Source organism: Paenibacillus sp. LHD-117 (assembly GCF_030929555.1).
In the GTDB taxonomy this organism is placed as follows: Bacteria; Bacillota; Bacilli; order Paenibacillales; family Paenibacillaceae; genus Pristimantibacillus.
The window spans coordinates 1-57,671 of sequence record NZ_JAVFVT010000032.1 but is presented as its reverse complement, the minus strand read 5'-3'; the positions used below and the strand labels follow the sequence as shown (position 1 = coordinate 57,671).

30 protein-coding genes (1 of these 30 running past the window's edge) are annotated in these 57,671 nt (G+C 52.4%); 4 read left to right on the top strand and 26 right to left on the bottom strand.

Annotated elements, in window-relative coordinates:
- The 16 genes from RB620_RS22270 to RB620_RS22195 all read right to left on the bottom strand — a co-directional run.
- Positions 1-823: the 5' portion of an alpha-L-fucosidase gene (locus tag RB620_RS22270; RefSeq protein WP_308098216.1), read on the bottom strand. It extends 2,972 nt beyond the left edge of the window; 823 of the gene's 3,795 nt are visible here — the first part of the coding sequence; its start codon is at positions 821-823; its stop codon lies off the left edge, out of view.
- A gap of 166 nt (positions 824-989) precedes the next feature.
- A complete protein-coding gene (locus RB620_RS22265; protein ID WP_308098214.1) occupies positions 990-5,873 on the bottom strand; it encodes a discoidin domain-containing protein in 4,884 nt (1,627 codons plus the stop codon).
- Between the two features lie 59 nt (positions 5,874-5,932).
- Positions 5,933-9,877, bottom strand: coding sequence for a family 20 glycosylhydrolase (locus RB620_RS22260; protein WP_308098212.1), 3,945 nt, complete (start codon positions 9,875-9,877; stop codon positions 5,933-5,935).
- A gap of 122 nt (positions 9,878-9,999) precedes the next feature.
- On the bottom strand, positions 10,000-14,871 hold the full coding sequence (locus RB620_RS22255) for an endo-alpha-N-acetylgalactosaminidase family protein (protein WP_308098210.1): 4,872 nt from the start codon (positions 14,869-14,871) through the stop codon (positions 10,000-10,002).
- A 121-nt stretch (positions 14,872-14,992) separates the two neighbouring features.
- The gene (locus RB620_RS22250) at positions 14,993-16,000 is read right to left on the bottom strand and encodes an S-layer homology domain-containing protein (protein ID WP_308098208.1); all 1,008 of its coding nucleotides are present in this window, start codon (positions 15,998-16,000) and stop codon (positions 14,993-14,995) included.
- Positions 16,001-16,197: 197 nt separating this feature from the next.
- Positions 16,198-17,895 carry a helix-turn-helix domain-containing protein gene (locus RB620_RS22245; RefSeq protein WP_308098205.1) on the bottom strand — a complete coding sequence of 566 codons (1,698 nt, stop codon included), beginning with the start codon at positions 17,893-17,895 and terminating at the stop codon, positions 16,198-16,200.
- A complete protein-coding gene (locus tag RB620_RS22240; protein WP_308098203.1) occupies positions 17,867-19,225 on the bottom strand; it encodes an ABC transporter substrate-binding protein in 1,359 nt (452 codons plus the stop codon). Before RB620_RS22240 ends, RB620_RS22245 begins: the two co-directional genes overlap by 29 nt.
- A 124-nt stretch (positions 19,226-19,349) precedes the next feature.
- Entirely contained in the window at positions 19,350-21,095 is a 1,746-nt protein-coding gene (locus tag RB620_RS22235) for a sensor histidine kinase (protein ID WP_308098201.1), read from the bottom strand.
- Between the two features lie 251 nt (positions 21,096-21,346).
- Positions 21,347-22,981, bottom strand: a complete 1,635-nt coding sequence (locus tag RB620_RS22230) for an extracellular solute-binding protein (protein ID WP_308098199.1) — start codon at positions 22,979-22,981, stop codon at positions 21,347-21,349.
- Positions 22,982-23,049: 68 nt separating this feature from the next.
- A complete protein-coding gene (locus RB620_RS22225) occupies positions 23,050-23,946 on the bottom strand; it encodes a carbohydrate ABC transporter permease (protein ID WP_308098197.1) in 897 nt (298 codons plus the stop codon).
- 26 nt (positions 23,947-23,972) lie between these two features.
- The gene (locus RB620_RS22220) at positions 23,973-24,914 is read right to left on the bottom strand and encodes an ABC transporter permease (RefSeq protein WP_308098195.1); all 942 of its coding nucleotides are present in this window, start codon (positions 24,912-24,914) and stop codon (positions 23,973-23,975) included.
- Positions 24,915-25,155: 241 nt separating this feature from the next.
- The gene (locus RB620_RS22215) at positions 25,156-26,547 is read right to left on the bottom strand and encodes a sulfatase family protein (RefSeq protein WP_308098192.1); all 1,392 of its coding nucleotides are present in this window, start codon (positions 26,545-26,547) and stop codon (positions 25,156-25,158) included.
- A gap of 45 nt (positions 26,548-26,592) precedes the next feature.
- Positions 26,593-27,693: a hypothetical protein gene (locus RB620_RS22210; RefSeq protein WP_308098190.1), complete on the bottom strand. Its 1,101-nt coding sequence runs from the start codon at positions 27,691-27,693 to the stop codon at positions 26,593-26,595.
- A 153-nt stretch (positions 27,694-27,846) separates the two neighbouring features.
- Positions 27,847-28,968, bottom strand: a complete 1,122-nt coding sequence (locus RB620_RS22205) for an RNA-guided endonuclease InsQ/TnpB family protein (RefSeq protein WP_308098233.1) — start codon at positions 28,966-28,968, stop codon at positions 27,847-27,849.
- 266 nt (positions 28,969-29,234) lie between these two features.
- Positions 29,235-30,281, bottom strand: coding sequence for a peptidylprolyl isomerase (locus RB620_RS22200; protein WP_308098188.1), 1,047 nt, complete (start codon positions 30,279-30,281; stop codon positions 29,235-29,237).
- Positions 30,282-30,296: 15 nt separating this feature from the next.
- A complete protein-coding gene (locus RB620_RS22195; RefSeq protein ID WP_308098186.1) occupies positions 30,297-32,294 on the bottom strand; it encodes a right-handed parallel beta-helix repeat-containing protein in 1,998 nt (665 codons plus the stop codon).
- A 210-nt stretch (positions 32,295-32,504) separates the two neighbouring features.
- Between RB620_RS22195 and RB620_RS22190 the strand changes: the two genes are divergently transcribed.
- Positions 32,505-33,929, top strand: coding sequence for a response regulator transcription factor (locus tag RB620_RS22190; RefSeq protein ID WP_308098184.1), 1,425 nt, complete (start codon positions 32,505-32,507; stop codon positions 33,927-33,929).
- Positions 33,926-35,713 carry a sensor histidine kinase gene (locus RB620_RS22185; RefSeq protein WP_308098182.1) on the top strand — a complete coding sequence of 596 codons (1,788 nt, stop codon included), beginning with the start codon at positions 33,926-33,928 and terminating at the stop codon, positions 35,711-35,713. Before RB620_RS22190 ends, RB620_RS22185 begins: the two co-directional genes overlap by 4 nt.
- 65 nt (positions 35,714-35,778) lie before the next feature.
- Here the strand turns inward: RB620_RS22185 and RB620_RS22180 are convergent, their stop codons facing one another.
- From RB620_RS22180 to RB620_RS22135, 10 genes are all read right to left on the bottom strand, one after another.
- Positions 35,779-39,264 carry a cohesin domain-containing protein gene (locus tag RB620_RS22180; RefSeq protein ID WP_308098180.1) on the bottom strand — a complete coding sequence of 1,162 codons (3,486 nt, stop codon included), beginning with the start codon at positions 39,262-39,264 and terminating at the stop codon, positions 35,779-35,781.
- A 208-nt stretch (positions 39,265-39,472) separates the two neighbouring features.
- Positions 39,473-42,457 (bottom strand): sialidase domain-containing protein, encoded by a 2,985-nt coding sequence (locus tag RB620_RS22175; RefSeq protein ID WP_308098178.1) that lies wholly within the window; start codon positions 42,455-42,457, stop codon positions 39,473-39,475.
- 138 nt (positions 42,458-42,595) lie between these two features.
- Positions 42,596-45,826, bottom strand: a complete 3,231-nt coding sequence (locus tag RB620_RS22170; protein WP_308098176.1) for a GDSL-type esterase/lipase family protein — start codon at positions 45,824-45,826, stop codon at positions 42,596-42,598.
- Positions 45,827-45,831: 5 nt separating this feature from the next.
- Positions 45,832-46,089, bottom strand: coding sequence for a hypothetical protein (locus RB620_RS22165; RefSeq protein ID WP_308098174.1), 258 nt, complete (start codon positions 46,087-46,089; stop codon positions 45,832-45,834).
- A gap of 270 nt (positions 46,090-46,359) precedes the next feature.
- Positions 46,360-47,247 carry an AraC family transcriptional regulator gene (locus tag RB620_RS22160; protein ID WP_308098172.1) on the bottom strand — a complete coding sequence of 296 codons (888 nt, stop codon included), beginning with the start codon at positions 47,245-47,247 and terminating at the stop codon, positions 46,360-46,362.
- 32 nt (positions 47,248-47,279) lie between these two features.
- Entirely contained in the window at positions 47,280-48,692 is a 1,413-nt protein-coding gene (locus RB620_RS22155) for an alpha-L-fucosidase (RefSeq protein WP_308098170.1), read from the bottom strand.
- 98 nt (positions 48,693-48,790) lie between these two features.
- On the bottom strand, positions 48,791-50,272 hold the full coding sequence (locus RB620_RS22150; RefSeq protein ID WP_308098168.1) for an arylsulfatase: 1,482 nt from the start codon (positions 50,270-50,272) through the stop codon (positions 48,791-48,793).
- 282 nt (positions 50,273-50,554) lie between these two features.
- On the bottom strand, positions 50,555-51,373 hold the full coding sequence (locus tag RB620_RS22145; RefSeq protein WP_308098166.1) for a carbohydrate ABC transporter permease: 819 nt from the start codon (positions 51,371-51,373) through the stop codon (positions 50,555-50,557).
- A 10-nt stretch (positions 51,374-51,383) separates the two neighbouring features.
- The gene (locus tag RB620_RS22140; RefSeq protein ID WP_483874754.1) at positions 51,384-52,280 is read right to left on the bottom strand and encodes a carbohydrate ABC transporter permease; all 897 of its coding nucleotides are present in this window, start codon (positions 52,278-52,280) and stop codon (positions 51,384-51,386) included.
- A 116-nt stretch (positions 52,281-52,396) separates the two neighbouring features.
- A complete protein-coding gene (locus RB620_RS22135) occupies positions 52,397-53,794 on the bottom strand; it encodes an ABC transporter substrate-binding protein (protein WP_308098164.1) in 1,398 nt (465 codons plus the stop codon).
- 222 nt (positions 53,795-54,016) lie between these two features.
- Here RB620_RS22135 and RB620_RS22130 point away from each other — a divergent pair, with 222 nt between their 5' ends.
- On the top strand, positions 54,017-55,669 hold the full coding sequence (locus RB620_RS22130) for a response regulator (RefSeq protein ID WP_308098162.1): 1,653 nt from the start codon (positions 54,017-54,019) through the stop codon (positions 55,667-55,669).
- Positions 55,670-55,673: 4 nt separating this feature from the next.
- Positions 55,674-57,518, top strand: coding sequence for a cache domain-containing sensor histidine kinase (locus RB620_RS22125; RefSeq protein WP_308098160.1), 1,845 nt, complete (start codon positions 55,674-55,676; stop codon positions 57,516-57,518).
- Positions 57,519-57,671: the final 153 nt, after the last annotated feature.

Sequence of the window (57,671 nt, the reverse complement as noted above, 5' to 3'; positions counted from 1 at the left end):
CGGAGGGGGTATAGTTCCCGTCCGACAACGTTCCAAGCGCCATGGCCATCAGGCTGCGATCGATCTTGGAGAGCTCCATCGTCTTCAGCAGCGACGAATCGAACTCTCCTTCGAAGCTTGTGACTACCGCTTGCGAGATGGAGCCCTTGAAGCCGCGGCTTAATCCGGCCGTATGCACCTCATTGCCGAAGCTGAATTTGCCGCTGCCGCCTCCGCTGATCGCCGCGCGCCCATTGGTCGAGGTTGCCGGCGTCAGCTCCGCGCCGTTAAGGAATGCGCGAAGCACGGCTCCGTTCGCGGCAGGCTGGTATACCAAGGCAAGACTATGCTCCTTCCCCGTCTCCGGAGCAGCCGCGTTGCCTCTGTATTCCGCCCATGTGCCGTTGTTATTCACGGCAAAGCCGTATTCGATTCTCGTGGCGGATTGGTAACGCGCATACATATTGCCCATTACCCCGATAATCGTGCCCAGCGCGGCTTGATTCGCCTGCGGCTTGAACTTTGCTTCCACGACAAACGCATCATTAACTGTCGTCGTACCGTACGAATTGTTCGAGAGAAATTCAATGCCTTGCGTGCCGCCATTCAAGACGACTCCTTCGCCAAACACTAATTGCTCGGTGCCCGCGCGCCGATTGACATCCCCGTACATGATCTCGCCAGTAGCCGAGGTATAGCCTTTATCCGTTGAGAATGCCCCGCCAAACCCGATATCGAGCAGCTCCTCGCTGCTTGCGGCTGCCTCCGTGACAGATGGGGAAACAGGAATGCTAAGAAAGACCATCATCATCGCCAGAATGAGCGCTATAAAACGTTTTTTCAATGTTTATCCCTCCTAAACGGGTAGCTGCTGCAGCAAATGCCGAGCGATGAGCGCGAGATCCGCAATAAGGCAGAAGGGAACCCAGGCCTGCTGCCCTGTTCGTCTCAAAAAACGGCCTATGACGAACACATCATAGGCCGTTTCTCGCTTTGCATGTTGCCCCTTGCTACCCTAGAATTTTTTTGGCGATTTGCGCCAAGTCCAGAATATCAATCCGGCCGTCCTTCACAATGTCCAGATGAGCGATTTGCGCCCAATCCGCGCTGCTCACGTCTTTGCCGTAATGAGCCGCCAGCATGGACAGGTCGCCGATGCTGATTCGGCCGTCCTGATTGTTGTCCCCAGGGATTCCAACTGTTACCTCGACCTCAATGGCAGCAGCTTTCGCTTCCGTCTCGTCGCCGCTCGCATGACCCAATTTGACATCCGTAACGGCAATCGTCCCTGTTGCTGCCGCTGTCAGAGTCTTAGCCTTAAAGCTAAGTTCCAGGATTTGCGCATCCCCCGCCACCGCATGCTCGGCGCCTTCGCTAGCCAGGATGAAGCGCAGCTTGCCAGGCGTCACTGCGATGGTCTCCACCAGCTGAACACCCTCGATAAGCGACTTCGCCACTGCGAATTCCAACACCGAAGCGTCATAATCCACATGAATGTCTTGCGCAAACGTCTCTTCCGTCAAACCGTTGATGCCGAATTGAACGAGGAAGTTATCCCCTGCCTGAACCGTGCTTGCTGCCGTTAAGTGCGATTTCGGCGCAGTAGAGACTTGGCTTGCCTGGAATGCGGTGAATTCAGCGACGGAAGCAAAATCGCCTACTCCCTGAACCGCTTCCAGCTTCACATAGGCAGCCTCTACAGGCGTAAAGTTCGCTTCCTTCAACCGGTTGTTGCGAAGCCAGTTCCCGCTGGCCACTTTCGTGTATTGGACACCGTCCAAACTGATGTACACGTTGTATGCCGTAATCGTTCCGTTGCTTGCTTCCGGTCTTGGCAAATAACCGATCTTGCTAATGCTGTAAGTTCCGCCCAATTCGACAATGAGCGATTGCGGCAGCGGATCCAGGTTGAACCATCTGGTATGCCAATGTGTTTCCGGATTGCCGTCGAGCGCATGGCTCGCGTCATTAACGCCGGCCTGCGAGCTGGTTGCTGTCGCTGTCATTTGACTTTGCGCAATTTCAACTAAGCCCGTTTGCCCGGTTACGGTCACTTCGCTCGTTGCCGTAAGGCCGCCTTCAAGCGTAGTCGCCGTAATCGAAGCCGTCCCCTGACCCTTCGGCGTTACCTTGCCGCTTGCGTCAACGCTCGCTATGCCTGGGTCGCTGCTCGACCAGACCACGGTCTTGTTCGTTGCATCCCCCGGTTCGACCGTCGCGATCAGAGTAACCGGCTCGTCGAAAACGTGCAGCGCAAGCGTCGGCTGGTCAATCGTAATTCCGGTGGGCAGCTGTCCCTCGCCTAATGAAATGCCGTATAATTTGAATTCCGTGAAGCCTGCTTTGGATGCAGCATCAGGCAGTCCCGTAATCGTCACTTTTGCATATCGGCCCCGGCTCCCGAAGTTGTCTATGATGACTTCGCCTATAGACGAATTGTTCGTCCGGTCTACGACCGTAATCCAATTCGCGCTGCCCGCTTCCCGCACTTCGATTTTGTATTTGTACAGCTTATCGCCGTGCTCGAAGGATACTTGCGAGGATTGAATCGAATACATTCCGCCCAGATCAACGGTCCAGGAATGATTCGGATTCGTATCGCTAGCCGACCACTTCGTTGCGGGATTTCCGTCATTGCCGCTTGATGCCGGATTAGCGGCTTCTTCACTGTCGGCCGAAGCCGGCTTGCCCTGCGAGATCAATTGCATCTCCGGCGCCGTTTTCGGAGCTTCATAGACATCGAGCTCCGAGGCGGATACGAAGCCGCCGACGGCGGCGACCGCCTCCAGCTTCACATAACGCGCCGATACGGGGTTGAACATGATGTATTTTTTCAGATTGTTTCGGATCCAAGACCCTTCGGCTATCTTCGTATAGGTCTGGCCATCCGTACTCACGTACAAGTTGTACGACGTGATCGTCCCGTTCCCGGCATCCGTGCGCGGCGCATATCGGAACTGGCTGATCGTATACGCCTTGCCAAGATCGACTATGATCGATTGCGGCAATTTATCCGATCCGTCCCATTTCGTGTGCCATACCGAATTCGAATCGCCGTCAATCGCCTTGGACGCCTCGGCACCCGGCTGGAAGCTGAACGCCGAAGCCTTCATCAAGCTTTTGGCAATGGCGGTTGGAGCCGGCTTCGTGAGATCCCGGTATACATTGACCTCTGATGCGGAAGCAAACCCGCCTGACCCTTTAATCGCCTCAAGCTTCACGTACTGCGCTTCTACCGTATCGAAGGCAACGGACTTCTCCAGCTTATTCGCTGCCCATTCGCCGCTGCTTACGAGCGTGTAAGCAACGCCGTCCAAGCTTGTATAGACGTTATATTGGGTAATCGTTCCGTCTGTTCCGCCATATTGCCTCGGCATATATTTCAGCTTGTTTACCGGCTGCTTGAAACCGAGGTTCAGCGTAATCGACTGCGGCAATGCTGCCGTTCCCGAGAGCGGCGTGCTCCAGATCGTTTCAAAGCTGCCGTCCAGCACATTCGCGGCCGGCGCTGCGGCATCCGCGCTTGTCGCTGCAGCAACGATATCCTGCTGCGGAATGCGGCTTGGGTCGCTGTCCACTTGAGGCAGCTCGATCTTCTCCGCATCGAGCAGCGGTGTTGTATCCGCTGTGAACCCGGACACTTTCAGCTCAAAGCCTTGGTCGGTAGGAAGATCCGGCGTCTTCACATAGAGAATGCCGCCTTTATCCGACGCGTCGTAGTACCAGCCGCTGCCCGCCGTTTCCCAAGCGGCCATCGAAGCGGCCTTCGCGTATGCGGCGCCGCCAACCGTAACCGCCGTTGGTACGTTCGGCATATGAATCATGAATTGGTTCGTACGCTCGGCAAGCTTGCCAGTGTAGTCCCCTGCACTTGCTCCAACTTGTATTACAAGATTGCCGGTTCCCGACGTCGGCGCGATCGAGGTAATGGTCGTTGTCGCGAATTTACCCTCGCGATGCTCCTTCGTATTCCCGTCATCCTCATACATCGTGAAGCTGGACGTCTTGTACGGATAAATATCGTACGTAATCGGATTTGGCGGCACTTGACCGTCGTATAGAGCTTCCGGATACATCGGAATGATGGCTCCGCCTTTGACGAGGAGCGGCAGACGCTCAAGCGGCGCATCGTATTCATCCAGCATTTTGGAGCCGTAATGCTCCTCGCCCGTCCAGTAGTCGATCCACTTGCCCTTCGGCAAGTAGATGCCGTTCCTTACGGTTGTGTCCGAATAGACAGGCGCGACCAGGAACGATTCGCCGGACATGAACTGATATTGCGTCATCGTGCCCTTGGCGTTCGGATCATTCGGGTACTCATAGATCATCCCGCGCACCATCGGCGCCCCGGATTCATACGCCTCGTTCAGATAGGTGTAGAAATATGGCGTCAATCTCTCTCGCAATTTCAAAATATCGCGGTTGTAGCTGGTGTACGGTTCGCCCCATACCCATGGCTGCTTATCTCTCGCCGCCCAACCGGACATGTTGATCATCGTTGGCGTAAAAGATTTCCATTGCAGGTCGCGGACCTGAGTCTTCGCGCTCCCGCCGAAAATGCCGTCTACGTCGCTCGACGCGTAAGGAATGCCGGAGAGGCCGGCGCCGATATACGTCGGTATGTGGAAGCGGATATATTCCCAGTTGCCGGCTTGATCGCCCGACCAGACGGTGGAATAACGCTGCGTGCCCGCCCAACCGCCGACCGACCAGACATAGCCGCGCGAATCCGAGTTATTCTCGATGCCATCATGCGCTTGCTTGCTTGCATCCAAGGCGAAGTCATAGCCGGGACCAACCCAAGCGACATCAAGCTTAGCCAGTCGGGTTCCCGCCACGCCGACCTCTTCCGCGATTTTATCCACGCCGTTCTGCGTCCACAGGCCCGTATGGAAGCCTAGTTTATCCAGCTCATCGACGGTCTCCTTCAGCTGGGTATAGCCGCAGCCATACCCGTCATTCGGCAGAATCCATCCGCCAGGCATATCATAGTCGCGATATGTTTTGGCAATTCGGTCGATAACGTCCGTCGTAGTGTCCGGCGGCTTGTTATAGCAATCCGCGTCGCCAAGCCCCATTCCCCACCGAGGAATAAGCGTCGGCTTGCCTGTCAGGTCGGTATAGCCGTCCAAGATGTCCTTCATGCTGCCCCCGTAGAAATAATAGGCGTCAAACCGATTTTCTTGATGGGTCAAATTCATTGTGCTGTCGAAATCGTAAGATCCGTTCTGGAACGTATTGCGCAGCACCCCGTAACCAGCCGTGCTTAAGTAGAAGGGCGAAGGATTGGAAACGGTGCCGCTGCCCCAATCTCCATAATTCGCGGCAATCGCGATTTTGCGGTCGCGGTGGTTGAAGAAACCGTTCTGCATGCCGCCGCCGTAGAAATATTCGTCTTCGCCGCGGACAAGCTGCTGAGTTGCCGATGTGCCGTTATGCGTCAGGCTGGCCGCTTCTTCCCATACAACCGATTCATTATCCTTCTGGTACATGGCGAATTTGAGCGGGCTCTTGTAAGCCCGCAATACAAATTCGCTAGTTTCCATCTTGTAATAGTCGCCCTCATCCGACCAGTCTACGGCTACCTGGCCGAAATCATCGCTCACCACAATCGGTTCGGCCGGTTCCGGCCCGAACTTCCCGCTTAAGGTCGTGAAGCTGCCGCCAACGCCGAGCCAGATCCGAACCATGTCCTCCCGGTTGAAGATGACCCGCACTTTATCGCTGCCGGCCGTAATCGTGAAGGTCTTCTCGTCGGTTTCTTCAAATTTGGTAATGGCCCCCAATGAAGCCGCTTCCGCTCGATCTGCTTGCAGCAGGTAGAAGGAGAAGAGCGTCAAAACGATAGCTAACGAAGCTGCAGCGACGACCGTCGCAAGCTTGAATGTCCTCAAGTATAATCCCCCCATATTCACACTCATTCCGCCGACAATCCTTCGGCATGATCGCCGCCCTAGCGGATAATCGCTTGAGCTACTGCCGCAAGATCGCCTAGATCAATCTTGCCGTCCATGTTCACATCGGCACGCTTCACGGCATTCCAATCCGGATCTTGATCCGTCTTGCCGTAGTTCGCTGCGACGATCGCCAAGTCGCCAATGCTGACGCGGTCATCCCCATTCACATCCGGATTCGGCTCGGACATCACGAATGTAATGGAAGCAGTCGAAGAAGCCGCATTCTCTTCCGTACCGTCGCTATAACCAAGATTCGCATCCGCTGCGGTAATGGTGCCCGATCCGGATTGCTGCAGCTGCTTCGCTGCGAAGGTGAGCTCGACGACTTCTTGGTCGCCGCTGACGCCGTTCGCTTCACCTTGGCTTGCCAGGACGAGTCGAACCGCTCCTGTTGACGGTTTCGCCTCCACGAGAGAAACGCCGTCCATCAGCGACCCAGCGGAGACAAATTCCATCAGGTCCGCATCGTATGTGAGCAGCAGATCCTGCGCATATACCGCCTTCTCGAGATTCTGAAGTCCAATTCGAACCTTGAACGACTCTCCCGCCGTTACGCGATCCGGCGCTGTGATTGTTGTCGCTGGCTGGTCAGAGTTAGAGGCAAGTACGGTGACTTGACTGACCGCCGTGAAGCCGCCCGACTGGGTTGTGGCGCTAATCTCCGCGGTGCCCGCGCTGATAGCCGTTATGATCGCTTTGCCGTCGACCAGCTCCACCCTCGCGATTTCTTCGTTGCTGCTCGCCCAGTCGACGGTTTTATTCGTTGCGCTTCCCGGCTTAATGAGTGCGCTTATTTCCGTCGTTTCTCCCTCTTGCAGAACGATTGCCGGTTTGTTCAGCTCAATGCCGGTTACAGGCACTTCCGCAACATTATTTGCAAGCAGGAAGTCGTCAAATATCGCAGCCGTCCCCCCGAACACCCTGGCGCCCATCCGGCCGGCTTCATTCGGCAGCGCCGTAATGGCGCCCTCGAAATAAGCGGTTCCATTCACAATCAGCGTGATATGCGTTCCCTCGAATTTCACCTTAACGGTTGAGGTTACGCCTTTCTTTAATTGAGCGCCCGCGCTGTTCGTCATTCGTCCGTAGCTGTCCTGGGCATTCACCCAATACCAGGAGCCGTTGTCGAATCCGACGGATGCCCACTGCCCTTCATTCACATAGCGGAAAATCAATCCGGCGCGAATACCGTCGGTTTGCGGCGTAATCTTAAATTCGATCTCGCCGTCCTTCACAGCAGGCGAGCTCTGATCCACAAATACGTTGCTGGTGTTATTCGCGGTTAGGAGGACCGCATGCTCGTTCGCGTTCGAGGGCGATGTTCTCAGCGATTTCGTCCCGGCCGCGCCAATGGGATGAATCCAGTTGTCCAGATTCTGATCTTCGAAGCTTTCCCCGTATCTTACCGGCACGGGAACCGGCACGGGATCATTTGGATTCGGCGGATAAACCTCGAACTCATATAAGGAGAATCCGTATGTGCCGGCGCGCTTGGTGCCCAGCATCCGAACATACTTCGCCCGTTCGGTCGGGAATTTGATTGTCTCGACGCCGCCGACGCCCGCGCTTGTCGCATAGACGTCCGTCCAGCTCTGCGCGTCGTCGGAAACTTGAAGCTTGTAGCCTTTCGCGTAAGCCCCTTCCCATTTGAGAACGACCTTGCTGATGTCCTGTCTTTCGCCAAGGTCAACGGATATCCATTCATTGTCCGTATGTGCGGACGACCAACGCGAGCTGCTTGAAACCGATCCGTCAAAGGCCAGATTAGCCGGGAATGCGCTGACTTCCACAGAGGAAGCCGTCGCAGGCTTATTCATTGCGATGTTCACGGTCCAAGGCGGCGAACCCGCTTCCGCCGCAATTTCATTGCTTGTCAGCAGCCGGTCATACAGTTTGATTTCGTCCACTGTACCTTGCAGCGCATTCGTCTTACTGCCGATCCTTGATGCTGGAAGCAGCGTATTATCCGCCACTTTACTTTTGAACTCTCCATCCATGAATAAGGTCGTGCCGCTCAAATCGCCTTGGAACGCAATGTGAACCCAGCGGTCTGTTGGAATGGATGTATTGAACGTGTAATCGAACCCTTCTCGCGTGAAGCCGGCGAACGGGCTGCCCTTCTGCTTCAGCTTCAAGGCGCCAAACCCGGATTCCATGAATACGACCTCGTCGGACTGCGAATCCGCGTCCAGCTTCACCCAAGCGCTGGCCGTCCACGGGAAGCCTTTGGTCGTTAAATCTGTTGCGATATGGTCACTCAAGTCGTCGAATAAGAGCGCTCCGCCGGCTTTCCCTTCATTCGTCCAAGCCGCCCCGTTCACGCTGCCGTCATAGGAGTTGCCGGATAAATCCGCGGTTGTCCCGGCACTGCCTTCTTCGAGCGGATAATGAACGACGAGGTCCGAGGCTGTATCTACCTCATGAAACAGATTGGAGCCGGGGCCCGTTCCAAGCAGGTCGCTAAGACGGTCAAACTCAGCGAAGGTCGAATCCGTGGATTTGCCTCTCCACATTTTCTCCGCCATCACCGGCACTGCTTTGAAGAAGCGGTCATGTACGTCAGAGGAGCTTACTTTCCGGCCCATCATGTCATTCCATATCGCAAACATACCACCCAGCAGATTAGGCTCTCCTTCATTTAATTGAGGATTCCCCCCGACAAAGGCAGGCGTCCAATTGTTGAAGAGCCATTGCTTATCCAGGTAATCGCGGTAATAACCTGCCTTAGGCACCATGTACAGGTAGGCATCCAGCGTATTAATAACCTTAAACCCTTCGGCCACTGAAGTGACGGGATCCTGCCAACCTCTCGACCAGGCGTGTACAATGATGTCCTTATCCACTTCCGTCGTGCCGGGAAACACTTTCAGGCTGCCCCACATTCTTGCTTTTTTCCCTTTGGATTTGAAATGATCGTTCATGATGTTCAGGAACTCGCGGTAGGCTTCAAAGGTCGTAGGATCATTCGGCGCAAATTCGTCGGCCCCGAAATGCACCGTGTCCGAATCGAACCAGTCGCCGTCCAAGTACTCATCCCACACATCTTTGATAAAGGCGATTGTCTCCGGTCTCGTAATATCCAAATGGTCAACCGGCATATTATCCTTGACCAGCTCGGGTTTGATTTTGGTTAAAGAAAGAGCATGGCTTGGCGTATCGATTTCCGGCGTAATCGTTAAGCCGCGAACATTGGCCAAGTCTTGAAGCTCGCGGAAATCCTGCTTCGTATAATGGCCGTCCTTCGCCGTCATTTCCGGATATTTGGTGCTTTCCAGGCGGAAGGCCTCATATTTGTTCCAATGCTCTCTGCTGTTATCCTTAAATATTTCGTTGTCGTTCAAATGAATCTGGAAATCGTTTAGTTTGTAGTAGGACATGATCTTGACATATTCCTTGAGGTCGCTCATCGGGATGAACTTGCGGCCCACATCCAACATGAATCCGCGTTCCTCGTACTTGGGAAAGTCCTTCGCCGTTCCCTTGGCGATACTGTCCTTCTCCGCATCCTGCTCGAGAATTTGCAGCGCCGTCCGCGTTCCGTAGAACACGCCGGTCTGGGTGTTCGCGCGAATCGCTGCATAATCCCCGACCTCGAAGAGGTAGCCTTCATCTCCTATCGAAGGATCTTCTGCATCGGTGAATGTCAGATAGAAATCGCCGTTCTTCGGCGCTTCGCCGTTCACAACCGCGAGATCATGACCCGTTATCTCGATCAAATCCTCTTGGAACAGCTCCGCTGTCGCCTTCAGCTCTGTGCCGCCGTCATATACGATACGGGATGTATCGTCGATCGTGTAGGCGCCCGTTCCCCCCGTCCATTGCTGCAGACTCGGAATGACCTTCGGCTTCGCGTTGACGGCTCCATCCGCAGCGGCAGCTTGCAAGGGAATGACGCTGCACAACAGCGCAACTACGCATAACAGGCTAAGTGTCTTTTTCAACCTTAAACGCCTTCTCTCATTCGAATTTGGCAAAAAGAAAGACTAGGCGCATTATGCAATGTTCATCACATCGTGTGCCTAGTCTCATGTTGAGATCATTCTATAAGTGCAAGTTCAAGCCTCTATATCATTTTGCTGGCTACGAACACAAGGTCGGCGAGGTCAATCTTGCCATCCCTGTTAACATCCGCTTGTTTAGCTTCGTTCCAATCCGGGCTTTGATCCGTCTTGCCATAATGGGCAGCGATCATCGCAAGGTCGCCGATGCTCACTTTGTCATCCCCGTTCAGGTCGCCGGAGCTTTCTGCCGGCGTAATCTCCACGAGGCTGCTGACAAGCGCAGGCGTCGATTCTTCGCCTAGACCGGTGGAGATTTCGGCCAAGGCAATAGCGATTGAACCGCTCACTTTGTCTTCAACGTTCTTCGCCTTGAACGTCAGCTTCATCACATCCGGGTTTCCTGTTACCGAGTTGCCTTGGCCTTGGCTTGCTGCAACGATTTGAACTTTACCCGCTGTTTCGGCGGACGGTTCAAGAATCGCTACCCCTGGAATCAACGATTCCATCCCGATGAATTCCATGACGCTTTCGTCATAGTCGACCACGTACCTCTGCGCGTAAATATCCTGTTCGATATCGCGCAGACCGAGCGTTACGGCGAACTCTTGACCGGAAACGACTGTAGCCGGCGCCGCGAGATGAGTGGCCTCGCTAGGATCAACAACTTCGCTTTCGACTCGGAATACATTCAGCTCCGCCGCCGATGCGAAGTTGCCCATGCCCGCTGTTGCTTCCAGCTTCAGATGCGTTGCCTCTACGCCTGCGAAACGAAGAGCTTTGACCCCTGCAGCGCCTTCCCAAGTACCGCTGGTCACAAGCGTGAAGTCCGTGCCGTTTGTACTTGCGTACAGGTTATAGCTCGTAATATTGCCATTCTGGCCGCTTGTTCTTGGCGTGTAGTTCAATTGGTTCACGACATACGATCCGCCCAGATCGAGTGTGATGCTGGCCGGCAATTGAGTCGAGTACCATGGCGTGTGCCACATCGTGGACGCATCGCCGTCCAGCGCATTGGATGGCTCGTCGCCCGGTTGGAAGCCCGAGGCGGTTGCCGTCATTTGCGCTTGCGGAATTTTAACGTTCGGCTTATACACATTGACGGTTACGGCTGCTGTTTTGCCGCTTGCATCCTTAGCGGTTGCTGTAATGACGGCAGTGCCCGTTGCAAGAGCCGTAACTTTGCCCGTTGCGTCCACGCTTGCAACTTTTGGACGGCTGGACGTCCATGTCAAGGAACGGTCAAAAGCATTCGCAGGTTCAACGCGCGCGCCGATGACGGTCGATTGGCCTTTGTTCAGCTCCATGGATTGCGGCGACAAAATCACTTGCTCAACTAGAACGCCTTCTTCAGGCTCGATCTGGCCTTCATCGTTTACACGAATATTGTCCAGAACAAGCGTGCCTGTCAGTTCCTTCTGATTATTATTGAAGTTTTTCACAATCTCCAGATAAGCGTCTTTCGCTCCATCGGTGGAGAAGCTCATGTCCAGCTTGTTTTCCCCTTCGGCCAGTTCCTTAATTGCCAGCTCGCGTACAACGCCGTTCTCCTTGACTCGGATCGCAACACTGTACATCCCTGCTTGGTCCGAATTGTAATCCATCGTCAGATTGTATAGACGATCCTCTTCCAAACGAAGCGTGTGCGGCAGCGTGCGCAGCCAGCTGCCCGTATTTTCCTCATTCGTTTTCAACGACCATTTGCCGTCGAGCACATAGGAGAAATATTGCGTGGACGGATCCTCCGCTTTTTCTACCAAATGAGTGCGTACAGGTCCGGATTTCGAGTAAACGAATGGGCCCCAGCCCTCATCCACATTCTCGAAGTCTTCGAACAATACCGATTCTCCCGCATCAGTCTTCGTCGGGTTTTCCCAAACTCTCACATCGTCGAACAAGACGGTTGCATTGCCTTCGGCTGCCTTTAATGTGAACAGCGCCTTATCGCTCTTGGCGTCGAACGATACTTTAATGCGTTGGAAGTTTTTGCCGTAATATTTGTGCTGCTGACCTAGATACCCGTGCTCCGTGTTGTCCAGGTCATTCACAACCTTGTCATCGCCCTGCTGAACGCCGATCTCAACCTTGCGTTTGCCGTCGATGCTGACCCATACCGATGCGGAATAGGATTTTCCTGCTTCAAGGCCCGTTATTTCTTGCTGAATCGTTGCGTCGGCCGGTCCGGCTACTTGCAGCTGATCGTCCGCGTTGTTGTTTTTCACGAATTTAATATGATCCGTTGTAGCCGCGGATTTGGACCAATAATCGAAGCCTTGGCTGTCGAAGCCGATGTCCTTCACAGGGCTTCCTTCGCCCCATACCATTGCCGGTTGTACGGGAGCTGTGTCCGGATAAAGCACATATCCAGTGCCGGCTTCTGCATTCAGCGTCACTTGATCATTGGTTACTTGCACATCGGCAACAAATTCGCGTCCAAGATCCGTCAGCTTATACAGCTTCGCCGTCTCGACTGCGTTCCAGGAAGCCGGAACCGTCCATGTGGTCGCGCCGCCCGCTGGATTCCAGTGGTAGATCTTATCTTCCGTTTGCGGATCCCATGGAATAAAGACCGTGCTATTCGTAATTTTGTCGCTGTCCGTCATAATGGCGACGTCATGGCCGTCCTTGCTCAGATGAATTTTGCCGTCGGAGAGACGTTCAACCTTCACATTGTCCTCGAACAAGATTCGATTCGTCTCCAACTTCATAATGCCGAAGTTCTGCATATATTTCGTCGGCAGGTTGTGATTAAAGAAAGCAGAAGTCGTCGATTTGTAGCTGTTGGATTCCGGATTGCCCTGCCAGTATCCGACGCCGGCCTGTTGCATTCCCTTCAAGAGCGGAGTCGCCAGGAAGCCGTCGGCTTGCGTATTGCGAAGGAATCGAACGATCTTGCTGTCATTCCCTTTGTTCGGATAGGCCGGATCCGTTCCCCAATGTACCCAAGCCGCCTGCTCGAAGAGCGGACCGGCATATTCCGTACCAAGCATCCAACCGCGTTCGTTGATGTATTCCGCCAGCTTCTTCGCGTTATAGTCGGCTCCGGAATAGACGTCGACATAAACAAAAGACAGATTGTCGCCTGTGTCATCCTTCAGCATTTGGAGGCGGCGCTCCAGCTCCCCGGATTCCACATCCTTCGTTTTGTTGACGTAATAAGCTTGATCGAGCCAGCCCCAGCCTTTGCTTAACGGAAGCGCCATATTGTCGTGCTCGAACTCGAAAGCATCCGTCATATATTCCGTGGCGTTAATGTGAACCCCGCCGTAAATGTTATATTTTTTGCCCTCTTCCAGAACAAAGTTGAAGTCTTCCTTGCCGCCTTGGCGAATGCCGATATGACCGCCGTAGTCCGGATGGGAATCGTCGTGGCCTTCCGCTTGATAACCTTTGTACAAGACGATCTGGCCAAATCCGTCCGTCAAATTCGATATTTTCTTCGCGTTATCGAAAGCACGAAGGAACGGCGAGGTATTGGTGGAACCGATGTTCATGCTGATATACGAGAAGGTGTCGCTAATCATATCGCTGCCTTGCGGCGTTGGTGCCGCTTCACGGTAAGCGATTGCGCCATCCTGCCAGTCCACGATGCCGTCGTCATTCGCATCCGGTGTGAGCACAACCTTGGCAGTCGGCAATGCTTCCGGTTCCAGGACCGAATTATTTCGATAAATCCAGGAGCCTCCGGAAACTGCCGCTTTCTTTTGGTTCAGTTTCGTATCATTAGCCACTTTCACACGAACTTTGTCAAATCCATTCACGACATTCGTGATCACGGATGCCGCCAATTTATCGTTATTCAGGAAGGCATATGTGCGTCCGGCATTGACATCCGTAGCACCAAGCACCAGATCCTTATACTCCTCCTGGACAGGAACCCAGTCGCCCGTAATCCAAGCCGCCGTCTCTTGCGCTTTCGGTTCGGAAGCATTCACGGAGATCAGATCATGGTTAGGGAATTCTATCGTTTTAACCTTCTCTGCGCCCTCCTCACGAAGATTAAGAACCTCGAACTTTAATTCGTTATCTTGAACCGATAACTTTGCATCGAATTTCACGGAAATTTCCGGAATTTCGAGCATATAAGCAGCTGAGCTGCCATCCGCCGATTTATTATAGGATTTTGCCGTAGGGAAATAAGAAACCTGGTTGATTTTCACTTCGTTCAGACCGTTGATTTGACCGTGCATTTCCGCATTGTTTGCTTTCCATTTGTACTTCTGTACACGCGGAAACTCTTGGTCAATAACAACGCTCATCTCTTCGGATCCGATGGTGTCCGTAACCGTAATCGGTTTGGCAACGGGTTCCTCAGCCTGGGCCTCCGACACTTTAACATCGTCGATCGTAATCGTTTTGTTATTGAACCAGCTGCGAAGACCGATCTTGCCCTCGCCTGTTCGAACCGTTGGCAGGCTTGTATTCAGGACGCTTACGCCGTCAATCCACAATTGGACGCTGTCGTCCACATAACGAAGCTTAAAGGTATAGGTTTTGTTCGCTTCGAATGTTGGACTATTCGTTGAAGTAAGATTGCCGTAGGTTTCGGATCCATTCTGAACCGAATCCCAGCCCCACGAACTTACATCGTATTGAATGACATTATAGTTATTGCTGTCTGCGTAACGGTACACCAGTCCGAACCGGCTTGGGACGGCCGCGAACTTCAGCTTCACTTCATACTCCCCATTCGCAAGGCTTGGGGATGCTGTATCCGCAAGAATGACTGCGCCTGTCGTAACGGCTTTAACGGTTCCGTTATCCGGAGCAAAAGTTGCTGTGCCTTTGCCGGTCGACCAGCCTGTAATCACATTGTCATTATAATCTTTGAAGTAGACGTCACCCTCGGCTGCGAAGACCCCCGCAGATGGCAGGAGCAGCTGCGCTCCCAGCGCCATGGTCACAAGAATGCTTAGCGGCTTAACGCGTTTTTTCACATCGATCTCCCTCTCTTAAACACCAGAATAGCAGGTTTTATAACCTCACTTCCCGTACATGCACTTGCAAGGAATCATATAAACTCCTCTGCATCTTTTGTTACATTTTGTATCATCCTCCTCACGATAATAATCTCTTGATGACAACCGCCGACTCTGCTCTTGTCGCATTTTCCTTCGGCGCAAACGTAGTTGTCGTTCTTCCCTTCATTAAGCCGGAGGAGATCGTGTACGCTACAGATTTTTGGGCCCATACGCTAATCTTGTTTTTGTCGTTGAACTTATCAATCGTACCTGCTGCCAAGCTGTTCACATCTACATCGTCCGCATAGGCTTTCGCTCTCATGAGCATAGCCGTCATTTCTTCGCGCGTAATCTTCTTATCCGGGGCAAAGGACGTGCTGGACACGCCGTTGATAATGCCGGCCGCGTAAGCCTTCTTCACGGTGTCCGCATACCAGGCACCGGGCTTCACGTCTTGGAAAGGCACGGTACCCTTGGCTGCATCCAGCTTCAATGCGCGGGCAAGGAGTGTCGCGAATTGCGCTCTTGTCACATGGCTGTCCGGGGCAAAACGTTCCTTATCCACCCCTTCGACCACGCCGATAGACACCATCTCCATAATGTCGGCTTTGGCCCAGTGCTTCACGACGTCCCTGAACAGCTTCGTGAATGTGGTTGTCGTGTTCGGAGTGAAGGCTTGATCTTTCATATTGCTGTCGATCAGTCTCATGGAAGTCCACTTCACTTGGGAGGAGCCTGCCTTCTTGGCTTTGAAGGTGACCGTCGTAATGTCTAGACTGCCTTTCTCGCCGCCGACCTTTCCGACTTTGGTATGGGCAATGGTGACGACATTATCTTTGACTACCGGCTGCACGGAGAAGCCCTTAATCGTTGTTTCCGCCTTCACAACCTCCAACTGGGCAGGATCGAACTGAAATTTCGCTTCATAAGCGTACATATCCTTGATCTGGTCCCCTTGCAAGGTGATCGTGAACAGCTCCTCCGCTGATTCCTTAACGGAGGTTTTCATCGAGAAGTCCGAGACGCTCTCTGCGCCGGCCGATCCGAGCCAGAGCATACTGCACAACATACAGATCATCGAGTTCATCCACAATTTGCGTTTCATCCTGGAACCATCCTTTCGTTATTGAAAACGTTTCCAATTTTGATAGAATCAAAATCGGATTTGACCTGCAAAAAGTGCGTGTACCCTCTCTATCCCGAAGGAAAGCGAGGGTACACGTGTTAGGTGCCTATTTATCATACAAATCATGTTGCACGATACGAATGATTATTTTTGATCTGGAATTGATCATTTTTGTCCTAAGCATCCTGCAGCATGTACGAATTTGCTCCTATACGTCTTTCGTATTCCTTGCGGTAAGCGATCGGGCTGACTCCTGTCACTTTTTTGAATATTCGACTGAAATGCTCTGGGTTGACGTACCCTACTTTTTCGGCCACATCATATATTTTCAGCCCGTTCTCAAGGGCTTGTTTCGCTTTCTCAATTCGTAGATTGGTTAAGTAGGGGATAAAATTGATTCCGGTTTCCTTCGCGAATTGTTTGCTAAGGTAGCTTTCGCTAACCCCCACCATTTCGCTAATGGTAGACAATAATATTTCTTCATCGTAATGCTTTTCAATGATAGCCTTTGCCTTAGCCACAACCGGACTAAGCCATGTCGCCCTGCATTGGCTGACAGGGTGCAGCTTCTCATGGAGCAGCTCCAGAAACTGCTCCACCCACTGGACTGTCTCTTCCCAGGTCTCCAGGTGGCGAACCTGCTCGGCCGGATGAGGGAATATCGCATGGATATCCTCCCATGAGATGCCGTTACGCGAGATGAGAGACCCCGCTTCCCAAATCATCTCGCTCAATTCCGATTTAATAGGTACGGGAGAAGACGGATAGCGCTCTACGAGCAAGGCGAACCCTTGCCCGAGCAGCTGCTTATAAGGCGAATCATCCGCCGCTGTCAATGCTTTGAGCAGCTCTGTCTTGAATGTATTCCATTTGTCCTTCCCATGATCATGCTTGTCGGCCGGCACGCCTGTTTGTCGATCCGCTTCGGGATAATAGAGATGATCGTAGCCATTGAAGTAACTGAGGACCGACAGTCGTTTGGCCTGCTGGAAGAGGCGGTTCCATTGCATCATTCCATTTGCAATATCGCTGATCCCGATGGAGAGCCGGATATTCAAAAACTGGCGCAGCCTGATTTGAACATCCGTCAACACCGTATGCGTCAGTCTTCGAATAACCACTGTGCTGCACTGCTCGGGAAAAGTAAAAAATATCGTGTAATGGCGATCATCGTAACGACAAACATGGCATATTCCTTCGCTCCTCTCTTTATTTGTTACACTTCGTATCGTTTGAAGAATCAAACGATGCGTATCCTCGAATGAAACCGCTTTCGAAAGCCTGATGAATGCAACCTCTTGATTTTTCTCTCCCACGTGCATGCGGACGATATCCAAGCTCCGATTCCAATCCGCCTTTTGCTCCGCATTCGCTTGCATGGCATCCTGGGACACCGAAAGGCGATGCAGGATCGCGCATATCGCTTCTTCTTCTTCTTCTTCCGCATCGGATGGGAGGGTCTCCGCCCTGGCGCTTTGCCTTCGACGCAACTCGTCCACCGTCTTCTGCAGGACGGGGGTTATATAGGCCTCATCCAGCTTCGCTTTCAGCATATAATCGAACGCGCCGAGTACGAAGGAGTCTCTTACATAAGCGTAGTCGCTGTATGCGCTGAGCATGATGACGAGCGGCTGCCGTGGAAATGCCGCGTCACGAACCGCCGTAAGCAGCTCCACCCCGTTCATTCGCGGCATCTGGATATCGGCCAGGATGATGTCGATATCCTGACGTTCTCTTAGGAAAGCCATTGCTTCTACGCCGTCTCCTGCTTCGCCCGAGATTTCAATGTCGGTCCTTGTCAATGAGATATATTCCCGCAGTGCTAATCTGGCTAGTGGTTCGTCATCAACGATGAGAGCTTGGAATTTCGCCATCCAATTCGCCTCCTGCATCATCTATGGATTGAACTGCCTTTGTCCAGTTGTCATTCAATCTGTTCTGAATGTCGCTTACTTTGGCGCCTGCGAATAATTCCTGCCCGCTTTTCTTCTCATCATATTGAGCCGCATTTTTGATCCGGACGAATTTCTCGTCCAATCCGTTATAGAGAAAAGGTACGAAGGGATGCTTGCTTTTTGCTTGCGCAAAAAAAGGAAGGGTGGAATCTACATCGATCAGCGTAGAAGTATTCTGCGTGTTGTTAATGTAGGTTTGATAAACTTCAGGGCTGAACACCCATTCCAGAAAGGCGATGGCTTCATCCGTATGTTTGGTATTTTTGTTAATAGCCATGTAGTGATCCTGCATGGTCGCCGAATAAATCTGTTCGGTTACCGATTCCCTCCAGGGAAACGCAAATGCATCCAAATCGTCATCATAGTTCACTTTCGATTGATGCTCCGAGTAATACCATTGTCCGAGGGCAATCATTGCCGCTTGGCCGGATTGGAACAACTGCGTTGCCTGGTCATAGCCGATGCTTAGCGCTTCGGGACCCGCCAATTCGTTTTCTGATATTTCTCTGAGCAATGTTGCGGATCTCTCGAATGTCGAGCCGGCCCCGAATGGCTTCTCCATACCCGCAATACGGGACAAATAATTCACATCCCGTGCCAGAACGGCCGGACCGAACTCCATGAATGGGTAGAACGTCCACTCGTCCTTGCCGCCGATTGCAATAGGAACATATTTGCCGTACGCCTTGATTCTCTCCAGCACATCCATGAATTCGTCGAGCGTTCGCGGAATTTCGACGCCTACCTCTTCAAAAATGCTAGGATGGTAATAAACATACTCCGAATACGAGACAAGAGGCAGTCCGATAACATCGCCGTCCATTGTGGCAGGGAATTTATTCCTCTGCGTCGCATTCAGATCGTTCAGCGGCAGGACAGCCTCCTTATAGATAGGCAAATGGCCTGATTTCAAATAAAACAGATCGGGCAAATCATTGGCGGCTAATCTAACCTTGAGGTACTGTCCGCTGTTATCCGGTATCGTCTCCACTTCAACCGTTACATTTGGTTTGATTAAGGAATATTGTTTTACTTTTTTTGTCCAAAATTCGATGTCCGTCTTCGATTCCCATATCCCGAATTTCATTTTGATCGGTTGATTATGGTTAGGCTTGCGGATCGATTCGCTGGTCATTGCATTATAACGTTCATTCCAAACGAGATTGTCCCCAAGCATGGAGCTTGCAGCACATCCTAAGACGAAAAGGATAAACGCGATTGCGATAAGTTTCCCCCTTCTTCCCCTCATTTGTTCCTCCCTCAAAAATGTATGAATTTGCAAAATATGAATCTCATCATACATGGAACGGAAACAGAACAATATGACGTTTTTGGTTCGTTCTTGATTATTTATGACATGAAATCGACAAATGCTATCTCTCGTCCGGTTCGGTAATAATCGGCAGACGGATCGTTACCCTTGTTCCATGGGGCCAATTCGGTTCATAATGAAGTCCGAATGGATGGCCGTAATGCAGCTGAATTCGATTATGCACATTCGTGTTGCCCATCCCGCTGAACGAATAGAGCGGCCGCTTTCCTTCCGGCTCAGCGACTAAGTCCTCCGGCATGCCCACGCCGTTATCTGCGATGGTGATGAGTAAATCTTGGTCCATGCGGTGTATCGCGATTTGGATTTTCGCCTGATAATCCACATCCTTGAGTCCATGAATAATGCTGTTCTCCAAGATAGGCTGCAGCAGCAGCTTTAGCAAATAATAGGGGCTAACGGTCGGGTCGATATCCCAATCCGTCTCGATGGGCCTGCCAAATCGAATTTCCATAATGTATAAATAATGTTTCAGAAGATCGATTTCTTCCTCGATCGTAATCAGCAGACCGCCGCGATTAAAGGACGAGGCCAGCATGCGGGTCAAGGCATGTGTCATATTGCGGATATTGTCCGCTTTGCTGATCAAGGCCATGAACTTGATGGCATTTAAAGTATTGATCAAGAAATGCGGGTTAATCTGCGACTGAAGCGCGGAAAATTCCGCTTTCCGTTTCTCGATCTCCTGTTGCTCATGCTGCTCCAGCAGTCCTTTCACCTGCTCCGTCATGAGATTGAAGGAATGACCTAACCTCACCATTTCCAGGCTGCCCGCACCGGCATATCTCGCGGTCAAGTCTCCTCCTGTCACGCGTACGATTTGCCGAAGCAATTCACTTAACGGCTTTGTTACGTTCGATACAAAATAGAAGGTTATCAGCACAGAGGCCAGAATGATCACAACAGCCATTACCCATACATAGGAATTGACGTTTTTGTACTGCGCCATGAGGTCGTTGAGAGGAATCATCTGCACGATGCGCCAATCTGTATCCTCGACTCTGGCATAAGTGATCAAATGTTTTACGCCATTTACAACGTCTACGTAGGAGCCCTTGTCCGCTTGGCTTATGCTCGAAATCCAACTGCTCGTTATTAAGCTGCCCCGATCCACGATCGTATTCGATGCAATAATTTGACGATCTTCGCTTACGATGTGCAGAATCGCTTCCGAATTGTCGCGCGACTGCAGGATGTGATCGAAAGCGCCGCTTTCGAAGGTGAACAATATCATTTCGAGTGAAGGGAAGGAATGCAGCTCATGCGGCGAGAAAGCAGCCGCCGTCAAATACAGATTGTAATTTCCGTACAGCACATTGGGAATCATGCCCAGAAACCGCACGCTGCCCTTTGATTGTAGGGTATCCAAGTACCAGCTTTCGTTGCGGATGCTGATTTCATCGCTCATTACGTTTTTTAAATAGGAGTACGACTGATCGTTGTCAAAGAAGAAGTTAACCGACAGTACGCGGCCAGAGACGGACGCCGTATATTTCTCGATCAGAACCTTAAGCTTGTAGCTGGCTTCTTGTTTGGCAACTCCTGAAGAATAATGAATGTCGGACACAGCCTCGAACACATCCCGATCGACTCCGATGGAAGCAAACAAGCCCGACATGCGGCTTATTTCCTGACTAACGGAATAGGCGAGCGCCTCCGAGGTTTGCAGAGATCTTTCTTTATTCTGCTGAAGAATATCCCGCTCGTAGATGCGCAGGATGATGTAACAGATTAAGATGACCGGTATGAGGACTACCAGAATAAAAAATAACCTTAACATGGTCGACATCCGCATATTCTTCTGCATATGTGCTCCTTATGGGAGAGATGGAGAGAACCTAAGCATTAAATTATACTTTTACTCTTTAAAACCTTTTTTATCTTAAAATAATACATATAATTTATTGATAACATCATTATTCTTTAAAAAATAACGACAATTAATTACATCATTCGAGCTAATTTTATCTTTTTGTCGAATAAATAACAAAAGCAGGCCATTCAGGAAGATAAATCCTCCTTGAATGGCCTGCTTCATCATTACTCGATGCCTTGCTCTTTCGCCTTCGCGTTTACTTCTTCAATCATCTTGTCAAGACCCTTGGACTTGTAGTCGTCAACGATCTTCTGCCAAGTTTTCTCAACGGGATCCTTCGACAGCATCACATTCAGCAAATCGTCATGGTCGAAGACCGTGAAGCTGTCTTTGGTCGGAGTCGACATGTAAGTCAAGCGGATGTCGTAATCCGGCACCTTCGTATTGTTCAGAATCCAGTCGATGTAGTCCACTGCGTCTTGTCTGAGTCCTTCATGGGCAATTGCCGGGTTGTTCATTTCGTATCTGTCTGCCGTTTCATAGGCAACCAGATCTCTTAGGAAACCGGTGGCAGGGTATTTTTCAAGATGCGGCGTCTTGTCCAGAATCACTTTCTGGTCGCCTTCTACTTTGTAGTCGATGCCTTCCTTGCCGAAGTTGATAAGAGCCTTGCCCTCAGGCGACAGTACATAGTCGTACAGCGCCAAGATGCGGTCCAGTTTCTTCGGATCGATCTTTCCGCTGAAGTAGCTTTCCGACCAATACGTCTTAAAAATCGCATGATGACGTTCACCGTCGGGACCTGCCAGAGGCTTCAATACTTTTACATGTTCCGAAATATCCTTATCGGGATAGCTGTTCACCCAGCGCTTGGTATTGATCGCATTGTCCAGGTTAAGGAATCCTCCGCCTGCAAGGATGGCCGCGGATTTACCCGATCCGAATTTATCGTAAGCAAGCTCCGGGCTAGTAAGCGCAATGTCCGGATCAATTAGATTTTTGTCGAACATTTCTTTCATGTTTTGAAGAGCAGGCAGAGCGTTCTTGGAGAATACGGCTGGAATAAACTTGCCGTCTTCCTTGATCCATTTGAAATCGGCTCCGCTGCCGTCGCTTGTCGCAACCGGGTTGCCGTACAGCCAGAACAGACCGCCGATCATCTTCACTTGCGAAGCCGTCAAACCTGTAATCTTTTTGCCTTCTGGATCGGCCTTCACGATTGCGTCCAGCATCGCCTTGAACTCGTCCCAAGTCTCAGGCTCTTTCGTAATGCCGGCCGCCTGCGCCAAGTCCCAACGATAGTAGACGACGCGGTCAAGCGCGCTCCAGTCTACGCTCGGGAACATCCTTCTCGGAATCGTATATTGCTTGCCGTCCACAGCCAGCCCCGCAATGTCCGGTGCCTCGAAGTATTTCGCCAGATTCGGATACTTTGCAAGGTCCGGCAGCGGAGCGACTACGCCTTGCTCCACCCACTTGCGCTGATATTGCGTGCCGATTGCGTCGATAGCGAATACGTCCGGCAGTTGTCCGGATGCGGCCCACATCTGAATCTTCTGGCCATAGTCGTCCCAGGTCGTGTTGACCGGCTTAATCGTAATATTGAATTTTTTCAGAATCTCCTGCACGATCGGGTCATTCTTGATCTCTGCGACTGCTGCTTCCACATCCCAGATAGCAACCGAGATTTCCATCGGCTCGCTGTAAGGATTGTCCTCGCCGGACGTACCCGAATTCGTCGCTGCCGGCGCCTCGCTCTCTGCCGGCTTCTCATTTCCGTTGCCGCTGCAAGCCGCAAGCAAGCAGGCGATCAGAGCCAGACATGCCAAGATAATGCCATACTTCTTAGAACCTTTCATCGTTGAATCCTCCCTTTTGTCATTGTGAAGCTTTTATTAGGATAGGACAAGCATCTATATGAATTTCCTTATCCTTTAATGGAACCTACCAGTATCCCTTTGGCAAAGTGTTTCTGCAAGAAGGGATATACCATAAGGATGGGCAAGCTTGAGATGACGATCGTCGCCATCTGCAGAGCCGGCGTGTACACTTTGCTGGAGTCGCTTTCCGCCGCTTGCAGAGCAAGCGTGTTCAGCAGACCATTACTTGTGATGAGCGTCTCCCTCAAATAAATCTGAAGCGGCGTCTTGGAGGCGTCGCTAATGAAGATAAGCGCGTACCACCACTCGTTCCATCGCTCCACCGCATAGAATAAGCCGAAAGTAGCGATGAACGGCGCGGAGATGGGCAGAATGATTTTGAACAGAATATACAAATCGTTGGCACCGTCCAGCTTCGCGGATTCCTCAAGGCTTTCCGGCAGGGTGCCAAAGTAGTTTTTCATAATAATCAAGTAGAACGTGTTCAGGCCCGCCGGGATAATCATGACGAGTAGATTGTTGACAAGCCCCAATTCCTTGACAATGAGATAGAATGGAATAAGGCCGCCGTTGAAGAACATCGTGAACAGGATTAACGTCAGCATTCCGTTCCTGCCTGGCATGCCTTTCTTGGAGAGCGCGTATGCTCCCGCAACCGAAATGGACATGCTGAACAATACGCCAACGATGGTAACGATGATCGTATTGATTGAAGAGCTCCAGAACTTCGCGTCGGACATGATCACCTTGTAAGCCGTCAGGTCGAAGGATAATGGCAGCAAGTAGAGATTAAACTGGCTGATGACTTCGAACTTGGCGAATGAAATGATGAGCACGTTATAGAACGGGAACAGCGTAATGAGCGACAACAGTCCAAGTATGAAATATACGGCGATATCGAAGGCGCTTATTCTTTTCCTCTTCTTCGCATGCGTTAGCTTCATCTGTATGAATACCTCCTAGCCGTAGATTAATAGAGTCCTTCCTCACCCATTCGCTTCACGATCGTGTTTGCAACAACGAGAAGCACAAGGCTGATGGCGGACTTAATGAGTCCGGCGGCCGTCATGTAACCGAAGTCTCCGCCGATTTGGAACGACGTCCGGTAGATATAGGTGTCGATGACATCGGCCACGCGATAGACCGGCGAGCTGTACAGATTGAAGATTTGCTCGAAGCTTGCGCCTTGCGTCAGAAGTTGGCCAACATGAAGAATAAGCAGGATCGCGACGGTGCTCCTCATGCCTGGCCATGCGATATGAAGCAGTCTTTGGAATCGGTTCGCACCATCCATCTCGGCTGCTTCGTACAATTCGGGGTTAATTCCCGCAAGCGCAGCCAGGTAAATAATCGAGTCCCATCCGATTTCCCTCCACATATGTGTAATATAAAGGAGCGGCCGGAAGGATTCCTTATCCGTCAGCGGCGCGATGGACTCGAAGCCGAGAGACATGATGATTTGGTTCACGACGCCGTCCCGGCTTAAGATGGTGGTAATGATGCCCGCCAGCACGACCCAAGAGATGAAGTGCGGGAACGTAAGAACCGTCTGGAAAAACCGTTTGGCCGTCTTCCTCGAAAATTCATGGATTAGAATGGCTAGAATGATCGGCGTAGGAAAATTGATCAGCAGCTTCATCAAGCTGATAATGATCGTGTTTTTGAACGCCGCATGGAAATCCGTATCGGTCCAAATCTTCTGGAAATGATCGAAGCCGATCCATGGACTGCCTAGAATGCCCCCGCTGTAATCGAACGTCTTGAACGCCAGCGTCACGCCGTACATCGGGCCATAGCTGAACAAGGCGTACCATACCAGGACCGGCAGCACCATCAGGTAGAAATATTTGTACTGAAGCATCGTATTCCATAGCTTCTTCTTAGGCGTCCGAACGTTTGCCTCGCTGTGCATCTGATGTCACTCCTTGTTTTGCAATTTTGCGTAGATACATGGAAAACCGTTCGCTTTTTAAGTATAGAAGGGACGGCGGGAGCGGAGTATGGACATAATCAGCCTTCTATGTGGACTCCCTTATGAAAGTGCTTTCATTCATTTTCAATCACAATATTCGACATATGTGCAATAGATTTGTACATATCGGGATTCAAAAGCATTAATAAAAGCCGGCGCATAACACGCCGGCTTTACTCCTTTATTGATTTTTCCAGCTCCGATACTTCTCCGCATGCAACGGCCCGCCTTCTCTCATGACCGTCCATAACGGATCGGTATCGCAGTCCATCGACGCCATCATGTCGTCATGCCAATCATTAAGCAGATAGACGGCCTCCTTGCACACATCGCGCCGCGCTTCTGCCAGATTATGCTGCTCGTAAGGATCGTCCTTCAGGTTGAACAGCATTTCCTTCGGGAAACCGTGATAGCCGTCGTGATAGGACCGAATATAGAGCCAGTCGCCGAATCGGACGCTCCTCTGACAGACATGGGCGCATTGCGTCAATACGAGGTAGTCTCTGCCCTGGTCGGATGCGCCGGAGATGCAGTCCGCATAGCTGATGCCGTCCCAGCGCTCCGGATGTCTCGCGCCGACTAGGGCGGCTAACGTTGGAGCCAGATCCAGATGGTAATGCAGCCCTTCGTTCCTCACGCCTCGAGCGCCGCCCGGCCAGCTGAAGATCATCGGGATGCGGCAGGTGCCCTGGTCGGCCGTGCCGTGCTCGGAGTAGATACCAAGCTCGCCCATGTTCTCCCCATGGTCGGCGCTGATGAGAATAGCCGTTTCTTCCAAGACGCCAAGCCGCTCCAGCTGCGCCAGCACTTGCCCGATATGTTCATCCATGTAGCGGATCGCGCAATCGTAATTGTCGATAATCAGACGGATATCCTCGTAGGATTCGATCTGCTTGCCGTGCCTGCTCCACTTGCTGTAATGCGATTTCGCTAGCGCGTTCATATCCGCAAGGCTATGCTGCCCCTCCTTCTGCAGATGGGACTGGAACACCTCTTCCGACAGCCACTCCGGCAATGGTTCATCCGCGAACGGATGACCGTATGGATCCGGCACCCGGTAAGGCGTATGAGGGTCCCAGAAGTTCAGATGCAGGAACCACTTCTCCGATTGGCCGTTGTCCTCCAGCCACTTCAGCGCGGTCGGGAGCACTTGATGCGCCGATTCCAGTCCGTTTTCCCCGATGTTATGAACTTCATGGAAGCCGGCGTTAAACGTCCATGCGGAATGCCGGTCGGCGAACGTGCTGATCGTCGCAGTCTTATAGCCCGCTTCCCGCAAAGCAAATGGGAGTGTCTCCCGCTTCAGCCGATCCTCGAAGCCCCGGATCGCTCCGTCCCGCCGCATATCCGCTGCGGTTCCGCCATGGCCCGCAACGCCGGTATGAATCCCGAATCTGCCCGACATAAGCGCAGTCCGGGAAGGCATGCACGGCGCATCGGAGCAATAATAGTTGGTGAAGGTAACGCCCTTCTCCGCTATGCGGTCAATGTTGGGCGACGTATTGCGATGATAGCCGTAGCAGCCCAAATGATCGGGACGAAGCGAATCCAAGTCCAAATAAAGTATTCTCATGTTGAATCTATCTCCTTCTCATAGATAATGGTATGACTGTCGGCTTTATATGCCCGCAAGAACCGAAGGCGTGGCAATTGTATGCCACAAGGCGACGCTAATGACTTTCGATTCGCCATCTTCCCTCGCGTCGAACGTCAGGATCGGCTCATCCAGCTCTTCCAGGGTCTGAACCTCGCCGCGTACATACTGGCCTATCCGATGGATCGCCGTCTCGATTCGCTGCAGCAGCCCGCCCATTCGCAGATCGAATACATCCAGGCCGAATATTTTGTTCTCTTGCATCCACTGCTTCTTATACATGTTTACGAAGAGCTCGGCTCTTGCCTTTAGTTCCGGCAGCAGCGTATCCACGAAATTACCGAGCTCCTCTTTGTCACTGCTGTGGTACGCCTCTCGAATCTCGATACCTGCAGTCGCCTTCAGCTCCAGCAGTCTGCAAAGCGCAGCCTGCGTCTCGAAGAGCGAGCGCCATTCCGGATTGCGTCCTGCCGCCGCTTTCAGCAGCGCCGCGCTTCTGTAGTAATGCTCCTTATAGGCAGCCGGCTGCACATGCTTGTCGAACAGTCCGTACAACACGTCCTGATACAACAAATATTTGCCTGGACACCTGATTGCCCATGCTTCGGCCGGGCGAAGGGTTATCGGGCACGAGGTTGGCGAGATCCAGAGAGAGGAAATCTCCGTAGTCGCCGCCCGCGCAAGTCGCGAAGCGTTCCTGCAGCACGGCTTCGTCCCCCGTGTTCTTATAGCAGAACTCCGCCCACAGCTGCAAGGTCGGGTCGTATAGCCCATAAGCGCGAGACGCCGAACGATCGATTGGAACGCGTCCATATGAAGGACGGCGTTGCGGGAGCAATCAATCATGACGCCTAAATTATCGTACCACGGCGTCTCTTGCACGCTGAACGGCTCGCCTTTTCGGATGCCTTCTACCGTCAGTCCGAACGCGCGAACAAACTGGGAGCCTCCACCGCAAGAGACGACCGCCGCTTGTCCATCGTACTGAACGGCGATTCCGCCGTCTCCCTCTTCGTAATGCACGGGAATGCCCTCATCTGACAATGCCGCCCGTAAACAGGTCGCCGCTTCGGCCAGCGCTTGACGTTGATCATTCGTTAAACCTGTTACGTCAATGACCCCCACTTAACTATCGTTTGAAGTGGGAGCTTGTAACGACCCGATCGTACAAACGTCTCTACGACTCCGATCTTTTGGCGTTCCAAAGAACGTGATGTTACATCCTCGGTAAGCATACGCCTACCGATGGGCAGACTGACAGCTACCCTGCAAGCCTAGTCATGCTAAGCCCGCACCTTCAAGAAGGTACTCTTTTCCCTTCAGACAGAGATTCATCGCACCGATCCGGTCATCATTACTTTCATAGCCACAGGCCAGGCAACGGAATCGATGCCCCCGTTTATCCCGATTTCCTTTTGCCGTATGGCCGCATACCGGACAGGCTTGCGAGGTGTGCTTGGGATCTACGGCAATGGTCATCGCCTTCGCAAGCCGCGACTTGTACGTCACCATCTCGCGAAGCTGGCGGAACGCCCACGATACCGTTACATATCGATGTTTTCGCCTGACCCTTTCCGTTGCCCCCCGAATCCCTGTCAAATCCTCCAGTACAAACAGTGTATTCGCCCCATACCGGATCACGAGTGCCCTACTAACTTGATGATTCACATCAGTCATCCAGCGGTTTTCTCGTTCTCCGATTTGCTTCAGCCTGCGACGGGACGACGGCGTTTGTTTGCGTTGCAGCTCTGAACGCAACCTTTTGTAGTTCGCTCGTTTTTGTTTGAGCTGCCTTCCTCGAAAGAATACGGTTTGGCCATCACTGTCATACGCTGTGGCTACAAAGTTGATGCCCAGATCAACGCCCACGACTTGTTCGATCTCCATCCGCTCAGGGACAGCTATTTCTTTCGACACGGGAATATGCAAATACCACTTCCGCTTTTTACAGACCAGCTTAGCTGTCCCGAATGTCCAAGAACCGTCGAAATAAGCTTCCATTCCTTTCGCTTCGAAAGGGACCTTGATACGGCCCTGCAACGTATTGACAGAGAACAGTTGAGCGCCCAGGTTCAACGAATAATCCCGATGCCAGACCAGATCATATTCCGGTTTCTTAAAGCGTACCAACGTCCTGACATGGCCGTTACTCCGAAGGGTCTTGTATCTGGCAATCGCGGTTTTCATCACCGACTGGGCCATTTGTGAGCGCAGACCCAGCGTGCTGCGAAGGGAATGATACGTCATTCGGTGCAGGGCAGACTGCCCGAGCTCTCTCGTATCGAACACAAGGGCAGAGACAAAATTGCAGCCTTGCCGAAAAGCGGTCATCGTCTGATACAGCGCCTCGATTTGGCTTTCTGACGGTTTTATTTTTATTTTTGCCGTTACAGTTACGATCGTATGTTCGCCTCCTTTCTATCCTTATTTTAGCATAGTAGGGAGAACAAAAACATACAAATTCTCATTCAGGCTAACGCCTGACGCCCATTCCTCCCCCGCTTACAGAAGACGGGAGTATCCTGGGCGATTGTGATGAATTTTCATCTTTCTTCGCTCCACTCTGCAATATCATTCTCTCAATCCTATATGCATGCCTGCCTTAAGGCAGGAAGAGGCATTCCCCGGCAGCGCGGGGAATGCCAATAGCTGCGGCTTGCCGCCGCTTATTCCGCCTCGATCTTCGCGAGCGCCTCCGCATAGGCGGTCAAGTCCGCTTCCTGCACTGCTTTTTCCAGCCATTCCTCATATTTGAGATCCGTCAGAAGAAACCGGATATCCTCCGTTGCTTCTTCTAACGGATAATAGCCTCCTTCTTCCCGCTCCAGACATTCCATAAGAGCATAACCGTCCGGCAAAGCGACGATCCCGCTTATTTCACCAACCGCGAGCCCTTCCGCTGCCTCCGCCAATTCCGCATCATATTTTCGGTCGTTCCTTTCGGTGGCTTCGCTGAACCTCTGCTCCGTCAGCTCCAGATCCCATTCGGCGGCCGCTTTCGATAAGCCGGTCCGCTCGGCTGCGGCTCTAACGGATTCCGCCGCAGCCCGCGCTTCCTCTTGCAAGGACGCCGAATGAGGAATAAGAACCTTGCGAATCGTCATGGCATCCGGCTTTTTGAACCGAACATCCTGGTTCGCCTCATAGTAAGCTTCAATCTCGGAAGGCTTCGGATTCAGTTCGTCCGCCGTGAGTTCACCCTTGAGCCCGATCACCAAGTTGCTGAGCATATGGCGGTAATAATCCTCTTCGCTGTATTCCACGGGCCCGTAGATCACTTCGCCCGCCAGCACCGCTTCCTTCCGGCGCTCGTTCTCCTTCTTCCATTGGATCAGAAACTGCTCGTACGTGACCGGCGTTTCAATTCCATGCCGGAGCGACTCCGCCTGCTGAACCTTGATGCGCACGATATCATCCATTGCTCTGTCCTTGAGCACGTCCAGCGGCGTGACGCCGTCATACGCCTTCTGCCAGAAGCCTTTACCGTACTCTGCGCCGTTCTTCGACTGGAAGGATTGAATGACGGCCGTTCGCTCCAGCGCCATTGCCGCTTTGAACTCCTGCGTCGATACCTCCAGTCCATCCACGATTGCTACGGGAGCATCGGGTGCAGCATGGCTGCCCCTGATGCTCCATCCGATGCTCCATCCGATGCTCCATCCAATGCTCGCCAGCAGGCATATCGCTCCCGCAGCTATCGCAAACTTTCTCATTTCGTTCACCCTTCCTTAGGGTGTACCCATCACTTGAGCTTCTACGAGGTGATTCCAGACATTCACTGAGCTGCCGTTCGACCAAATCCTTACGTAGCGGGCCAAAGCCGGAGCGAAGGCGATCGACTTGCCGGAGGCCGTCTCCGCATACTCCGCATTCGTTCCAACTCCAAAGCCGGCGCTGTTATTGCCGTCGTTGTTGAACACGGTCGTCACGCCGCTTGCGAAGTTAGGGTCATTCGACAGCTGAACGATGACATCCTTATACGTTCTGCCTCCGTCGTAATATCTCCACAGCTTGACTTCGCTCACATTATAGACGGCTCCCAGATCGATCTTCGTCCACTGCAGACCTTGATCCAATCCGGCGTAGCTGCTTGCGGGGCTCGTCACTCCGTCCGTCACGCGTTCCGGATTGTTGATAAAGCTGCTGGAGGTCGCCGGCTTGCCGGCCGCAACGTTTGTCGGCATTGCCGTTCCCGCCGGGTGCTCGTGCATGCCGCGGTCCGGGCTGCCCGCATACAACGGATTGCCCCAGAAGTCGCGTCCGCCGTTGCCCCCAACAGCAATGCCGCTGTTGACGGAAGGCGAATCGCTCTGCAGCTGATAACCCGCCAGCGTGCTTCGTCCGATCCCTCCTGTTCCGGGATTAACGAACTTCGGATCCGTCGTCAGCTTATTCGGGTCGTTAGGCGTCGAAGAAAAATTGCCGAAGAAGGTATTGTTGCTGTAGGTATAGGAAACTCCCCAGCTATTTGCCGTCGTATTGCCCATGTAATAGAAAATATTGTTTTTAAACGAAGCCGTGCCGCTGTTCGTATTGAACATTCTGGCGGTTATATCGCTTTTGACGTAGAACACGTTATTATACAAGCTTGCATTAATCGGGTTCGTCGCCGTAATGAGATAGTTGCGGTCGTTCTGGCTAATATTGTAACGGTAGACCGCGTCGCGCGAATATTCCGTTCCGTAGCTGATGAAAAGCATCGCTCCGCCTTCGTTGTCATGGCTGTAATTGTATTGGAACAACGTGCGGTTCGTTCTGGCGTCGGCGTCCCACGCCATGCCGTCCTTCGTCGTTTTCCCGTTGTACGCTTCGTTGTATTGAAACACGGCGTCATCCGTAGAGTACGCCCACATGCCGGCGTTGTAACTGACGTTGTAATTGCGGGAGCCGAAGCCGTCGATCGTGTTGTATTCGATCAGCGGCGATTGAAGCCCCTGCGCGACGATGCCGTCTCCGCCGATATTGGACATGAAATTGTTCCGGATAACCACGTTCGTACTGCCCGTCCATGGGCCCAAGCCGCCCGTCTCTCCCGTTCGGTTCGACCAAGAGGTCCAAGTCAGCGTAATGGCTTCGCGGTCCAAATCGCGAATCGTGTTGTTTTCGATCCGAATGTCGTTGAAATTTGTTACCGTCGTTCCCCCCTCGATTTGGAAGAACATGCCGCCGGTATCCTTGGCTGTATTGTTGTTCGTGTGAGGGATATTCGGCCATATGTCATGAATGACGAGATTGTAGAAATACAAGTGATCTATCGTGCCGAAATCCTTGGCATGGACATAAATGCCGCGCCGCGTGAACGAATCGCTGTAATTGGCGGAAATATCGAGGTTGTTGATCTCCCAATACTCCTGATTGGACAGCTTCAGCGTCTGATTGGATGTCTGACTGCCCACAAACGCGGGCTTGCTGCCGGTTCCGTACATATCGATTATGATCGGATTCCCGCTTGCGCCAGAGCCCTTCGGCCATAGCTCCCCGTTCCACACGCCGCCGGCCTTGAACAAGATCCGGTCGCCCGGGCCGAAGACCGCCGCATTCACATTGGCAAGCGTCTTCCATGCCGAACTCTGGGACAATCCATTATTGCCGTCGTTCCCGCCAACCGAATCGACATAATACGTCGCGTTCTGCGCATGCACTTTGGCAACGCTTACAGGCCATGCAGCCAAAACCATCACAAACACAAGCAACGCGCTCAATCCACTTTTTACCGGTAACAACATCTTCCTACAACCCCTTCCATCATATATTCAGCCATATTATAATGAATAATTAGCTTTGCATTGTATAGATAAAATGGTGTAATCATTGTTCATTATTATGAAAGTGCTTACTTTTTTTCGAAATCATAGTTTTACGCATATTTATCTTATTTTTTTCTATACGAAACCGCGAGGATGCTCGGGTACGATTGCTGTAAAGGGGGCTTTGCTGTGTACAAAGCGGTAATCGTCGATGATGAACGATGGATTGTAGAGGGGATCAAAGCCGGCGTACGCTGGGAAACATGTGGCTTTCAAGTCGTGGGAGAAGCGGAGAACGGTCAGGAAGGGCTGGAGCTGATCGAGAAGCTGCAGCCGGACTTCGTCCTGACCGATATTAAGATGCCGCTCGTGAACGGACTGGAGTTAATCAAGCGCGGCAAGGAAATCTCCCCGCATACGATATTCGCCGTGCTCAGCGGCCACGCGGAATTTGCTTACGCCCAGAAGGCGCTCAACTATGGCACCTTCGGCTATTGTCTGAAGCCGTTCGAAATCGAGGAAATCGAGAGCATGTTAGCCAAGCTCTCGCTGTCGCTGAAGCACCGTTCCGGGCCGGAGCCGGAGCAAGACGCTCAAGAGCTGTATGAAATATTGTGCTCCGGAAACGAGCAATTGCTGGCGGAGAAGCTGAAGGCTGCCGGCATGCCGGCAAGCGCGGTGATGCCCGTCACGCCGATTGTCGTACAAGGCTATGTGCACGTGCTTCACCGTGACATTCATCATATCCGCTTCCGCATGAATAAGAGACGGGTGGGTTTCCTCCTCTACAGCCATCTGGTCGACAGCTTCCTGAGCTCGCTCGACTTGTCAGGCGGCGCCGTCGAATACAGCATCGGGATCGGCCCTTCCTCGGCAAGTTCTGCCGGGCTGGAAGCATCGCTTGAAGCGGCATCCGTAGCGGCCTACGGCAGCTTCTCGACAGGAAAAGGCGGCGTTTATCGGCCGATTGCGACTTTGGAGACGACGAGGGACGAGCTGCTGTCGGAGCTGGCCGGCGCGCTTGCCCAGAAGGATCGTATGCGGTTCGTGTTTGTGATGGAGTCCTGCCGGCCGTTGTTCCACCGCAGCGCGTTAACGATCAAGGATGCGTACATGATCTATAATACGGTCATGTACCTGTTCACAAGGGGAGGCGTCAAGGCGAATGCCCGGTTTCTGGAGGGCTACGATCAGCTGTACTACGATTATGGCCATTCCGACGCCATGATCGATTATTTGGTCAAGCATACGCTGAACCATCTATCCGACGAGTTGTCCTCGAGGCTCGCCGGCGTGACGCATAACCGCATCAAAGAAATCCTTACCTATATCCATCATCACTTCAATCAGGAAATATCGATCCAGAGCTTGTCCGACAAGTTTTACCTAAGCCCCACTTATTTGTCGCAGCTGTTCAAGAAAGAAGTAGGTGAAAACTTCGTGGAATACTTGTCCCGTCAGCGTATCCAGTATGCCTGCAAGCTGCTGGCCGAGACCGACATGACGATTAGCCAAATCGGCGAAAAATGCGGCTTCAACGACTACTTTTACTTCACCCGCATCTTCAAACGGCTGAACGGCATGACGCCGACGCAGTACAGGGAATCGCGATGAGAGCGTTCAGCAAGCTTTCCATTCGAACGCAGGTGCTGGCGATCGGCGTGATCCTCCTTGCCGTCATCCCGCTGGTCAGCATTGTGGCGTTCCGGCAATCCAGCGAGGTGATCGTGAATCAGAACACGCAATATAACATGGAGCTGGTATCCAATCTGAAGCAGCGGGTGTCCGACAACTATGCCAAAATATCGGGGATTATGATTAATCTCGGTTATGACACGACCGTGCAGGACTTCCTGGCAGAGAGCGATAATCTGAGAACGTACGAGCTTTCGAAGAAAGTAAATAGCCTAATGGGCGTTATCCAAAGCACCAACCCTGATATAAGCGACATTATTATTGTGAACGCTTCCGGCAAGCACATCTCGCTGACCGGCAAAATCGGCCTGGCGCAAAGATTGATGGACAAGCTGGACGAACATGAAGTCAGCGTCGAATACGGCGGGTTTATTACGGATGATCCGTCGCTTGTCAATGATTCCTTCCTCTTCGGCATGAATCTGTTCGCATCGCTCGACACGTATCGGTATGGAGAGAAAATCGGCTTTATTGCAGTCGTTCTCGACGCCAAATCCATTCAATCGGAGATCGAGAAGTTTCCCAGGTTGTCGGGCACAAGCTTCTACCTCAGAACGAACGGCCAGCTGGCCTTCGCCAACGCGGCGGGGATGGTGCTGGATCTGGACAAGGAACGGCTAGCCCTCTATTCCGGTTATGGGGAGAACGCAGTCCTCGAGAAGATAGGCGGGAAGTCGTATGCGATTCAATCCTTTGCTCTGCCGGAAATTAACGGCAATATATTATCTGCCGTTCCGATCGGCAATCTCATCAAGGAACTGAAAGTACTGAAGCGCACCAGCTACATCATGCTGATCGTGACCCTCGTGCTCGTCACGATTCCGTATACCATTCTGATGATGAATATACTGAAGCCGCTTGGGAAGCTGATCGCATTTATGAAGCGGCTAAAGAGCGGCAATCTCGAGGTGCTGCATTCGAAGGTCGAGCTGGAGGGCTACGCCGAGATCGAGGTGATATCGACCCAGTTCAACACGATGCTGAACCGGATAAACGATCTAACGCAGCAGCTGCTGGATACGACGGGCGAGCTCTATCAAGTCGACATCGAGCGGCAGCGCGCGGAGATGTCGTTCCTGCAGAGTCAGATCAATCCTCACTTTCTTAGCAATACGCTCGATGCGATCAAGGGCATTGCCATTGTGAAGGGAAATCGGGACATTTACGAAATGACCGCAGCCTTAAGCCGGATGCTGCGCTATAGCATTAAGGGGACGAACGAGGTGACGCTGGAGGAGGAGCTGAAGATTATCGGCTCCTATATTACGATTCATCAAGGAAGATTCCCGGGAAGAATCGAGTTCGAGCAGTATACAGCGGAGGAGCTGCATGGCGTCCTTATTCCGAAGATGATCATTCAGCCTATTGTCGAGAATGCGCTGATTCACGGCCTCGAGCCGCATGCGAGCGGAGGTAAGGTCGTCATTCAGGCAGTGCTCAGGGAGAACCGGCAGATGGAGATTATCGTGACGGACAACGGCGTCGGCATGGAGCTGGAGCGGCTGGAGCAGCTCAGGAATACCTTGCGCTCCAGGGACCGCTCTGCGAACCAACATATCGGCATTAAAAACGTGAACGACCGGGTTCGCCTCCATTACGGGAAGGATTACGGCATCGAGATCAACAGCTGGCACGGAAACGGCACCATGGTTCGGATAAATCTGCCAATCCTGCTAGCATTTCCTTCCAAACATCATGATTAACGCCTTGCGATCCACCATAAAGGGACATCCCGTCGATCGCCGACTGGATGTCCCTTTAGATGTCCTTATTCCAATATCTTGGATGCTACAGCTGCAAGGTCTTCAAGCCCGATCTCTCCGTCACCGCTCAGATCGGCCTTCTTCCATTGCTGCCAATCCGGGCTGGTTGAATTCTTTCCGTAATGAACCGCCACAATCGCCAAATCTCCAATCGTCACCTTGCCATCGTTGTTCAAATCAATCGGATTTCCAGGTGACGCACCGTTAATACGTATCGTTAAACTAGACAGGCTCGGCTCGGACTCGGCGCCATGCTCGTCGCCCAGTATCGCTTTCGATACGGACACCGTTCCCGTCACTGACTGTTCCGCAGCCTTCGCGGTGAATGTTAATTCCAACACCTGCTCATTCCCGCTGACGGCGTTCCGGATCCCTTCACTGAACAGGATCATCTGCAGCTTGCCCGGCGTATGCTTTATAGGTTCTATTAGCTTGACTCCATTTAGCAGCGATGCGGCAGACACAAATTCCAACACATCCGCATCATACTCGATTGTAATGTCTTGCCCCAATACCTTGGACGCCACGCCATTCAAACCGAATGTTACCCGGAACGTTTCCCCTGCATCGACGGCATTCGGTCCGTCGAGGGTGGCGGATAGCTCGCTTGGGATTCCACCCTCGCCTGGAATGACCTCGGTCCCTTCCGGATAGGCCTCATACAATAGGATCGAATGAGCAGGAATCGTAATGGCATGCGACTCACCCGACTTAAGATGCAGATCCGTTTCCTCCTGCAGCTTATTCACGAGTCGATAATTGGCTTTGGCGCCTGCTGGCAGCATGAAAGCCGAGTTAACGTCCACATTTATCGTTTGGCTCGCGCTCGAAGGGTTGCGGAGCATAAGCACTCCCTTCGTCAATGCATAAGACGCGATTCCGTAAGCCTCTTGTCCCGGATCTCCTCCAATAAAATGCGAATCCAGAAGCACGTCATGGTTCAATTCGGCCCATGCGGATGCTTCGGCTAGAATATCCCACATCTGATCCGTGGTATAATCGGACGTCGGACGAATATACAGCTCCTGCAGATTATAACCGGATGCAAAGTATGACCATACTTCATCCGAGAAGTCCTTCAGGTTCGCCTCTTTCGTCATATCCAGCAGCGGTCCGCTCTCCGTCCCGCTTTCATGGCTAACCCAAGCTCCTTGCCCGAACCGGGAATGGACGATTCCGTGCACCATTAAGGAGTTGAGCGGGTAATACGGGTTTCTCTGAAGCAAATCCCGGCTCACCTTGTCGCGATAATTGATCCACTGCTGGCGAATGGTCCCGCTTCCGGCTTTCCCCATATCGCCTCCTCCGCGCCATATGGAATCCACATAGAACGTAAAGTATGGAGAAGCCCATGTACCGACGGTTGCATTAATAAATACCGTTGGATCATTTTCTCTCATCTCGCCGGTTAATTTCAGCAGCGCATGGAAATCCTCGATGCCTTCCGTACGGTCAAACTTGAAATGCTTGGTGCCTTCCTCCAGCTGCTTCTTCGTTACGGCATCCTTAAACACCTTGTAATAGTTCGGCCCGCTCATCTTGAATATTTCCTCGCCGCCGCTGGCCTTCGTTTCGGTTGGCTCGCTCATCTTCTTCCCGATTGCAACTCTAGCCGGAAGCTTGTGATAATAGCCGCCGGTTGGACTTAACCAAAAGCCCAGGCTTGCCCCGTACTCCTCCGCGGCACTCTTCATATTTGCTGCGCCGTTAGGATATGTAAGGGGGTTGAAATTCCAGATCGTCGTTGCCGCCCCGCTGTAATCATCATAGCCGTCATCAAACAAGAAATTTTCAAGTGGGGCTCCGCGCTGTTCGATAAACTTCTCGCCCCATAGCTTAATGATTTCCAAGGAATCTTCTTCCGTCATATAGGTATCGAATATCCAGCTCAGATCATACCAGGAATTGTAATGAAGGAAGCTGTCATGCTCCTGCGCTCTCTCCCGCTCCAGATAATACTGGAACGCTCTGAGCTTCTGGTTGCCGGGATAAAGTCCAATCACCGTACTCTGCTCGAACGATTGCCCCTCCATTGTCGCATCGCCTCTATCTACATAGGCAATCGCTTTATTTCCGTTCACGCTCACCTTAGCCACAGGCGTCTCCTGAGCGAAGAATACCTTTCCCGCGAAGAAAGGAGAGCCATCCACCGCGCCCGCCTTCTCCACTCCGGCAGCCGTCATATCAATCAGCTTCACCTTCGTGACATTCCAGCTTCCGGCAACAGCTTTGTAGATTACATCTTGGGTGATGTAGTTGGATCCGTCGCGCAGCGCAGCGCTCCAATTCACCATCAAAGTCTTGCCTCCGCTTGTATAGGTGAATGGCACGCTTACCTTCCAGCCATCCTCGCGTCCCGCCACCTTCTCGCTGTTGGTATCGCCGTCAATACGTGTAAGCACTGCTTCTCCAGCCGTCATATTCGAATCCGTCAAGAAGGTCGAACCCGATAATTCCAATGCGAAGAGCTCCCCTGCTTGTATCGGATTGATATCGCTGGTCATTTTATTGCGGAAATCCTTTAGTGTCAGATTGTTCCCCTCAAGCTGGAACGAAGCGGATAGAATCGCATTACTTAGCTCAAATACGCCAACGCTCGGATTCGTCCCTTGTGCCGGCCCCGGATTCGGACCCATAAATCTTGGACCTGCCGTGACCGGCGCCAGCGTTGTGCCGTTGAAGGGTTCACTCCAATCGCTTACCCCCAAGTGATTTTTCGCCCTAACCCGGTACGTATGGGTACTCTTCTCTTCAAGATTTTTATGCCCATACGGCATCGTCACATCGGTGACGACGACGCCGTCCACCTCGATGTCATACCCTGCCGCACCGTCCGGCAGACTCCAGCTTGCATTGATGCGGGAAGTCCCCATCGGATAAGCGTTTCCATCCGGTATGGCCGGTATCGTTGTCGGAGGAGGCGCCGCGCCCATCACTTCCACCTCGACGAAATGATTGTTCGCATTGGCTGTGCTTCCTCCGGAATAAATTCTTACATATCTGGCGGCTGCGGTTTCAAAACGGATGCTCTTGCCCGCGCTTGTCTCCACGTATTCCCGATCCGCGCCGATCCCGAATCCCGCGCTGTTGTTTGTATCATTATTGAATACGGTCGTAACTTCCCCAGAGAAATCGGAATGGTCCGACAGCCTGACGATCAAATCACGGTACGTTCTTCCGTCATTCCAATAGCGCCAAATATTGATTTCCGAAAGATTGAAGCTCTTCCCAAGGTCCAATTGAATCCACTGCAATCCGTTGCCGTTCGGATAATCCTCCGAATAGGCACTCGTGTTTTTAACGCCGTCTGTAATCACATCCATCTTGGAGAAGGCTACGCTGCTCGTTATCTTCTTGCCCGACGCTACATTGGTGACCGGCGCTTCCGGAGGCTCTGCCGCGCTCACCGTTCCGAAGGATGTCAAAAACATGATGACGGCTAACATGAATAGAATAGGCTTGTTTCTCAGCTTTCTGCTTCCCGAATCCATAATTCCCCTCCTTAATCCTTTACAAAGTTATTATCATGTTAGCCGCATTGGAAGCGCTTCACCATGATCTATTTTGATCAAAGTTGATCATTTCTCTACGATGATTACGCCTCTAAACGAAGCCATGCTAAGATCTCTAATGAAGATCATGCATGCTAGGCGCAAAACAAAAACGGAGCAGCATCGAAAGCTGCTCCGTCCGGTAAAATCACTTTAATAATAGTTTTGCTGCTTCGGCCAAGTCAAGAATATCGATCTTGCCGTCGCGGTGAATGTCCGCAATCTTAGCCGTATTCCAATCCGGGCTATCGGAGTTTTTGCCATAATGTGCCGCTACGATCGCAAGGTCGCCGATGCTGACTTTTTCGTCGCCGTTCACATCGCCTGGCAGGCCCGCTGCCGGCGTCACTGCCACATTGTGGGATGTTGGAGCGGCATCCGTCTCCGTGCCGTTCCCATGGCCAAGCATCGCGCTTGTAACCTGGATAGCTGTCGTTGCTTCCACGTCGACTTCCTTCGCTTTGAATCTTAAAGTCAACAGCTCCTTATCGCCGCTGATCCCATTCGCAGCGCCGGAGCTGGCGAGAATGAAGCGCATCTTGCCCGCCTCGATCAGCTTTGATTCCACGAGGCTTACACCTTGGGCAACGGATATCGCTTCCGTCAATTCGAGAACGTTGCTGTCAAATTGTACCGTGACATCGCCCGCGTAAGCAGCTTCCTCTACGTTCGCTACGCCAAGCGAGATAAGCAGGGTACCGCCCGCTTCTACCGTGCTGTCGCCCGACAAGACGGCAGCTGCGCCTTCAGGCTGCACTTGTCCGGCTTGAACCTGAGCTTGCAGACTCTTGCCTTCTTTATTGAAGGCAACGCCGAAAGCATTATATATATTCAGATCGCTTGCGAAATTGGCGTTAAGCGCATACGCGCCTGGAGTGATCTCCGGAAAGCTTGCTTCGAAAATAAACTCCGTTCCCGCTTCGTTCTGACCTGTCATGGCGAAGGTTATAGGCGTACTTCCTATTGTGCCCTGCAAATTCCGATCGCCGCTCAGCATCACATAACGATCAAATACGGCTTTGACCGTAATCTTATCGTTTGTCTCGTAACCTTCCGGCTTTGGATTCAGAATCGAGATCGACTTCAGCGCCGGCTCAACTGCGATGCCATTGCGCTGCCACTTCATATATTCGGTGTTGAATTTAATGAAGCTCATCTCTGCGCTTCCCGTTCCCTCGTAGAACAATCCGATTTCGCCGTTCGCAAGATTGGACAAGCTGGAATAAGCATAATGACCTTCTTTCACCAATTGCGAATATTTCCAATCGAATCGGTATTTGGGCTCGCCGTTCGCATGCGTTCCGTCACGTTCAATCAAGCCAACTTTGACCGTTCCGTTAATACGACTCGAGGAGCTGCCTGGGCTTGCGAAAATAACCGCATCTTTGCCATCGATCTTTCCGTTGTAACGAATCGCCGTCATTTGGCAATAGGCAGCAATCAGATCGCGTTCGGTCACAACCTCGGCATCCCAGGTTTCTCCTCCGTCGAAGCTCGTCGAAATTTGGGCGAAGCCGGAGTAGTTGCGGCTGAACATCTTCAACTGGCCGCCTGGAAGCTCAACCACCTGCGCTTCCGTCAGTTCGTTTCCAGTCGACGTTCTTTCGTTCATGGTTACGCCTCCAACGATTCGGCCTTCGTTAGGGGATTCACCGCGATGCCACGTTGCGCCATTGTCGTCACTGTAGATGACCGCACTGTTCTGGGAGCGGTTCTCGTTCGTGAAATAAACCGGGAACACAAGACGTCCTGCATTCGGGCCTTCCTTGATCTGAATGCCGTTACCGGGTCCTGCGCCAAGGAATGCCATCCAGTCTTCTTTCAAGCCGGGGTTCAAGTCCACCGGACCTTCCCACGTGACTCCGTCATCATCGCTATGCCACAGTTCCAAATAAGAAGTCATAATCGGCTTGAGAGGCGAATTGCTCAAATAAATATTGCCGGTCTTTACGCCGTTGTTATACAGATTACGAAGCTCATCCACCCGATAAGCCGTTTGTACGCCCGCGCTGTTGTAGACATTTCCGTTTTCTCTTATCGTAAATTCTTCATTGGCGGCATTCCGAAGAATGCGATAATGCTTGCCGTCGATAACTTTGTAGCCTGAGCCTTTGACAGACTGCGGGAATCCAATGCCCTCGGGGAATCCAAGCACGAGAGAGAAGATTCTTCCCGTCTCTTCGTCCTGCAGCAAAGCCTGGTCAATGTTGGACGCCGCGCCTGGATAATCGTTTACGAGGATGCCTTCCTGCCAAGTATCTCCATTATCAAGGCTGCGTCTGACCATAATGTCAATATTGGCGGGAGAATCTCCGCCATGATTGATTCGCTTGTCAATGCCCGCGATAAGCGTGCCTTTCTTCGTGTAGATAAGCGAAGGAATCCGGTATGCAGCAGAGCCGTACAGCCCCGGCTTATACACATCGTAAGGCTCCGTGATCAACGCTCCCTCAGGAAGCGGATTCTGAACGGGGTTCGCCGCCGTCACACCCGTAATCGCTACCAGATCGGCGTCGCTAAGCACATCGCCGTACACTTCCGCGTAATCGATCTCGCCATTGTAAGGATACATGTTGGAGCCGGCCGTTCTCTCCGTACGTCCGAGCTGAGCGCTGTTCGGCTCATAGATCGCGTTCAGGAACTTTCTTGCGGAGGTCGTGTCCGTCTTGATCAGCTTACCGTCCAGGAAATATTTGTAGCCTTGAGCTTTGTCCATAACCATGGCGAGTGTATGCACTTCGTTCGCCTTTACGGCAACGTCGGCTTTCACATGCGTATTGGAAGATGTCTGTCCCGGCGCCTCCAATCGGTTTTCGATGCCGACAGCCGATGGCGAAATATACAGGTTGAAGTGGCCGTTAGCCTTTGTGTTATTGCTCAATGAGAAGAGAGACATAATACCCGTGCCTTTGTGGCGGAATCTCGTAATAATCGTACCTTCGTCCAACTGTTTCAACTCATCCACATAGCTGTTCAGATTCGTAAAGTTACTGCCGTAAATACGCTGATTCTCCACTCTGACCACAGGTGCAGGACCAGTCTCCTCCGCTGTCACTTCAGCCGAGGCGCCGGCAGCCGGCAACAGCCCAATCAGCATGACGGCAGCCAGTAATAAGCTTAATGGCTTCTTCAAAAATTTCATCTCCTTCATTTCAACTTTTTTTTAATCCGCTTTGCCTTCTTCCTTGCCTCATCCCAATCACCCTTGCCGCAGAACTCGACTGGTACATGCACCTCCCTTCATGCTGGGGCAAAGAAGTTATTTAGAATCCTACCGTTGCAGCAAGACTTGCGCTGCCGCCGCGAGATCGGCAATATCAATCGTTCCGCTGCCATCAAGATCCAGGCGCTTCACGTCGTTCCAATCCGGACTCGACACGGTCTTGCCATAATGAGCGGCTATGATAGCCAGGTCTCCAATGGATACTTTTCCGTCGCCATTTACATCCGGAGTTCCAATCGCTGCAGGCTCTACCTGAACCGTATGTTCGGCAAGCGCCGCTTCCGTCTCTTGACCGGCCTCGTCGGCAACCGTGTAGGAGGAGACGCCGATCGTTCCGTTCGCTGCAGTCTCCGTTTCCTTGGCTATCCAGTCTAACCTCAGGATCGGTCCGTCTTGTTGGACGGCATGTTCGCTGCCTGCGCTGGCCGCAATAATGCGAACGATACCCGGCGTTTCCGATACCGCCATCAGCACGCTGACTCCTTCTGCGAGCGGCGAAGCATCAACAAATTGGAGCTTGGTTTGATCGTAATGGAGCGTAATATCATGAGCCATAACGGGATTGCCGATATCGGTCAGCCCCAGTTCGAGAGAAAACGTTTCACCCGAAGTCACGAGGTCCGGTCCTGTCAGCGTGGATGAGAAGACACTCGGGAGCGTGACCGCCGTATCTTTCAGCTCAATCAAGCTGTTCTGTCCTTTTCTCTTCACGACTGCCTTCACAATGTAGCTCTCCGATGGAGTCAGACCGCCCATAGTCAGCGTTCCTTCCGTTCTTCTTGTCTCCGCGACAGCTTTACTTCCGCCGTTGCCGACAGCAGTGACGGTTATGCGTTCTACCGCTCCCGCGCCTCCCGCAGCGGCAGCGACCTCGGCAAGATCGACCGTAATTGTTCCGGACTCCCCTGCGATTGCCGGCGTCGCCGAATTCACCGTTGCGGTCGACTGTGCTGCCACGTAGCGCAATTGATCGATGTAGCTCTCCGGACCGTTAAGTCCAAGAGCCTTGAAGATCGTAGACGCCATATGCGTCATTCCGATATAGCCCGGATGAATGGAATCGTTCAGCCATGTCGACTTAAGATGCGTTTCATCCGCTGCAGCCTCCGTCCAATATCGGTAATGATCGACCAGCAAGACATCGTTCTCCTCCGCTATCTTTCGAATGGCTTCCACATAGACAGGAAGATGGGCAATACGGCTGGCGGCGTCGTCTCTGATCGTATTGATCGTCTGAAGAACGGGCACGGCCCCCATGCTTCTAACCTGCGTGACCGCCGACCGCAGATTGGTCTTGAATTCCTCCAGCGGTACCATACGGTTGCTGCTGTCGTTCATTCCGAAGGCGATAAACACAACGTCCGGATTCATCGCGGTTACCCAGCGATTGAAGCTGCTCATCAGATCTCGGGTCGTCATGCTGGAAATGCCGGTATTCAGCACCATATCACTGGCTCTCGTAGGATAAACGGCGGACAGCTCGCCCCGAATCCGCTCGCCGAACAGCTCCGCGAACGACTTGTATCCCTTCGTATGGAGAGCCCCATGCGTAATACTGTCTCCCGCGAACAGCCAGGTGACGGGTTCACCTCCCGTCACAAGCGCTGAGATCTCGTCCGTAATGACAGCGGGTGGCGGAGGATCCATTTCGATATAAGCCGGATTTGCCGCCAGCACCTTGTTCTGTCCGGCCAGCTTTACCTCTACCGTCAGCGTAAATCCCGTGCCAGCCTCAATAGCTCCAAGCTTAACGCGTTCGGCCAAGTTGACCGTCTCCCGGCTATAACTTTCGGAGCCGTTCTTCCTCGTAACGATTATTTTTTCAATATCTTCCAGATTGAGGCCGCCCAGCGTATCCGCCAAAGATACGGACACGGCTTCGCCTGTTATCGAATAGACGATATCTCGGTCCAATCGTTCAAGCACCTCCTCCTTCACGTCGCTAAATCCGTTTATTCCCCACGTGTTGCCGCTCCCTCCAACGCCAAAGAACGTCATGAGCTCCTTCGCGAGCCGTAGCTGGCCAAGCTCATTCGGCGATTCTCCGTCGGCGCTAGTGACGGCGGCTAGATCGGCATACGCCGACCATGTGTCGTAATGGTCGATCAGCAGCAGTTCCTCCTGCTCGGCGACCTCCTCTATGGCGTCAGCGTAAGGAGCGACGATTGCCCGATCCGATGCCGCGAGAGGCGCCGTTCCAGTCTGCAGCACAGGCGTCGCTCCGATGGAACGGACCCTCTGCGCCAGCTCGACCACTTCATTCTTGAATTGCTGCAGAGTCGTGCCCGCCGCGGCATCCCCCGGACCCAACATCAGGAAAACGGTTTTTGGCGAGAACGAGGCTACCCGGTTGTCGAAATCATCCAGCAGCTCGGATGCTTTCATTCCGTTCACGCCGGTGCGAAGCACAAAATTTTGGCGCTGCGCAGGAACGGCGGCGTTCTCCCAGCGAATTCTTTCTTCAAAATGCTGGATATAGTTCCGGTACCCGCTTCCTTCTGTTTCGGATGACGTAAAGTCATCTCCTGTAAATACGAACGGAGCGGGATTCGCCGTTAAGCCGATATGCGCTTTGACGGCTTGCAGGTCGGCGCTGACCGGCGGAATGTCCGGATTACGCGTCAATTCAAGCAGCTTGGCATCCGACAACGTCTCGGCATAAACCTCGGCAAACGCGATTTCGCCCGTGAACGGGTATTCGTTACTACCCTGGACACGGTCCGTCATGCCTAGCCTGACGCTATTAGGCGCGTAGATATTACTTAAAAATTTCACGGGAGTCGTAATGTCGTGCTTAACCAGACTCCCGTCCACAAAAATTTTGTACCCTTGATCTTTGTCCGCGACCATCGCCACCGTGTGGAACTGGCCCGCCGTGAGCGAAAGTCCGTCCGCCTTCACATGCGTATTGGAGCTCGTCTGCCCCGGCTGCTGGAACCGGTTCTCGCTGCCCATAGATGTCGGCGTAACGTAGAGATGGAAATGCCCGTTCGGCATCGTATTGTTGCTCAGAGAGAACAAGGACATAATGGAAGAGCCCGTATGCTTAAACTTCACGATGATGGTTCCTTCCTCCAGCGTTTTAAGGTCGTTTACCCGATCGCTAAAGTCAGGAAAGGCTGAGGGGCCCACGATTAAGTTGTCGGCTCTGAACAAAGGCTCGGGGCTTGTCTCCGCCGTTGCCGTTATTGCAGGCACCGCGGCAAATAGCGTCCCTCCGAACAGAAACGTCCCCATCCATATGAGCAACAATCGTTTCCACGTCATGACTTGAAGCATGAATATCAAATCCTTTCCGATAATGGTACGTGCAGACGATTAGATACAATTTGTATCACCATGAACAGATGGGATCGCAATAATTTTCTCATCCCGGTTACGGAATACGGTCGAATGCCGAAGCGAGCTCTCAAGCGCAAATGAAGCGCTTCCATCTTCTGCTCCCGTTCAGCAGGCAACAATTTTGCAGTGACCATCCGTTCAAGCAATCTGTCCTTCAGAAGCGGCAAGCTTTCGTTCATTTGAAAGCGCAGCTGATTCATGTCCTCTCTTCTGCGCCTTTCTCTCTCCATCTCCTCTCTCACCTTGCTCAGCACTTCGACAAGATCCTGAGAGGCAATCAGTATCAGATTAACGTCATGCCCCCTCAGCTCGATGGCCTGCCTCGTTTAATGGAAATCATCATCAGAATTTTCTAGGTGAATTGAGTTCTATTGTAGTGGAAAGGAGACTGGTCAATATCCATTTTGTTTTACCTGTTCATTGGCGTTTCTTGTCATCATGGATCGTTACCCCAGCGAGCCGGCTTGACTTCAGGCATGGCTCGGGGAGGTACGATATTTGTACGGCGTAAAACCGACATGATTCCGGAAAAAACGACAAAAATATTCCGTCGAGGAAAAGGAAAGCAGCTGAGCGATTCCGCTCACCGGCAAATCCGTCAGCTGAAGGAGCTCCTTCGCTTTTTTGATCCGAAGCTGCTGCGCATAATATTTGGGAGAGACGCCGTACACCTCTCTAAAGCAATTGCAAATATAAGTGCGGTGCACGTTCAGCTTCGAGGAAAGCTCCGATATATGCATGCTGTACGTCTTATCGTTCTCCAGCAAGTAGGCGACTTCATTCGCGATTTGCAGCTTCGATTGCTGCATGCTCGAACGGATCATCGTCTTCTGAAGCTGCGATTCGACCAGATACGTAACGAATTTCAGCCAGGTGGATTGAAGCTGGATGGTCTTTAGCGAATGACCCAGCAGCATTTGCTGTTCGGAGAAGCTCTCCTGTCTCTCGGATTTGCGGTAGGTTTCGACGAAATGATCGATGAAATGCTCCATCCATATGCGCAATTGATTGCTTTCGGCCGGGTTATCGTCTGGCGTCAGAATGGGATCCTCGATGCCTTGCAGCGTCATGCGAATTTCCTGGTGATCCATGCTAAAGTGGAAATTGAAATAAACGCTGTCCTCCTCCGCCTTAACGCTGTGCAATACGCCCGACTTGATGAGAATCGCTGTTCCGGCCGGCAAGGAATAAGCCCGGCCGTTGATCGTTTCCGTTAATTGGCCTCGCTCGCAATACATGATTTCAAATATCGGATGACGATGGACGGGATAATGCCAGCCTTGCTCCACGGAGGAATATTGCAGGCCGGTCAGATGAATCGATGAAAAAAACCTAGGAACGACTAAGTTATCATCCATTTCAACCCTCTCCTTCTATCAATGAAAAGGCATTAAGATATGTACGCCTCAAATGCGGCTATCGACGGACACCATCTCGATTCCTTAATGCGAAGACGAACGCGCCTCGAGGTTATGGCATCGAATTGGCATATTTTTTTGTATCCGATGACCGTTCCCTTATATAAGGGGCTCCATTCGCCCGCGTCTTCGTATTCCAGCTCAAACCTTTCGATCCGTTGTCCGTAACGATATTCTTGAAGGACAATATGGTCGAACGTCATCTCTCGATGCAGATCGATCTCGATTGACGCCGCTTCCGTGCCGTCTTCCGGTGCCCAGCAGGTATCGCGATTTCCATCCAGCATATAATCGGGGCTGCTGCCGCTCCTCGTTTCGCTTGCGACAGCCGAGGCTCCTTGGGCCAGATTGTGCTCGAAGGTGCGCCTAATCACATCGCCCAGCTCCTTCAGCCGTTGTCTGTCATTCTCGTGGATAAGTCCGCGGCGGTCCGGCGGAATATTGAGCAGGAATGTCGCATTGCCGCCGACGGAGCCGTAATAAATGTGAAGCAGCTCCTTAAGCGATTTCACTTGATGATCCTCGGAAGCGTGATAGAACCAGCCCGGACGGATGGATGTGTTGACTTCCGCCGGATACCAGATTAATTCCCGTTCGTGCTTGATAATCTCTCGGCTGCCGAGGTCACGGTCCTGTGAATCGTACCGCTTGGCGAATTCCCGGCTGTCCTCCTGCTGCGACTTGGCCTGGATCTTCTCATTGCTCGCGAGCGATGCCGGCACGACGCTCCATTCCGATGGCCGGCATATTCCCGCTTCGTTGCCGCACCAGCGGATATCCGGACCGCATACGGATATGACGGCGTTCGGCTGCAATTCGCGGATGACTGCGTAATAAGCCGGCCAATCATATTCCTGCCGCTTGCCATTAGGACCTTCGCCGCAAGCTCCGTCGAACCAAACGGCGAATATATCGCCATACCCGGTCAACAGCTCGCGCAATTGATGGATGAAGTATGCGTTGTATGCAGGCGAATCGCCATATGTCGGTTCATGCCGATCCCAGGGAGACAGATATATCCCGAACTTTACGCCGCCCTTGCGACAAGCCTCGGCAACCTCCCGAACGATATCGCCCATCCCGTCCTTCCATGGACTGTTCTTCACCGAATGCTCGGTATATCGGCTTGGCCATAGACAGAAACCGTCATGATGCTTGCAAGTGAGAACAAGCCCCTTGGCGCCTGCGTCCAGACAGGACGCTACCCACTGATTGGCATCAAATCGGGCGGGATTGAAGATGGAGGGATCCTCCGTGCCCGTTCCCCACTCGCTGTCCGTATACGTATTTACCGTAAAATGAATAAACGTATAAAATTCCATCTCCTGAAGCGCCAGCTGACGTTCCGATGGTCTCACTTCCGCTGCGCGACGAACCCATTCCATTTGCGTACAATCCCTTTCTATTCGTTAGTTGGCGGTGAGTCCCGCTTCCATCCGGCTGCGCGATTCCGCAATCGGCTTCCATTCTGGGATCAGCATGCTTAATCATTCGCGTGCGTCAAAATATGGCGAAGACATGTTCGCGGCGGCCGCCCAGCAACAAGCTTGCCGTCTTGCACATACCCTTCCTCCCGACCGTTCAGCTCGCGGACAAGACGTTCGCGCCATAATTGCCTGCTGGCGGCGTAAAATTCCTCTCCGGCTACATTCGTTCGTTCATGCGGATCAAGCTCCAGGTCGAACAGCTGCTCTTCGTCCGTTTGCGTAAACCAGATATATTTCTGCCGGCCGTCGGTCACATACTGATGCGATTGCTCGCCGTAAGCATGCTCGCCGTGAATAAACGATCGCCAGCTGCCGTCTTGAGACCGTTCCCGGACACCAAGCAAGCTCTCGCCGTCCACAGACGAGGGAATGTCCACGCCTGCGCAGTCGAGCAGTGTCGGCATAATGTCCCGCAGCTCTGCGACCGCCTCGATGGACTCCCCTTGACGGATGCCCAGCCTGCCTCCCGGATCGGCTATGATCAGCGGGACCTTCGCGCTGCCTTCGTAAGGAAGCGCTTTGCGGAACAGATGATGGTCGCCGAGCAGCTCCCCGTGGTCGGAGGTGAAGACGATTACCGTATTGTCGAGCACCCCGTATTCCTCCATCGCGTTCATCAGCCTTCCAAGCTGGTCGTCGATATGGGAGATGAGCGCGTAGTAGGCGGCCATCGCGCGCCGCAGCCGTCTTCTCGGCACGATGCCCGACCGGGTTATGGGGTCGAGACCGCTGCGCGCCGGATCGTCCTGCTCCGCCCATTCGCCGACGACGGGATCCGGGAAGTCTGCGCCGTCGTATCGGTCCCAATAAGCTTGGGGCGGATCAAACGGAGGATGAGGCCGGACGAAAGAGCTCCATAGAAAGAAGGGCTTGCGCGGGTCGCGCCGGCGCAAAAAATCGATCGATTGCGTCGCGACCCAGTTCGACGGATGGAGCGCCTCCGGCAGATGCCAAGGCCGCGCAACGGTAGAGGCGTTGCAGTCGAGGCCGAGATCGAGCAGATCCGCGCCGGCCCCCGCGCGCTCCCGCAGCCAGGGCAGATAATCATCGCAGCTGTCATGCGACTCCGCCACCTTGTTCGTATGCTTGAACCGGTTATGATGCAGGTAGCCGTCATGCAGCACGACATGATGAAAGCCGCACAGGCTGCGCGCCGGATCGACATGCATCTTGCCAACGCACTGCGTATGATAGCCGGCCTTCGCGAGCTCGCCCGGCAGCGTATGCTCGTAATTCCATGGCACCTTCTCCTCGTAACCGACGCGGCCGTGCGAACGCGGACTCATGCCGGTGAACAGCGCGGCCCGCGCCGGCACGCAGGTCGGCGTCGAAGAATAGGCGTTCTGGAACAGCATGCCTCTGCGCGCCAGCTGATCCAGATTAGGCGTCTCGACGACGGGATGGCCAAGTATGCTCAGGCAGTCCCCTCTCATTTGATCCACGGTAATCAGCAGCAAATTCGGTCTCGAATCGTACATTTCTCATCACCCGTTCCTTTCATTTCCCATCTGGTCTGTCAGCCCGTCCGAGGTGAACAGCAAAACATCGATGCCCCGCTCCTGCAAGCTGTTCTTCAGTTAGGCCCCTCCAAAAAAAATGACGTTAGTTCCATTATCCGAGATGCCTACCGGAGCCTCAATCGCCAAATGGTGCAATTTCTATACCATTTGTACAATTCGTTCGTATCGAAAAAAAAACAGACGGCAGATCCGGGCCGAAAAATAAGCCTAGACTGCCGCAATTCGGTAATATTAACTGATTTAACCCTTCACCGCGCCCATCGTAAGACCTTGCGTGAACGCTTTCTGGAATAATACGAAAATCGTGATCATCGGAATGGAAGCAATCGCCGCGCCCGCCATCAGCACACCGTAAGGCGTCGTATATTCGCCCTTCAAGGTCGCGATGCCGAGCGGAAGCGTCATCATCGACGTCGATCGCGTAATGATCAATTGGCTGAAATAGTCGTTCCAGCCGTTAATGAACGTGAAGATCGCAAGCGCGCCCATTGCCGGCTTGAGCAGCGGCACGATAATGCTGTAGAACAGCCGCAATTCGGTGCAGCCGTCAATCTTGGCGGCTTCGATCAGCTCGCTCGGTATCGTCTGCGCGAATTGTTTCATCAGGAATATGCCGAACGGCCAGCCGATGGCGGGCAGAATCAGGCCCTGATACGTATCGATCCAGCCGAAGTCGGCAAGCATCGTAAACAGCGGCACCAGAATGACTTGCTTGGGCAGCGCCATCGCGGCCACAAACATCGAGAAGACAATGACTCGGCCCGGGAACGATTTTTTGGCCAGCACATACCCCGCCAAGGAAGATACGAGACAAACGCCGAACATCTCCCCGCCGGCCACGATAAAGCTGTTGAACGTCCAGCGCCATACCGGGTTTTTGAATAAGGTCTCAAAGTTCTCCAGCGTCGGGTCGAGCGGAAACCATTCCGGCGGAATGGCGACCGCAACGTCTTGCACCTTAAATGCGCCGGTTATGATCCAATAAAACGGGAAGATAAACAGCAGAGCGCATATCGCCACAACGACATTGGAAATGATAGGACTTCTGTTGAGCTTCATGTTCCCCCTCCTAGTACTCCACATCGCTGCCTAAAAATTTGAACTGAATAAGCGAAATAATGCCGATCACAATCGCAAGAAGTACTCCCATTGCGGAGGCTAGGCCAAAGCTGCCCAGTACGAACGCTTTCTCGTATACGCCGTACATAACCGTTGACGTTTCGTACATCGGACCGCCCGCAGTCAATAGTTGGATGATAGCAAATACTTGGAACGAGTTGATCGTCGTGATGACGATAATATACAGATTGGTTGGCATCAGCATGGGCCAAATGATTTTTCTGAAAATTTGCCCGGAAGACGCTCTGTCGATTTGCGCCGCTTCGATGTAGGACGCCGGAATGTTGCCCAAGGAAGCGACATACAGGATGATAGGCTGCCCGACCGACGTCGTAATAAGTACCAGAATAATCGCGTACAAAGCGGTATCGGGATGACCGAGCCAAGGGATCGGATCCGCGCCGAACAAGCTGGTTATATAGTTCAAAATCCCGAAGTTGGGATCATAGATCGAAGCCCATACAACTGTAATACTGACGACGGAAGATACGGCTGGCAAATAAAAAATGCCTCTAAACAGAGAGCGTAACCACTCCGATTTCTTGTAAATGGTCATGGCTACGTAAACGGAAAACGAGATAACAATCGGCACTGCAATCAAAACAATCAAAACCGTGTTACGCATCGATTTGATAAACGTCTCGTCAGTGAACAAAAATTTGTAATTATCCAAGCCGATAAATTCAAATTGATTAAGCGTATGATTAAAGAAGCTAATGTAGATACCTTTAAGCATCGGATACGCAACGAACAGCAGGAAAAATCCCAATGCGGGCAACAGAAACAGATAGCTCATCAACCAATCGCGCCAGATGTATCGTTTTCTTCTTAAAGTCGATGACAACACATGGATCTCTCCCTTCTTTGAAAAAGAAAGGAGCAGCGAACAATTCATACGCTGCTCCAAGGCGAAACGGCTGTCGCCGTCCTTTGGCGGCGCGGCGCGTTTCAAGACAACACGAGCTATTGTGCAGCTTTCGCTTTGCTGATCGCTTCATTCGCCTTCTCAGCGAATGTATCGAGTGCTTCTTTGCCGGATGCGGCGCCCAGCAGCGCGCGTTGCAATTCAGGGAACCAGTATGTGCGGATTTCCGCGTAGCCATCGGCAATCGTCGGCGGATCGGTGATGAATTTCCGAGCTAACTCGGCGTACTTGTAGTCTTCGTCGTTATAAAGACCAGTGTTGGAAGTACGAGCGGATAGACCGCCGGTTTGGATCAGGTTTTTATTGCCCCACTCCGGATCGTTGGCTATAAAGTCGATCAGCTTCTTGGCAGCCGCGATTTTCGCCTCGTCCTTGTTGTTGAAGATCGCCATGCCGCCGAGGTACGGCTCAAGCTTAGGCTCAGACCCGTCAAGCGTTGGGAATGGAAGCAGCACTTCTTCAAATTCTGCTTTCTTAAGCGTTTTATTCTGAGCTTTCAATACCGGGGAATAGTTGAGCGTGAACGCAAGTTTACCTTGCAGGAACAAATCGTTGACATCGCTTGCTGCCAAAGAAGCGGAACCGTTTACAATTAGCCCGTCTTTTTGAGCTTGAACGATCCAGTCAAGTGCTGCAGCTGCTTGATCCGTATTAATGGCAACTGCGCTTAAGTCTTCATTCAGGAAACGGGATACGCCGAGGTTCGCAATAAAGGCGCGAGTGCCTTGGTCGCCGGCTTGGCTCTTCGCGAAGAAGCCGGATGGAATGATGTCTGGCGCATTATCCTTAACAGCCTGCAGGGCCGCTTTATACTCGTCGAATGTCCATGTTCTGTCCGGACGGTCAAGCGGCAGAAGATCCAGCTTGCCCATTTTTTCGAATACGGTTTTGTTAACGGCCATCATGAATGGCGCGGTGTTGATCGGGTACATGTACGTTTTGTCGCCTACCATGGATTGCTTCCACAGCGCTGGCGAAATATCGTTTCTGACTTCGTCCGTCACCATATCGTCGAGCGGCGCGAGCAGATCCTTCTTCGCCCAATCGATGATGCGGCCCGGCGCGTCATAGATCAGGTCCGGAGCCGAGTTTGTCGAAATCGCTACGTTCAGCTTTTCCGGGCCGCCGTCGAACGTGATCATTTCCAGGTTGACTTTAATTTCAGGGTATTTTTTATTGAATGCAGCAATGATTTCTTTCTCGTACTTGCCTACTTCGCCGTCAAGCGGCTGATAGCTCGGGAAGTTCCACCATGTAATTTCGACCGGATCAGCGTTTGCAGGCGTCTCAGTCGCCTCGTTGGTAGCGCTCGGCTTCTCGCTGGAACCGGCATTCCCTTCCGATCCTCCGTTATTGCCGGAACTGCACGCTGCGAACAACATAACCAGCATCGAGAGCACAATACCTAAAACGAATGGTTTGCGGTTTGCTTTCATTTCCTTACCCCCGTTTTCATTTTTGGAAGATCATGTCGACCTGTCTTCCGTGAATCTAGCATAGTGGACGACAGCCCACTTCGAAAATCCCGTTACTTTTACATTCATGGCTCAAAAATGACTTCTTGCTTTATTCGACAACTTTTATATCGCAAACGCGATGTAGGCGCTTTATTTTTCCGGTATAATGATGACAAATCTATTATCCCTTAGGAGAGCGCTATGTACAAACTTATGATCGTCGAAGACGAACCGCTAATACGCGCAGGTTTAACGCATTATTTCCCATGGAAAGACCTAGGGATCGACGTTATTCTCGAAGCCGAGAACGGCATGGAAGGCGTCCGGCTCGCCCTGCAGGATAAACCAGATTTGATTATTACAGATATCCGAATGCCGGAGCTGGACGGTCTGGAGATGATCGAGCGTCTGAAGCCCGAGCTGCCGAATTCCTTATTCATTATCCTGACCGGCTACAACGAATTCCAATACGCGCAGCGCGCGGTCAGGCTTGGCAATGTCCGCAATTATTTGCTCAAGCCGCTGGAGTATGAGGAGAGCCTCGCCACGGTCAAGGATTGTCTGAACCAGCTGGAGCTCAGTCGGAACGATCGCAGATCCCGGCTGGCGCTGGAGGACACCGTCAAAGAAAATGTGCATTACAAATACGGCAATGCGCTCAAGCACATACTGGACGATCCCGTTGCCGAAATGTCCGACTTGCAGCCATTCCTGGAACTGGAAACGATCCATTGCTCCTATCTCGCAGTCGTTGCCGCATGCTCGAGCTCGCTTCACGCCAGCCCAAGCGAGCTGCTGCAGAACCGCTCGGCGCTTCGTAAGTTGAAGGAGCAAGCCGCGGACGAGCTGCAGCGTCTCCCTGAAGTTCGACGAGTGATGACTTATATGAGCGGCTCCAAACTGTATACGGTCATCGCTTTTGATTCGGTAAAGACTTGCAGCGATGCGGATCAATCCGTCATCGGTCTCTATTCACGGATTGTGGAGATGTCCTCGGAAGAAGCGGCGCGGCACATTTATTTATCAACCGGCTGCATAGCCGACAACCTTTCGAAGCTTGCATCCGAGCTCAAATTGGCGGACAAGGCGCTGTACCTGCGATATTTCGATCCCGCATGCAAGACATTCCGGCTGGACACTTACGGGGATGACTCGAAGGAGCCCGAAGATCCGGGCCATTCGTTCCAGCTGAAGAAGAGCGACCGCGAAGCTCTTATCACGTGTCTCGAGGAAGGGCGTTCCGACGAGATCAGGCAGCTGTTACGGCGGCTCGGCAAGGAATCGCAGCGTCCCCCTTCTCTCGCAATGATCGACTCCTGGCTTGCGTTCCTGCAAGAGATCATAAATGTCATGCTTCGGTTCGCGCATCATAACGGCTTGGAGGCCGAAGGCATTTATAGCGAAAAGCTGCTGAGGCTCACCTTCGTAGACGACTTCTCCACCGCGGAGAGGATGTTCGAATGGATTTCGGATTGGGCGATTCAGCTCAGCGAGGATTACAAGGAACACGGGTCGAAGGCTCCAACGCAGGAGCATCTCGTCTTCGAGCAGATCGAGTCTTTCATCCGTCAGCACATCGGCGATGATGTCACGCTGCAGATGGTCGCCGACCGATTTTTCTATAATCCGTCTTATCTTAGCCGACTATTCAAAACGAAGCTGCGCAAAAACTACATGACCTTCGTGACGGAAATCCGAATTCAAGCGGCCCAGGATTTTTTGCGCGACCCTCGTTATCTTATAACGGAAATTTGCGGCATGTGCGGCTACAAGAGCTACAAGCACTTCGTTAAGACATTTGGCAGCCTGACCGGCATGACACCGACCGAATACCGCAAAAGAATAGGATTGTGAGTCCATGCGTTTTCTGAAACGACTGTCCGCGCGCTTCCAGCTGAAGCGCGTTAACCATCAGATTTTTTTGCTGTCCATCTTCACGATCACGATACCGCTTCTCGCTATGTCGGGCATCGCATACGGCTTCATGATGCAAAGCATGAAAAAAGAATACCAGGACAGCGCCAGCCTTATCTTAAATCATCTATCCTTTAATATCGATCAATATTTGCAAAGCATCGAGAAGGGAACCGTATCCGCCCAGCTGGACGAGCAGCTGCAGAGCTCGCTCCAGAGATGGGGCAGCGATGCGAGCGCGGCAGACATGAATCAGACGCTTCAATACCGCAACGTTATCGAAAACTTCGTCAGCATGATCGAGATGACGATCAAGAACGTCGACAGCGTCCGAATTTACGCCGGGGACCGGATCTTCTATTCCATGAATTTCAATCAGGCCGACTATGAGGAGATCGACTTCAAGGAGGAGGAATGGTATCAGGCGGCGCTTGCTGGCGAAGGCAAAGCAACGCTAATCGGAGCCCATCTCCCGTTCAATCGGGTCAATGCGACCGAGCCCGTCATATCGATCGCCAGAGTGATTAACAAGACAGGGACCCGAGATCCTCTCGGCGTCATTCTGGTCGATATCCGATTGGACTCGCTTAGGGAAATACTGAGCCTATCGGAGAATAGGAATCGCAATTTCCTTATTGTCGACGATAGAGGCGTCATCGTCTATTCCTCCCAGCAGGAGCGGCAGCAAGAGCAGCAGACTCCTCTTGTCCTCCCGATCACCCGGACTCCTGAGCTTCAAAGCGTCATGCAGAGGGATACGGGCAGCTTCTACGCCGACCTGTCCGGCAAGCCGTCGTACGTGAACTTCGTCACATCGCATTATTCCGGCTGGAAAGTCATCCAGTACATCGAGGAGCTGGAGATGACGAAGGATGCCAAGCTGTTCCGCAAGCTGATGCTCGCATTCGCGTTCTGCTCGCTGGGAGCGGCCCTGCTATTCCTGCTGATCTTGTCAGCGCGAGTGACCAAACCGATTATCTACTTAAGCAGCCAGGTCAGAGCCGTCGGCATGGGGAAATTCGACGTCAGCCTGAACAGCGACCGGCAGGACGAATTCGGCGTTCTCTATCGCGGCATACGCAAAATGGTAGAGGATCTCGAGTCGCATATCGAACGTTCGTCCCATACGATTGCCCAGAACAAGCTCGCTCAGTATGGCGCGCTGAAAAGCCAGATCAACCCGCATTTTCTTGCCAATGCGCTCGAGTCCATCCAGATGAAGGCCATTCTGTCCGGGCAGCGGGATATCGGCGAGATGGTCGGCCTGCTCGGCAGGCTGTTCAGACTCCATATCCGGACGGGCAAGGAGCATGTCTCGCTGAAGGAAGAATTGGAGCATACGAGGCTGTACATCAAAGTGCAGCAGATGCGTTTCGGCGACAAAATCCGTTACTCCGAGGAGCTGGAGTCCGGCACCGAGGACATGGCGGTTCTCCACTTCACCTTGCAGCCGCTGATCGAAAACGCGATCGTTCACGGATTAGAGCGAAAAACGGGTCCGGGTATACTAAGGGTAGCCGCCTTCATGGAGGAGCAGACTCTTGTCATTACGATATCCGACGATGGAGCGGGCATCAGCGAGGATACGCTCGAAAGTTTAAGGCGGCGCCTGAAGCAGACGGGCGACACGTTGAGCGACGATCATATAGGCGTTCAAAACGTGCATGACCGCATCCGCTATTATTACGGGGAAGGCTACGGCCTGACGCTGGACAGCTCGCCTGGGATCGGTACGACCATCACGGTCCGAGTGCCCGCCGCGCGCATGGACAAAGCGCCCGCCGATTAACCGGGGACACCAAATGGCGATACAAGGATCATCCTGATATGCTCCCCATACGGTAGACAGGTGAAATAATAAAACCTGTTTACTGTAGGGGGAGCATTTTCTATGCCTAGAAATAAACTGAACGCTTTAGAAAAATTAGCTATTCTTCAAGAG

Excerpts from the sequence above, each read along its gene's own strand:
- RB620_RS22200 (WP_308098188.1), bottom strand. The coding sequence starts at position 30,281 with ATGAGAAAGTTTGCGATAGCTGCGGGAGCGATATGCCTGCTGGCGAGC.
- RB620_RS22195 (WP_308098186.1), bottom strand. The coding sequence starts at position 32,294 with ATGTTGTTACCGGTAAAAAGTGGATTGAGCGCGTTGCTTGTGTTTGTG.
- RB620_RS22220 (WP_308098195.1), bottom strand. The coding sequence starts at position 24,914 with ATGCACAGCGAGGCAAACGTTCGGACGCCTAAGAAGAAGCTATGGAAT.
- RB620_RS22145 (WP_308098166.1), bottom strand. The coding sequence starts at position 51,373 with ATGAAGCTCAACAGAAGTCCTATCATTTCCAATGTCGTTGTGGCGATA.
- RB620_RS22235 (WP_308098201.1), bottom strand. The coding sequence starts at position 21,095 with ATGTCGACCATGTTAAGGTTATTTTTTATTCTGGTAGTCCTCATACCG.
- RB620_RS22150 (WP_308098168.1), bottom strand. The coding sequence starts at position 50,272 with ATGTACGATTCGAGACCGAATTTGCTGCTGATTACCGTGGATCAAATG.
- RB620_RS22230 (WP_308098199.1), bottom strand. The coding sequence starts at position 22,981 with ATGAAAGGTTCTAAGAAGTATGGCATTATCTTGGCATGTCTGGCTCTG.
- RB620_RS22180 (WP_308098180.1), bottom strand. The coding sequence starts at position 39,264 with ATGGATTCGGGAAGCAGAAAGCTGAGAAACAAGCCTATTCTATTCATG.
- RB620_RS22225 (WP_308098197.1), bottom strand. The coding sequence starts at position 23,946 with ATGAAGCTAACGCATGCGAAGAAGAGGAAAAGAATAAGCGCCTTCGAT.
- RB620_RS22135 (WP_308098164.1), bottom strand. The coding sequence starts at position 53,794 with ATGAAAGCAAACCGCAAACCATTCGTTTTAGGTATTGTGCTCTCGATG.
- RB620_RS22215 (WP_308098192.1), bottom strand. The coding sequence starts at position 26,547 with ATGAGAATACTTTATTTGGACTTGGATTCGCTTCGTCCCGATCATTTG.
- RB620_RS22165 (WP_308098174.1), bottom strand. The coding sequence starts at position 46,089 with ATGAATCAGCTGCGCTTTCAAATGAACGAAAGCTTGCCGCTTCTGAAG.
- RB620_RS22170 (WP_308098176.1), bottom strand. The coding sequence starts at position 45,826 with ATGCTTCAAGTCATGACGTGGAAACGATTGTTGCTCATATGGATGGGG.
- RB620_RS22240 (WP_308098203.1), bottom strand. The coding sequence starts at position 19,225 with ATGAGGGGAAGAAGGGGGAAACTTATCGCAATCGCGTTTATCCTTTTC.
- RB620_RS22245 (WP_308098205.1), bottom strand. The coding sequence starts at position 17,895 with ATGGCGAAATTCCAAGCTCTCATCGTTGATGACGAACCACTAGCCAGA.
- RB620_RS22130 (WP_308098162.1), top strand. The coding sequence starts at position 54,017 with ATGTACAAACTTATGATCGTCGAAGACGAACCGCTAATACGCGCAGGT.
- RB620_RS22160 (WP_308098172.1), bottom strand. The coding sequence starts at position 47,247 with ATGGATGATAACTTAGTCGTTCCTAGGTTTTTTTCATCGATTCATCTG.
- RB620_RS22185 (WP_308098182.1), top strand. The coding sequence starts at position 33,926 with ATGAGAGCGTTCAGCAAGCTTTCCATTCGAACGCAGGTGCTGGCGATC.
- RB620_RS22250 (WP_308098208.1), bottom strand. The coding sequence starts at position 16,000 with ATGAAACGCAAATTGTGGATGAACTCGATGATCTGTATGTTGTGCAGT.
- RB620_RS22155 (WP_308098170.1), bottom strand. The coding sequence starts at position 48,692 with ATGGAATGGGTTCGTCGCGCAGCGGAAGTGAGACCATCGGAACGTCAG.
- RB620_RS22125 (WP_308098160.1), top strand. The coding sequence starts at position 55,674 with ATGCGTTTTCTGAAACGACTGTCCGCGCGCTTCCAGCTGAAGCGCGTT.